This window comes from Scytonema hofmannii PCC 7110 (assembly GCF_000346485.2).
GTDB lineage: Bacteria > Cyanobacteriota > Cyanobacteriia > Cyanobacteriales > Nostocaceae > Scytonema > Scytonema hofmannii.
The window spans coordinates 2,176,181-2,233,851 of record NZ_KQ976354.1; the positions used below are offsets into that span (position 1 = coordinate 2,176,181).

At 41.0% G+C, this 57,671-nt stretch carries 42 protein-coding genes, 1 rRNA gene, 1 pseudogene and 1 CRISPR repeat array (2 of these 45 running past the window's edge); of the genes and pseudogenes, 20 read left to right on the forward strand and 24 right to left on the reverse strand.

Features of this window, described 5'->3' with window-relative positions:
* Window positions 1-548 (reverse strand): 16S ribosomal RNA (locus WA1_RS09405) (it extends 739 nt beyond the left edge of the window).
* 313 nt (window positions 549-861) lie between these two features.
* Here WA1_RS09405 and glyQ point away from each other — a divergent pair.
* The 3 genes from glyQ (at window position 862) to WA1_RS09420 (ending at window position 3,186) form a co-directional block, all read left to right on the forward strand.
* Window positions 862-1,743: a glycine--tRNA ligase subunit alpha gene (gene glyQ, locus WA1_RS09410; protein ID WP_017743742.1), complete on the forward strand. Its 882-nt coding sequence runs from the start codon at window positions 862-864 to the stop codon at window positions 1,741-1,743.
* Window positions 1,744-1,931: 188 nt separating this feature from the next.
* Complete coding sequence (locus WA1_RS09415; RefSeq protein WP_017743743.1) at window positions 1,932-2,609, forward strand: potassium channel family protein; 678 nt, start codon at window positions 1,932-1,934, stop codon at window positions 2,607-2,609.
* Window positions 2,610-2,613: 4 nt separating this feature from the next.
* Window positions 2,614-3,186, forward strand: a complete 573-nt coding sequence (locus WA1_RS09420) for a DUF3124 domain-containing protein (RefSeq protein WP_017743744.1) — start codon at window positions 2,614-2,616, stop codon at window positions 3,184-3,186.
* A gap of 7 nt (window positions 3,187-3,193) precedes the next feature.
* Here the strand turns inward: WA1_RS09420 and WA1_RS09425 are convergent, their stop codons facing one another.
* Together WA1_RS09425 and WA1_RS09430 are read right to left on the reverse strand one after the other, a co-directional pair.
* Window positions 3,194-4,747 (reverse strand): cation:proton antiporter, encoded by a 1,554-nt coding sequence (locus tag WA1_RS09425; protein WP_017743745.1) that lies wholly within the window; start codon window positions 4,745-4,747, stop codon window positions 3,194-3,196.
* Between the two features lie 106 nt (window positions 4,748-4,853).
* Window positions 4,854-6,344, reverse strand: coding sequence for an IS200/IS605 family accessory protein TnpB-related protein (locus tag WA1_RS09430; protein ID WP_017743746.1), 1,491 nt, complete (start codon window positions 6,342-6,344; stop codon window positions 4,854-4,856).
* A 56-nt stretch (window positions 6,345-6,400) separates the two neighbouring features.
* Here WA1_RS09430 and WA1_RS09435 point away from each other — a divergent pair, with 56 nt between their 5' ends.
* Window positions 6,401-6,595 (forward strand): hypothetical protein, encoded by a 195-nt coding sequence (locus WA1_RS09435; RefSeq protein ID WP_017743747.1) that lies wholly within the window; start codon window positions 6,401-6,403, stop codon window positions 6,593-6,595.
* Window positions 6,596-6,814: 219 nt separating this feature from the next.
* Here WA1_RS09435 and WA1_RS61620 read toward each other — a convergent pair whose 3' ends face one another.
* Window positions 6,815-7,096, reverse strand: coding sequence for a zinc ribbon domain-containing protein (locus WA1_RS61620; RefSeq protein WP_081402869.1), 282 nt, complete (start codon window positions 7,094-7,096; stop codon window positions 6,815-6,817).
* 198 nt (window positions 7,097-7,294) lie between these two features.
* On the opposite strand from WA1_RS61620, the gene WA1_RS09440 reads away from it, so the two are divergent.
* Window positions 7,295-7,774, forward strand: coding sequence for a DUF4079 domain-containing protein (locus WA1_RS09440; protein ID WP_017743748.1), 480 nt, complete (start codon window positions 7,295-7,297; stop codon window positions 7,772-7,774).
* A gap of 155 nt (window positions 7,775-7,929) precedes the next feature.
* Window positions 7,930-10,275, forward strand: coding sequence for a ComEC/Rec2 family competence protein (locus WA1_RS09445; RefSeq protein WP_017743749.1), 2,346 nt, complete (start codon window positions 7,930-7,932; stop codon window positions 10,273-10,275).
* A gap of 36 nt (window positions 10,276-10,311) precedes the next feature.
* Here the strand turns inward: WA1_RS09445 and WA1_RS09450 are convergent, their stop codons facing one another.
* The 5 genes from WA1_RS09450 to WA1_RS09475 form a co-directional block, all read right to left on the reverse strand.
* Entirely contained in the window at window positions 10,312-11,460 is a 1,149-nt protein-coding gene (locus WA1_RS09450; protein ID WP_017743750.1) for an alanine--glyoxylate aminotransferase family protein, read from the reverse strand.
* A 3-nt stretch (window positions 11,461-11,463) separates the two neighbouring features.
* Window positions 11,464-12,786, reverse strand: coding sequence for an aromatic ring-hydroxylating dioxygenase subunit alpha (locus WA1_RS09455; protein ID WP_017743751.1), 1,323 nt, complete (start codon window positions 12,784-12,786; stop codon window positions 11,464-11,466).
* A gap of 135 nt (window positions 12,787-12,921) precedes the next feature.
* A complete protein-coding gene (locus WA1_RS09460; protein ID WP_017743752.1) occupies window positions 12,922-15,129 on the reverse strand; it encodes a DEAD/DEAH box helicase in 2,208 nt (735 codons plus the stop codon).
* Between the two features lie 144 nt (window positions 15,130-15,273).
* Window positions 15,274-15,543, reverse strand: a complete 270-nt coding sequence (locus tag WA1_RS09465) for a GlsB/YeaQ/YmgE family stress response membrane protein (RefSeq protein WP_017743753.1) — start codon at window positions 15,541-15,543, stop codon at window positions 15,274-15,276.
* Between the two features lie 581 nt (window positions 15,544-16,124).
* Window positions 16,125-18,644 (reverse strand): metallophosphoesterase family protein, encoded by a 2,520-nt coding sequence (locus WA1_RS09475; RefSeq protein ID WP_017743755.1) that lies wholly within the window; start codon window positions 18,642-18,644, stop codon window positions 16,125-16,127.
* Window positions 18,645-19,221: 577 nt separating this feature from the next.
* On the opposite strand from WA1_RS09475, the gene WA1_RS09480 reads away from it, so the two are divergent.
* The 5 genes from WA1_RS09480 to WA1_RS09500 all read left to right on the forward strand — a co-directional run bounded on the left by WA1_RS09480 (window position 19,222) and on the right by WA1_RS09500 (window position 27,008).
* Window positions 19,222-22,389 (forward strand): type III-B CRISPR-associated protein Cas10/Cmr2, encoded by a 3,168-nt coding sequence (locus WA1_RS09480; RefSeq protein WP_017743756.1) that lies wholly within the window; start codon window positions 19,222-19,224, stop codon window positions 22,387-22,389.
* 71 nt (window positions 22,390-22,460) lie between these two features.
* Complete coding sequence (locus WA1_RS09485) at window positions 22,461-23,702, forward strand: type III-B CRISPR module-associated Cmr3 family protein (protein WP_017743757.1); 1,242 nt, start codon at window positions 22,461-22,463, stop codon at window positions 23,700-23,702.
* Between the two features lie 2 nt (window positions 23,703-23,704).
* A complete protein-coding gene (gene cmr4 / locus WA1_RS09490; RefSeq protein WP_017743758.1) occupies window positions 23,705-24,520 on the forward strand; it encodes a type III-B CRISPR module RAMP protein Cmr4 in 816 nt (271 codons plus the stop codon).
* Between the two features lie 94 nt (window positions 24,521-24,614).
* Window positions 24,615-25,025 carry a hypothetical protein gene (locus tag WA1_RS09495; protein WP_017743759.1) on the forward strand — a complete coding sequence of 137 codons (411 nt, stop codon included), beginning with the start codon at window positions 24,615-24,617 and terminating at the stop codon, window positions 25,023-25,025.
* 156 nt (window positions 25,026-25,181) lie between these two features.
* A complete protein-coding gene (locus WA1_RS09500) occupies window positions 25,182-27,008 on the forward strand; it encodes an RAMP superfamily CRISPR-associated protein (protein ID WP_017743760.1) in 1,827 nt (608 codons plus the stop codon).
* A gap of 72 nt (window positions 27,009-27,080) precedes the next feature.
* On the opposite strand, the gene WA1_RS09505 is transcribed toward WA1_RS09500, so the two are convergent.
* The 9 genes from WA1_RS09505 to WA1_RS61625 form a co-directional block, all read right to left on the reverse strand.
* Window positions 27,081-27,485, reverse strand: a complete 405-nt coding sequence (locus WA1_RS09505; RefSeq protein ID WP_419183585.1) for an Rpn family recombination-promoting nuclease/putative transposase — start codon at window positions 27,483-27,485, stop codon at window positions 27,081-27,083.
* A gap of 171 nt (window positions 27,486-27,656) precedes the next feature.
* A complete protein-coding gene (locus WA1_RS09510; RefSeq protein WP_017743762.1) occupies window positions 27,657-28,019 on the reverse strand; it encodes a type II toxin-antitoxin system PemK/MazF family toxin in 363 nt (120 codons plus the stop codon).
* Window positions 28,019-28,273: a hypothetical protein gene (locus WA1_RS09515; protein ID WP_017743763.1), complete on the reverse strand. Its 255-nt coding sequence runs from the start codon at window positions 28,271-28,273 to the stop codon at window positions 28,019-28,021. Before WA1_RS09515 ends, WA1_RS09510 begins: the two co-directional genes overlap by 1 nt.
* 402 nt (window positions 28,274-28,675) lie before the next feature.
* On the reverse strand, window positions 28,676-29,047 hold the full coding sequence (locus WA1_RS09520) for a hypothetical protein (RefSeq protein ID WP_017743764.1): 372 nt from the start codon (window positions 29,045-29,047) through the stop codon (window positions 28,676-28,678).
* A 31-nt stretch (window positions 29,048-29,078) separates the two neighbouring features.
* Complete coding sequence (locus tag WA1_RS09525; RefSeq protein WP_017743765.1) at window positions 29,079-29,351, reverse strand: hypothetical protein; 273 nt, start codon at window positions 29,349-29,351, stop codon at window positions 29,079-29,081.
* Window positions 29,352-29,558: 207 nt separating this feature from the next.
* Window positions 29,559-29,837 carry a CRISPR-associated endonuclease Cas2 gene (gene cas2, locus WA1_RS09530; RefSeq protein ID WP_017743766.1) on the reverse strand — a complete coding sequence of 93 codons (279 nt, stop codon included), beginning with the start codon at window positions 29,835-29,837 and terminating at the stop codon, window positions 29,559-29,561.
* A 2-nt stretch (window positions 29,838-29,839) separates the two neighbouring features.
* Window positions 29,840-30,880 (reverse strand): CRISPR-associated endonuclease Cas1, encoded by a 1,041-nt coding sequence (gene cas1 / locus WA1_RS09535; RefSeq protein WP_017743767.1) that lies wholly within the window; start codon window positions 30,878-30,880, stop codon window positions 29,840-29,842.
* Window positions 30,881-31,360: 480 nt separating this feature from the next.
* A CRISPR array of direct repeats spans window positions 31,361-32,823; the repeat unit is 35 nt; unit sequence GTTTCCATTTTGATTCGACTTATAAAAAGCCAAAG.
* Window positions 32,824-33,026: 203 nt separating this feature from the next.
* On the reverse strand, window positions 33,027-34,820 hold the full coding sequence (gene cas1, locus WA1_RS09540) for a CRISPR-associated endonuclease Cas1 (RefSeq protein ID WP_419183586.1): 1,794 nt from the start codon (window positions 34,818-34,820) through the stop codon (window positions 33,027-33,029).
* On the reverse strand, window positions 34,771-35,109 hold the full coding sequence (locus WA1_RS61625; RefSeq protein WP_419183587.1) for a hypothetical protein: 339 nt from the start codon (window positions 35,107-35,109) through the stop codon (window positions 34,771-34,773). Before WA1_RS61625 ends, cas1 (WA1_RS09540) begins: the two co-directional genes overlap by 50 nt.
* 257 nt (window positions 35,110-35,366) lie before the next feature.
* Here WA1_RS61625 and WA1_RS09545 point away from each other — a divergent pair, with 257 nt between their 5' ends.
* The 4 genes and pseudogenes from WA1_RS09545 (at window position 35,367) to WA1_RS09560 (ending at window position 44,050) form a co-directional block, all read left to right on the forward strand.
* The gene (locus tag WA1_RS09545) at window positions 35,367-36,119 is read left to right on the forward strand and encodes a DUF4384 domain-containing protein (RefSeq protein WP_017743768.1); all 753 of its coding nucleotides are present in this window, start codon (window positions 35,367-35,369) and stop codon (window positions 36,117-36,119) included.
* A 170-nt stretch (window positions 36,120-36,289) separates the two neighbouring features.
* Window positions 36,290-40,087 carry a CHAT domain-containing protein gene (locus WA1_RS09550; RefSeq protein ID WP_066613357.1) on the forward strand — a complete coding sequence of 1,266 codons (3,798 nt, stop codon included), beginning with the start codon at window positions 36,290-36,292 and terminating at the stop codon, window positions 40,085-40,087.
* A gap of 256 nt (window positions 40,088-40,343) precedes the next feature.
* Window positions 40,344-40,628, forward strand: a pseudogene (locus tag WA1_RS09555) (MarC family protein); the annotation flags it as partial.
* A gap of 473 nt (window positions 40,629-41,101) precedes the next feature.
* Window positions 41,102-44,050, forward strand: a complete 2,949-nt coding sequence (locus tag WA1_RS09560; protein WP_017743771.1) for a zinc-dependent metalloprotease — start codon at window positions 41,102-41,104, stop codon at window positions 44,048-44,050.
* Window positions 44,051-44,140: 90 nt separating this feature from the next.
* Here the strand turns inward: WA1_RS09560 and WA1_RS09565 are convergent, their stop codons facing one another.
* The 6 genes from WA1_RS09565 to WA1_RS09590 form a co-directional block, all read right to left on the reverse strand.
* Window positions 44,141-44,875: a DUF1995 family protein gene (locus WA1_RS09565; protein WP_017743772.1), complete on the reverse strand. Its 735-nt coding sequence runs from the start codon at window positions 44,873-44,875 to the stop codon at window positions 44,141-44,143.
* Window positions 44,876-44,912: 37 nt separating this feature from the next.
* Complete coding sequence (locus tag WA1_RS09570; protein ID WP_017743773.1) at window positions 44,913-45,731, reverse strand: transporter substrate-binding domain-containing protein; 819 nt, start codon at window positions 45,729-45,731, stop codon at window positions 44,913-44,915.
* 12 nt (window positions 45,732-45,743) lie between these two features.
* Complete coding sequence (rplT, locus tag WA1_RS09575) at window positions 45,744-46,100, reverse strand: 50S ribosomal protein L20 (RefSeq protein ID WP_017743774.1); 357 nt, start codon at window positions 46,098-46,100, stop codon at window positions 45,744-45,746.
* A gap of 21 nt (window positions 46,101-46,121) precedes the next feature.
* Window positions 46,122-46,319, reverse strand: coding sequence for a 50S ribosomal protein L35 (gene rpmI / locus WA1_RS09580; RefSeq protein WP_017743775.1), 198 nt, complete (start codon window positions 46,317-46,319; stop codon window positions 46,122-46,124).
* 37 nt (window positions 46,320-46,356) lie between these two features.
* On the reverse strand, window positions 46,357-47,130 hold the full coding sequence (locus WA1_RS09585) for a hypothetical protein (RefSeq protein WP_017743776.1): 774 nt from the start codon (window positions 47,128-47,130) through the stop codon (window positions 46,357-46,359).
* A 213-nt stretch (window positions 47,131-47,343) separates the two neighbouring features.
* The gene (locus WA1_RS09590) at window positions 47,344-49,734 is read right to left on the reverse strand and encodes an ATP-dependent helicase (RefSeq protein ID WP_026134690.1); all 2,391 of its coding nucleotides are present in this window, start codon (window positions 49,732-49,734) and stop codon (window positions 47,344-47,346) included.
* Window positions 49,735-49,861: 127 nt separating this feature from the next.
* Between WA1_RS09590 and WA1_RS09595 the strand changes: the two genes are divergently transcribed.
* The 5 genes from WA1_RS09595 to WA1_RS09610 all read left to right on the forward strand — a co-directional run.
* A complete protein-coding gene (locus WA1_RS09595; protein ID WP_017743778.1) occupies window positions 49,862-51,595 on the forward strand; it encodes a glycosyltransferase family 39 protein in 1,734 nt (577 codons plus the stop codon).
* Window positions 51,596-52,205: 610 nt separating this feature from the next.
* Complete coding sequence (locus WA1_RS61300; RefSeq protein ID WP_017743779.1) at window positions 52,206-52,394, forward strand: hypothetical protein; 189 nt, start codon at window positions 52,206-52,208, stop codon at window positions 52,392-52,394.
* 249 nt (window positions 52,395-52,643) lie between these two features.
* Window positions 52,644-54,524, forward strand: coding sequence for an ATP-binding protein (locus WA1_RS09600; protein ID WP_336389799.1), 1,881 nt, complete (start codon window positions 52,644-52,646; stop codon window positions 54,522-54,524).
* A gap of 8 nt (window positions 54,525-54,532) precedes the next feature.
* Window positions 54,533-55,018 (forward strand): response regulator, encoded by a 486-nt coding sequence (locus WA1_RS09605; protein WP_051077052.1) that lies wholly within the window; start codon window positions 54,533-54,535, stop codon window positions 55,016-55,018.
* Window positions 55,019-55,027: 9 nt separating this feature from the next.
* Window positions 55,028-57,671, forward strand: the 5' portion of a protein-coding gene (locus WA1_RS09610) for a PAS domain S-box protein (RefSeq protein ID WP_017743782.1). It continues 254 nt past the right edge of the window; 2,644 of the gene's 2,898 nt are visible here — the first part of the coding sequence; it begins with the start codon at window positions 55,028-55,030; its stop codon lies off the right edge, out of view.

A 57,671-nucleotide genomic window follows, 5' to 3' on the forward strand; every position in this document is an offset into this window, starting at 1 on the left:
CCGACTTGATAAACCACCTGCGGACGCTTTACGCCCAATCATTCCGGATAACGCTTGCATCCTCCGTATTACCGCGGCTGCTGGCACGGAGTTAGCCGATGCTTATTCCTCAAGTACCTTCATTTTTTTATTCCCTGAGAAAAGAGGTTTACAACCCAAGAGCCTTCCTCCCTCACGCGGTATTGCTCCGTCAGGCTTTCGCCCATTGCGGAAAATTCCCCACTGCTGCCTCCCGTAGGAGTCTGGACCGTGTCTCAGTTCCAGTGTGGCTGATCGTCCTCTCAGACCAGCTACCGATCGCCGTCTTGGTGCGCTCTTACCACACCAACTAACTAATCGGACGCGAGCTCATCTTCAGGCAGCAAGCCTTTCACCCATGGGCACATCCGGTATTAGCAGCCGTTTCCAACTGTTGTCCCAGACCTGAAGCCAGATTCTCACGCGTTACTCACCCGTCCGCCACTAAACCCCTAAAGGTTCCGTTCGACTTGCATGTGTTAAGCATACCGCCAGCGTTCATCCTGAGCCAGGATCAAACTCTCCGTTTTGGTTTGTTTGTTTAGCTCTATCTCTAGTTGAATTTTTCCCTTCAACCAAGGGTTTTATTCTTTACTTACGCCAGGTTTTAGCTGTATAATTGCTTCCAAACTATAGAATTTTCAAGGTTCGGCTCCTTTCGGCGTCGCTCATTTGTGCGCCCGCCTCATCAGGCACTTTTATATAGTAGCGACCTCACTTCCGTCTGTCAAGTAATTCCGAAAAAAAAATTCGGAATTTTTTTTTGAGCATCCCAAACCCTTATATTGATAGGCGTAGGCAACAATGGGATATGCACGCTTCGTATATATAAAGAGGTAACTTGTGAATTTTCAGTCGATAATAGCCATCTTGCATAAGTTTTGGAGCGATCGCGGATGCCTCATTGCTCAACCCTACGATATGGAGAAAGGAGCAGGCACCAAAAACCCCCACACTTTTTTAAGAGCATTAGGACCAGAACCTTGGGCTGTAGCTTACGTTGAACCTTGTCGCCGTCCTACCGATGGGCGTTATGGTGAAAATCCCAATCGCTTCCAACACTACTACCAGTACCAAGTCCTGATTAAACCATCGCCAGATAATATTCAAGAGATATATCTCGATTCCTTAAGAGCTTTAGGTATCCGTCCAGAAGATCGCGATATCCGATTTGTAGAAGACAATTGGGAAGATGCAACTGTAGGGGCGTGGGGTACTGGTTGGGAAGTTTGGTTAGATGGGATGGAAATCACTCAATTTACTTACTTCCAACAATGTGGAGGAATTGATTGTCGCCCAGTGTCAATTGAAATGACCTATGGCTTGGAAAGATTGGCAATGTACCTCCAAGGAGTAGAAGCAATGGTGAAAATCCATTGGACAGATAACATTACCTATGGAGACGTTCACCTCCAAGGAGAAATTGAACAATGCGTTTACAACTTTGAAGCGTCCAATCCTGAAATGTTGCTCGCACTATTTAATATGTACGAGCAAGAAGCGCAGCAACTGACAGAACGAGGACTAGTATTACCTAGCTTGGATTACGTAATCAAGTGCTCCCACACTTTTAACCTCTTAGATGCCAGAGGCGTCATTTCTGTAACAGAGAGGACTCGATATATTGGAAGAATCCGTCATCTAGCACGTAAAGCAGCGCAACTATATGTAGAGCAACGAGAAAAGTTAGGTTTTCCGCTTTTAAAGAAGTTATCACCTAAATGATCCACACTATGCTCTTGTGGTACGGGCGTCCCCGCCCGTGCATTAAAGGCGGCGGGCATCCCCGCCCATACCACAATGTGGTCTAATAAGAGTAAAAATTGCTGTCAAAAAGTAAGATAACTAACCATAACCTTACTTACAGAGTCAAATCAAGTAAAGTAAGAAGTAGAAGCTTATCAGGAGCAGCTATGTACGTACTAATTGGTGGAGCAGGCTTAGTGGGGCTGAGTTTGGCTCAAAAATTGGTAGAACTAGGGCATACTGTTGCTGTCATTGACATCGATCCTACTGCATGCCGCTATGCCCGCGAACAAGTGGGAGCAATGGCTTTTGAAGGAAGTGCCGTCAGTACAGAAGTATTATTAGAAGCTGGCATTCGTAAAGCTAACGCCCTAGCCGCTGTTCTAAGAAGTGATGCTTTGAATTTAGCAATGGTAACTCTTGCCAAGCACTACGGCGTTCCCCATATTTTGTCTCGGATGCGCCATCCCGATTTTGTAGAACCGTTACGTTTAGCTGGAGCTAATCATATCATCAGTACTGTAGATCTGGCGGTTTCAAAAATGGTCAACGCTATTGAGTATCCGCAAGTAGAATCAATGATGCATTTTGAGCAGGGACAAATTGAGGTGTTGAAACTTTCCATCCCCAACAACTGCTATGTTGTTGGTCGTAGCGTAGCCGAAATTGCTCAAGATTCTCGCTTTCCCACAGGCTCTCTCATTATTGGCTATCAACCTCATCCCCGCGAAGATTTAACAATTCCTAACGGCAGTACAGTATTAGAACCAGATTCAACTGTATTGGTTGTAACAAAACCAGGGTCATTGCATCAAGTTATTGATTTTATTGAAGGCTGTAAATAATTTAATGAAGCTGTATCTACATTTTTATTTAGCCATTGCTTTTCTTTTTTTTACGTCTTGCACATCATTAGAGAGTTCACCAAAGGCAAACTCCAAGACAACTCAAGCAAATTCATCTCACCCAGAAGTGACTTTGGAGAAAAATTTTAAGATAGCAATGGGTCAAACCATTTATGTTCCCGTTTATTCACACATTTATCATGACGATAAGCAAAAGATTTTAGATTTAGCGGCTACGCTCAGTATTCGTAATACAGATTTAACAAATCCTATCATCATTACTGATGTACGCTACTATGATTCAAATGGCAAATTAGTTCAGCAATATTTACAGCGTCCTATCCAACTGGCTCCCCTAGCTTCTGATGATTTTTTTGTAGACAGAAGTGACACTAGTGGAGGTTTAGGAGCCAATTTTATTGTGGAGTGGGTATCCCAAACAGAAATATCAGAGCCTATAGTGGAGGCAGTTATGATTGCTACTGAATTCCAACAAGGAGTTTCTTTTATTAGTCCAGGCAAGGTCATTAAAAGTCAAAAAAACAATAAAAGCTCATCTTCAAAGCAAGGGTCTTAAAAAGTAATTAATCATCTTCTAGTTTCAGCAATTGCTCATCAATTTTTTTTAACCGCCCACCCACAATTTCTTCTGAAAGAATTCGCTTACGTATTGCTTTGTTTAATGCTGATTTCTCCGCTAGCAGTAACTGTCGGCGAATGGCATCGAGTTTTTTGTGTTCGCCACTTTTGATATCAAATTCATCTGAACGGCGATTATAGAATTCTCGTAATGCCTTTTCTGCACCTGCAACTTGCACTTGGTAACCTGAACGCATTTCTTCGTAGATAGCTTTTGGTAACACCCCTGTTTTCAATAGGGTATCTAATTCATCCTGCGCTGCCTTAGACGCGATTAACTGGGCTTGCAATTGTTCAACCTGCTGTTGAGCCTCTGAAATTTGAGATAATTTTAAGCGTTTTACCAGCCAGGGCAAGCTTAATCCTTGACCTACTAATGATACCAGTACGCTACCAAAAATTAAAGTGATGAGACCTTCTCGCCCCGGTAGTGTGGTAGGTAAGCTTAACGCCAACGCCATTGAGAGTGAACCTTTGATGTTGCCGAGAAATAGTAAATGTTGCCAGCGTAGAGGAATTGGGCGGTCAAACCAACGAATACCTGCTAACAGTGGGTAGACTGTAAAAACTCGTCCGACTTGATATGCCAAAACTGCAAGTAGAATTGCAGGTAAAGATTTCCAGAGCGTTACTAGGTTTATTTCTACACCAATCAGCAAAAAAATAAAGGTGTTCGCACTAAAACTGGCATATTCCCAAAAACTCAACAAGGTGATGCGACTAGAAGCGGAAGTATTGCGAGAAAGTCCGAAATTTCCAAAAATTAATCCGGCGACAACTACAGCCACAGCACCTGATACACCAAGAAATTGACCAACTTGAAAAGTTCCCAATGCAACTGCCACAGTCAGTAAAAGACTGCTCAGAGGATCGTCTAAACGGGTAAATACAGGTATGCTTAAGTAGCCCAAGACTAAACCAACAAGGCAACCTCCTAAAGCAATAAATAACAATTGTTGGATACCCTCTAAGAACGTGAGCGAACCTGTCGAATAAATTTGCAAAATCAGGTTGAACGAAACTAGAGCAGCAGCATCATTAAATAAAGTCTCTCCTTCAACGATGGTGGAAAGCCGTGAGGGTACTGGAATCTCCTTAAAGACGGCAATCATTGAAACCGTATCCGTGTTTGCCAGAATAACTCCTACAAATAGAGCGGGGAGCCAACTCAGCCCCAACCCAAATTTCAACATCAGGGCAATAATAGCACTAGAAAATACAGCCCCCGGACCAGCTAGGAGAGCAATTGGTTTAAACGTGCTTCGCAGGCGGCTGATATCTGTATTGATGCCTGCATCAAATATTAAAATCGGCAGAAAAAGATTCAAAACAAGGGAAGGATCTAAACCAATACGACGAGACAAGAGCTCGGTGATGGGCAAACCAGCCAACACTAAACCTGTAACGTAAGGAATACGCAGCTGTCGCGTTAACAGGGCAACGCCGGTGGCTAAAAGCAGCAGAATAATTGAAACACTGACTAAGGAAGCTACATCCACATTAAATAAACATTTCCGACTATTTTGTCGCCGCTTCTAAAAGTTTGGACAAAGTTACCATAAGGTGAAAAATCTGGACAAACCCAACTCCACGGTATAAGTTCGCTCAACTAGAAGTGCGTTTTTGCTTGCTATGACCAAATTGCTCTGACCATTGCTTGACCACTAGTTCCCAGTTAGAGATACTGAAATAATCATGACGAGATGATATTCCAGCACGAGACTTAAGAAGTTTATTCAGTTGATACCAAAAGCTCCACACGTGCTTTCCTTCCTTCACGGAAAGATAGGCGGAGACGGAGCGAGGTAGTTTTTCAGTTAATCTCATACCACGTCGGGCAATAGCCAATGCTGCGGCTTCATCACTAGCTAAACCATATTGACGTGCATATTTTACTAAACCAATGATACTCGTATATGCCGGATTTACCTTCATCAGGTAAATACCACGATTACTTAGAATACTTTCTAATAATTCATAAAATCGGCTATATGCCCAACTAGATAGCATTCGCGCATATTTTCTACCACCCTCACGAAGTTGTTCTTTTTTGGCAGAAAATTCTAATTCCTCACAAACAATTGGACAAGCGTATTTTAAAGCAAGCTTGACTAATTTTAAGCAAGCTTCCACAATTTGAGCATCTTGTAAGCCAGACGGCAATCCCATCTGTAACGGTATTTGTCCATGTGCTTTGAGATTGCCATCACGGTCAACATATGCCCATCCGATGGAGCCAGGGTTCAGATCGATTCCAATGCAGCCATAAACTGAATGCCTGGAAACTTGTTCTACTGGCGATGGCGTAAACTGTATTCCTACGTTCCATTTGCCGTTTTTACGATAAAAATGCCAGGTTTTAGCACTATCTTTGGGTAATCTGTTGATTTTGCGCTCGAAGTTACCTAAGTTGGTTTGGACGTATTTACCAAATTTTGATTCTAAGCAAGCAGGAACGCGAAATTTCAGGGTAGTACCATTCCATTGGCAAACCTGATTCCCAAAGGATTCATCCTTAGAGCCAACAATAAATACTTGATTTTTGGAAATGACTGTATGAATTGGTGCAGCTTTTAAATGCTCAATCTGTTTACTTAATTGGTAGGCACGACGCTTTTTATTATGGAGTTGAAACCTTAAGTATTGCCAATTAGTGTTTTTATATTTAATTGAACAAGATAAAGGAAACTTACATCCTGCCTTAGATTTATGCCAATTCTTCTTGGCATAGAACGATGAAGCATTTTTCAGCTTTTTTTCTGATTTGGCAATCCAAGTGTTAATTGATTTTAAGTTACCTTCTAACGTTTTTATATGGTTTAATCGATTTTTCTTAGATGCATCCACTGCACCTTGAACATAACTGATAACACCATTAGCATGACGTTTGGAAATATAGTAAGTTTTTTGTAAATAGGTATTCCAACTAGATTTATCGAACGATTGACCGGACAAAAGATAATTGGCTGTCTCACACGCTGCTTTATGGAATACCGGACTGTATGCAGTTAAGAACATCTCAAATTCAGTAAATCCTAAACTATTTAATTCTTCTGCTGGTGTCGGTAATCCTTTAACGTAGGTGAGAGTGATCATTTTTTGAAAATTTTAGGATATATATAGCAGTATACCACTATGGAAAAATTTTGTATATGCCTTTTCAGAAAAATCATAAATATCGATGGCAGTCTCATCAAGATAGGAGTTTAGATAAAGCACCTATTTGCTTTAAAGGGTGGGAGGGACAAAAGGAAAAACTTAAAGCCGTTCCTAACTGGCAACAACGACTCAGGGAATATGTAGATCAACTTCTTTCAGACTTCTCCACAAAGGGGAGTGATGGGTAAATATGGGGAGGAATTAAGTTACAGTTCCTTACCCTACTAGGCTAATTACAGCATTATTCTACAACTACGTGGTAAACTACCTACGCCTACCCCTTACGGGTAGGTGTAGGCTTTCAGAAGCCCTGGAGTCTTGCTCACCGACAAATTGCAAGCAAGAAACTCCGAACCGCAGGGACAGTTTACAGACGCCCCTAATTGCTTAATTACGTTGGCCGCGTTTTAGTCCGCGTCTCCCTTCCAATTGCAGTGACCACAATGGTAGTCTTTACCATTGCGATAAGACTTCCCTGAAACTGGATGGATGTGCAAACATTTGTGGCACGTTTGGGATGTGTAACGCGGATCTACAAGCACAACGGGTACGCCATAAATATTAGCTTTGTAGTGGATAAACAGTTTTAGCTGAAAAAACGACCAAGAGTTAGCCAAAAACCTTTGCTCGCGGCTTCTGGGCTGCTTGTTAGTATGCTCTCTGATGCCCGTCAGGTTTTCTAAAACGATATGCGAGTACGATTCGTACCGCGCTTCGTTTCAGTGGGGGACTCCTAACGGGTTAGTTGAACTAAATCTTTATCGTTTCAAGCCCAAAGTCACCGAACAAAAAAAACAAGCTGTGAAATTTCAGTTGGATAAATTGTCCAAAATTGTTACATATTTTTAATGGAGTGTTATTTTGCCAACAATCAAGGTTTGTGACGCATGGTCAATCTCACTGAAGCTTTAGAACCTATTGCAGCTTTGTTCCGCTCTTTAGGTATTCCCGATATCATAGTTCATTGGGGACATCCCGCAATGATGGGGATTGTAATTTTTGTTATGGGTAGCTTTGTTGGATTCACAGGCTGGCGGGGACGACTTGTAGAAGACAAAGATACAGCAATCCAAAGCCGCAGCGCTCATCGTAAGATAGCACCATGGATGTTGTTGTTCATCGCGCTTGGTTACACGGGTGGCGTTTTGTCCTTAGTAATGCAACGCCAACCAATTCTGGAAAGTTCTCATTTTTGGACAGGCTCGATTTTACTGTTACTGTTATTCATCAACGGTGCAATTTCTTTTAGCGGCTTTGCAGGAAATAAAAGTTCGTTACGTATGCTCCATGCTTATTTGGGTAGTACAGCACTTTGTCTCATGTTTGTACACGCCTTACTCGGTATAAAGTTAGGTACAAATTTTTAACAATTTTTTGTCAAAATTTTGTTACACTTTCAGAAAAAAAGTCTAAACTTATACAATCAAGACTTGCGTAAGCAGGTTGAATTAAATAGATGAAGTCCGCTTGTAACGGACTTTGCCTTTTTAGCAGCGAATTCTGTTTTCTAGGTTTTTGTTTGATGATTCAGACAAGTGGTGTCATTATCTGTCTTTTCTATATTCTGGGGTTACTGTTAACAGCAGTTCCTTGGAGTGGTGTTTGGGTGATGATTTTAGGCATAGCAGGTGCGGTTTTTTCTCGGCAAAAACAAGTTAATCGGAGAAAATTTCCTAGAAATAAGGAAAATTCTCAAGCATTAACTCAAACAGTATCGAGATCGCAACCCATCTCTTCCAAAGTATGGTTAGTGGCTGGAGTGGTAGGATTGTTGGCAACCATCTATTTTCAATTGCGAGTCCCTCAACCAGCAAAAAATGATGTAAGTCGGTTCGTTCCGTCAGAAAATAACAATCAAGAACAACTTTTTATTGTTCGCGGTGAAGTCCTGAGTACACCTCGTGTAACCCGCCATCAGAGAGGACAATTTTGGTTAGAAGCAACTCAGTTAGATGAAGTCAAAAGTGTTAGCAATTCTTCGAGTACAAGTAAAGGGGTAGGAGGAAAATTATACGTCACTGTACCTATACTCCAAGCGACTGGACTACATCCAGGTCAGCAAGTTGCTGTCACTGGTATTTTATATAAACCACAACCAGCACTTAATCCTGGTGGTTATGATTTTCAAAAATTTCTCAAGCAAGAAGGTACTTTTGCTGGTTTAAGCGGACGGCAAATGAGTATCCTGGATGAGGGAAACCAATGGGGAGGGTGGAAAGTTCGGGAACAGATTGTGCGATCGCAAGTTCGGTGGTTGGGAGTTCCGAATGGTCCTCTTGTGAGTGCGATGGTTTTGGGTAGTAAAGCTGTTGACTTACCCTACGACATTCGCGACTGGTTTGTCCAAGTAGGCTTAGCCCACGCTTTAGCAGCTTCAGGGTTTCAAACTTCTCTAATTTTAGGTGTGGTCTTGGGTTTAACATCTAAGACAAAAAGAGGAATCCAAATTCTACTTGGAAGCGCTGCTCTTTTAATCTTCCTAAGTTTAGCAGGTTTCATTGCACCAGTTGTCAGAGCTGTCATTATGGGATTTGCCGCATTAATTGGCGTGGGATTGAAACGTCAAGTCAAGCAATTAGGTGCTTTACTAACTGCAGCAGTACTTATGCTGCTATTTAATCCACAGTGGATTTGGGATTTAGGATTTCAGCTTAGTTTTTTAGCCACATTTGGATTAATCACTACAGCCACTCCTATAAATCAACGACTGCAATGGATACCCCCTAGCATTGCTTCCTTAATTTCAGTCCCCCTTGCTGGGATGATTTGGACATTACCTCTACTTCTACATTTGTTTAGCGTCATACCCAATTACAGCATAATAGTCAATGTTCTTTCTACCCCGTTAATTTCCATAATTAGTCTTGGAGGAATGATCAGTGCATTAGTAAGTCTGGTCTCAAGCGATTTAGGCAGTACTTTAGCCTTTGCACTTTATTATCCTACACATTGGTTAATTCAATTAGTAGAATTTTTTGTCAACTTACCAGGGAAAATCGTAGCTGTTGGTAGCATATCTATTGGTCAAATGTTAGCAATTTATGGATTGCTTAGCTTGGTTTGGTTAGTAAGTTGGTGGCAAAAGCGTTGGTGGTTTGCAACTGCGATCGCTCTGGGTTTGATATTTATTCCTGTTTGGCATTCAGCAAACAATCTATTTCGAGTTACTTTATTAGCATCAGGTTCAGAACCAATTGTTGTCATTCAAAATAAAGGAAAAATAACCCTCATTAATAGCGGTCAGGAAGAAACAGGAAGTTTGGCAATTCTACCCTTTTTAAAACAACAAGGAGTCAATAAAATAGACTTGGCAATTGCTTCTAATTTCCAATCCAGTAATGGAAACGGTTGGACAAAAATACTACAAGATTTGCCAATAGCCACTTTCTATGAATATTCTCCCAAGCCAGAGAATAACGTAGCTAGCATGGCAATTCAAAAGGAATTACAAAAGAGCAAAGGAATTTATCAACCTTTATCAGTTGGTCAAACGATAAATACAGATTCAATCGTTATACAATTACTCAACAATAAATTCCCCATATTACAATTGCAAATTTTAGATCGGAATTGGTTATTTGTAGGTGATATTGAACCCGCAGAACTGCGTCAGCTAACAACAGGAGCAATTCCTCGCCCGCAAGTGCTGTGGTGTTCCAGTCGCTTACTCAAAGAACTCGTTCCAGTACTACAGCCACAAGTTGCGATCGCACCAAGCGCAAACTTCGATCCAAAAACGGGATCAGATCTGCAAACCAGTCAGACAAAACTCTTTTTTACAGGAAGAGACGGTGCAATTCAATGGACTCCCAACGGTGAATTTGAAGCGTTTATTCAGGTAGCAGAAAATAAGACCTCAACTTTATGATGTGCAGTAAAGACGCGCCATGGCGCGTCTCTACATCTAACCCCTGACTCCTATATTCCCCAATGCATCTAAAAATTTATCAACACTTTCTTGACGGCTATTAAAACCCATAAGCCCAACACGCCAAACCTTACCTGCAAGTTCGCCCAATCCTCCCCCAATTTCAATATTATGCTCGTTCAATAACTGCCTCGCGATCGCTTTACCATCGACTCCCTCAGGAATGCAAACTGTTGTTAGCGTTGGGAGACGGAATTCTCGCTGAACGTGCAAAGTTAGTCCCAAATCCTCCAATCTGTCCCAAAGATATTCTGCATTCTTTTGATGGCGCTGCCAACAGTTTTCCAATCCCTCTTCTGCAATCAGGCGTAACGCCTCCCGCAACCCATAATACAAATTAATGGGAGCAGTATGGTGATAGATCCGTTCTTGACCCCAGTACTTGTTCAGCAACGTCATATCCAAGTACCAGTTAGCTACCTTATTCGGACGCTTTTGCAATTTCTCAACTGCACGAGGACTCATTGTAAATGGTGAAGCCCCTGGCGAACAACCCAAACCTTTCTGGCTGCAACTGTAAGCCAAGTCAACTCCCCACTCATCCAAAAATATGGGAACACCACCCAAACTCGTGACTGTATCTACCAGTAGCAAACAGCCAAATTCGCGACATAGATCGCCAACACCTTCCAAAGGTTGACGTGCGCCTGTAGAAGTTTCAGCATGAACTAAAGCCAACAGACTTGGACGATGAGTTTCCAAAGCACTCCGCAATTCATCCAGAGTAAACACTTGTCCCCAAGATTTTGCGATCGTTCTTACATCTGCACCATATCGCCCCGCCATATCCACAAGACGATTGCCAAAGTAACCCATCACACCAACTAAGACAACATCACCGGGTTCTACAGTATTCGCGATCGTTGCTTCCATTGCAGCAGTTCCCGTACCTGAAACCGCAATCGTCAAAGGGTTTTCCGTTTGCCATGTATAACGTAAGAGTGACTGAATTTCATCCATCAGCCCCAGAAAAGCAGGATCGAGGTGTCCCAGTGGGGAAGTGTTCATTGCTTCAAGAACTGTAGGATGGGCGTTGGATGGTCCCGGTCCTAACAGAAGACGAGATGGGACTGCAAGAGGTGCGAGTTGCAGTCGTTGGTTATTGTTAATTGAGAGAGTTTGCATTATTTATTTCTCAGCATGTACATAATCCACAAAGTAAAATTTAGGGCTTAAGAAGAATTTGAGCCAAGCGTAAGCTGATAAGCTTAAAAGTGCTAAAACAATCAAGGGTACACCGAGCCTAACTCGAAGTGCATCGGGAAAGGTTGCAACTGCTGAAACAATAATGACAAAGCATCCCAAAAATATCCATTGCAGGCGCTGTATATTTTTCAGCGCACCTCGACAGCTACTACAATGTTGAGTATGTTGCTTGTAACGATTAAGTAATTCTCGACGACTATAGTTTGTTGTCAAACTTTCTGGAACACTAATTCCAACTTCGCTCCACGGTAACTGTCCGTGACAATATTTATCAAACCATCTCCGAAACTCAATAATCAAGCGGTCTGCACCTGTGGGTAGTTTGTAAGCAGTTTTCCAGTTAGCTTTTTCCTGTTGGAGAAAATGCTCTTGCTGGTGTAAAAGAATCATATCTCCATCAAGGACTTGATTGCGATTTTGAATGTGATCCCACCAACGGGGTATAAGACGATAAAGCGTTTTAGCAAAGTTACGGGGAAACTGAGCTACAATTCTTGATTTACCAGGAGAGACTGGTATACAATAGGTTACAAGCCCTAACCGTTTTCCTTGATTTCCAAAAGCGATCGCGTATTCTAAGCGACAAGGTGGCTCAAAAGTAATTGTTGTTTTGTACCCTCCTTGATTGGTAACTTGAATAAGATTTGGTGTTGATTGTACAACTTTCATGTTCATAGGAGTTGCTTTTTCGCGATCGCCCTGTACTCCATGATGGGCAAAAGGAACATGACTGGGGTCTGCTACATTTTCTACAAGGGTTTGCCAGTCATAATCCAAATCCCGTACAAAAGAAGACCACACAAAACCTTGACTTGCATCAACCTGAGGCGACAGAGGTAACGGTGTATTAGCTGCTCGATCGGCAGAATTCACATCAGGCCAAACCCAGAGTAAACCATTTTCCTGACAGCAAGGAAATGCGATCGCACACAGTTGTTTGTTCTCAGTCACCAATTCTGGCTTTTCTGCTTGGGGAATGTGAGTGCAAATCCCTTGAGAATCAAATTGCCAACCGTGATAACTGCACATTAAATTGCCAGTCTTCTCATCAATTCGTCCTTCACTCAACGGAGCAAGACGGTGGGGACATCGATCTAAAAAGACTTGGAAATTTTCCGATGACTTTGGTTTCCAAATGACCAAACGGAGTCCCAGAAGCGTGACTGGTGTTGGTCGCGTTGAGTCCAGGTCTTCTATAGGTGATATGGGATACCAATTTTCCAAAAAATTGAATTCCGTATGCATATGTACCATTGTGTTCGGTTTTGTGCTTTTGCGACTAGAAGTCACGGCTATACAAACAAAACCCACCTACGTGAGTTTCAAAACCTTGATTCTTTTCTAGTCCGCGTCGGCGGACTTTGTTTGTATAGTAGCTCATTATATGAGGCCAGGACTGTTAAAACATCCTCTAAGCTCTATCATATCTAAGTAATCGTTAGCAAATGCTTTCCGTAGAAGTGAATAAGGAATAAATTCATCATACTTTTGCATCTGTGGCGCTTCAGAAGTACTGACTAAAGCTTCATTAGGAATTCTTTGCTCGCATAGAGAAATAATTTCTGATTCTAAATATTTAAATTTTTCTGGGGCTAATTTAATGATTAAAAAATAAGGATTATTGCCACTCATATTTTTAATTTCTAGAGATTCTCGACAAAAACAGTTTAGCAATCGTTCCAAAGTACGATAAGCAACTGTACCCATCCAAGGAAAAATACAACACTTACCGTTTTCCAATGGCAAAATATAATTTTTATCCAATCCAGAAGCTTTTGCCAATTTGCGAACAGACTGCAACCGTTGTAAGGCATTTTTTTGTAAATAGCTATATTCTGTTTCTTCACACAACACCCGACGCATACGTTGCAAAACTTTTGTATGAATATTACCACTACCACCACGCCAGTAAATACTTCCTTGACCGTCTCCCGGCTTGACCAAAACAATCCTTTTTTTGAAATCAACTTCTGTAACTTCCCAAGTTCTACCCGCCAAAGCAAAGGTATTTCCCACAGGAAGTGGTGCTACTATACTACCAATTTCCGTATTACCTTGCTTGACAACATACTCTTGATTATCAGAAAATACAGCGTAGAATTGAAATTTTCCTACAACTTTCTCTCCAGCCAAACCAATAATAACCCTACCTTGTTCAATGACCTGAATATGATTAATATCAATCAAATAATCCAATAAAAGTTTAAACTCCTCTCTAGAGACAGCAGCGAAAGTTGGCAAACTTAAAACTAGCTTTGCCAAGCTAGCAGGTGAAATCTCCCCTTGAGACAATAAAATACTCATCATTTGTTGATACAACAAACTCCAAGGATATTTAGACGTCCTAATTGGCTCAATCCAACGCTCCTCTAAATAAAGTTGAATAATAGCAATACACTGCAAAAGTTGCCAAGGGATTTGTTCCGGTAAAGACGTTTCTGAAGATATCTCCTCCTCAGCACACACAAAACGCATATCAGCAGGTGTTCCTCTTCTCCCACTACGCCCCAACCTTTGTAAAAAACTAGCAACAGAAAGAGGAGACTCCAACTGAATCACGCGTTCCAAATAACCAATATCTATACCTAATTCTAAAGTTAACGTCGCAGCCGTCACAGCCGGACTATTTGGTTCGCGCATAGCAGCTTCAGCAGCTTGACGCAATCCAGCAGAAATACTACCATGATGCACGTAATAAATATCCCCCTCCCCCACCTCACAAGCAATTTTACGTAACGCACCAATAACCGATTCAGTCTGAGACTTATTATTAGCAAAAATCAGACACTTTCGCCCTTTACTCAAACTAAAAATATACCTCTCACATTCACTTATCTCCTCCCCTCCTCCCTCCGCGCCCTCTGCGCCTCTGCGGTTCATATCACCAACAAAAAAATGCTCCACAGCCAACTTAATTTGACGCTTACCCACCTCAACCTTTGGAGTTATAACCGCCCTTCCAGTCCCAGAACATAACCACTCCTCAGCCATACAATAATCCCCCAGCGTCGCCGACAAACCAATTCTTCGCGGTTCCTTTTTAATAACCCTCTCCAACCTCGCCAACTGACAAAGAATTTGACCACCACGTTCCGAACCCATAAAAACGTGAATTTCATCAATAATAACAAACCGCAAATCTCCAAACAAACGCAACAATTCATTGTGCTTATTAATCAACAAACTTTCCAAAGATTCCGGCGTAATTTGCAAAATTCCTCTAGGGTTTTTTAAAAGCTTATTTTTATGACTTTGAGAAACATCACCATGCCAAGAACACACAGAAATTTCAGCTTCTTTTAACAAGCCATTCAAACGTTCAAATTGGTCATTAATCAGAGCTTTAATAGGACCAATATACAACGCTGCAATTGTAGTAGTAGGGTTTTCATATAATTCAGTCAAAACAGGGAGAAAAGCTGCTTCCGTTTTTCCCGAAGCAGTTCCAGCCGTCACTAGTAAATGAGCATCCGTGTTAAAAATAACTTTACAGGCTTCGATTTGCACTGGTCTTAATTCAGTCCAGTTGCGATCGTAAATATATTCCTGAATAAAGGGTGCAAGTTTGGAAAAAATAGCATCACTCATGCAATCTATACAGTATGTCTAAGTAGAAATAATAGTAGCGCTACCCTAATTATAGAGTAGCGCCATGTTTATTATTAAATTCAGGGATAAAATATAGAAATTGGCTCCCTGAGGTTTACTATAAATTAAGTGCGTCTTAAGTTCTTATACTGCACTACGGGTGACTAAATTCCAAACGAAAATAGCGACAAGCGCACCAACGACTGCTAACGCGATACCGGGGATACTAAGAGCAGAAGCTGCTAGCGAGAATTGTCCCGTGCTAAAGAAGACGCCCAAACTACCACCTACAAAAGCACCGATAATTCCTAACAAAATTGTTCCAAAGATTCCACCACCCTGATGACCGGGGTAGATAGCCTTAGCGATCGCACCAGCAATTAGACCTAAAACAATCCAAGCAATAATGTTCATTGTTTTTTTTGAGGTAAACTTTTTTCTTTGACAATTACAGAATAACAATTCAAATATGAATATCCAATCTGTCATCAGAATTAATTATTCACAAGTCTTAAGGATGACTCAACTGGGTTTATTTCTTAAGACATAGATCGCCATTAAGAAAATTAAAAACCTCCTAGATGGGTCTCAAACTAGGAGGAAACAAATTCATTGCTTGGTAATTGCAGTATAGGGATTTTTCAGAACCAAGCTGTTATACCAAAGGAATAAAACTCAAGAATGAGGATTCATCTTATGTAGCGGTTCAATTTGGGAAAGCGATCGCGAAGCGCAAGCTGTACCCAGCTTATCGCACGAATCACCTTGAGTGCGTTCGACAGACTGCTTTTATCGTGGCGCAGACAAAAAATCTTGAGAAATCTGGTCGGAAAGTGCATATTTTGGCAAACCTGTAAAGGTTACGAGCAAGGGAGAAAGGCGGTTTTCAATTGGGTGGAATACATAAAAAAGTTATGGAACCGCAGATGAACGCGGACGAACGCGGATGTATCTGTACTTCAATAAGAGTGAAAATTGCTATAGATGGAGGGCTTTTAAAATTCTACTTCTTTTAAGACTTCGTCCATTGGGTAATCTGGGTCGGCAAAATTTAGCGATACTTCACACCGAGTCAATGGAAACGGTTCTAACAACTTATCTTTTTCCCAACTCTCCAAGCGCCACCACAAAGTTTGCACTGCTCTTTCTTTACCCTCAACAAATTCAAAAGTAATTTCACCGATATTATTTAATCCCACAATTTCTTTGCCTTTTGTTCTATGAGAAGTGTAATCCCGGTAGTTTTTTGCCATTGCTAAGTATTGTTCCAAAGGTAGCTTGCGATTTTGACCTGGTAGAGGAGCTTTGACAGAATATGGTATAGTAGAATGTGAGTCTTGTGGTTCGTTGATGTCTTCTAATTCGGCAGACAAAAAGTCAATTCGATACCACCATTCAGGTTTTTTGTTAATTTGTAGCGATCGCAAGAAACTCCGCTGGTTCACTAAATTCAATTTAGCAGGGCTACCTTGAAGTATTAAGGGTAAACACTGAACGGTTTGTTCAACACTTTGGTCAATGAAAGTATAGACATCACCTACTTTGAGACTCTTTTGTTCGGGATTTTCCCATCCCAAAACCTCTACTGTTGGAAGAGCTTTTGTTATGGCAAAAGGGACAAAGCCTTGAGTATGTAATGAATGGCTACCGCCAAATCCTTTGGCTTCGTTCTTTAAGGAACTGCTGGTAAATTGGGCAATGATTGTTTGTAGAGATGGTTTGTGGGGAGATGTGTTATGGTGCGTCTCTACATTATTATTATGATGGTGAGAATTTTGGAAGGGACGGGTTGCAGCATATTGCAACCGGACAGCAAAACTGTAATGAACGTCACCTGATAGGATAATGACACGATTTTTCTGTTCTGGTAGCGCTCTCAATGCGAGTCTTGTCAGTAGCCGTTCAACTGCTGTTTCTTCTAACCCCCAAGCTTCTGGGTCAAAACCCCATGCAGAAGTCCCTAGTTTTTCTGCCATGTTTTTGGCTATCTTTTGTACGGTTTCTAAAAAAGGTAAGCCAATAACTGGGCTTGGGGATACGACTATTGTTATTTTTGCATCTTTTGGGCGAGATATTTTTGATATTTGTTCATCGCAACCTTCTGCACTTAAAAGCGCAGGAAAATCAAAGTCTTTGTCACCAGGAAATCCTCGCCAAGTACGCGTATCTAATACTATAACTTCAAAATTTGGACTTGTTACCGTGTAGTTCCACTTGAGAGAATGTTCTTTGTGTGGTAATTGTCTGGGCTGAGTTTTTTTAATTTCTGCAAGGGTAGGAAAACCAATAGCTCGTGCTATTTCCTGTTCGCTATGTGGATTTGTTCCACAAGAATCTGACCATGACTCAGTTGCTTTCAGCAATGTTTCGCCCGGTTGGTTATTTTCAAACTGGTCTGGTGTATTTCCCCAGCCTTGACATAAAGCATAAGCAAGCAATCCGTTTTGCAACACGCGTTTGCCTAATGGCTGTTTGAGAACGCGATCGCACCACGCCATATTCAGAAACCAGTCATCGGTCATTTCATGGTCGTCAAATATCATGTAGGTTGGAACATTCGCTAAAGCACGTCTAATATCTTTTAGCGTTGAACGAAATTCTTGTAAGTAGCGCAGTTCTTCTTCAAATATAGTTTTTCTCTTACCACTTTTCGCTATATTGGGATAAACATCTTCAAATTCCGGCAAATTTTCTTCTTTTGTCCACAATACATCACTCCAGGCAAATAAATACATTGCTAAAAATTCTCCTAATGTGAAGAGGTGACTTTTTGCAATGTTAGAAATTTTATTCATTTTGCCAAGACTAGCTGTTAGCCCAGCCGTATGCGTTGCTAAATCATTGCGTTGACCTGGATTTAACTCTTCAGGATGATTAACATCTGGAAGTGGTTCTGTCCAACCTAAAAGAGTTTGAGATGCATCCAGGATCGTGAAAAGTAAAGTATCTGCGACATCATCTACATAAATTTGGTCACCTGTCAAGAAAAGTTGATGAGGTCGTTTTTTAGGATTTTCTTCTAATGCTTCTCTAATGATTTTGTCTAGTGCTGCTAATGCATCTAAACTTTCTCCATGAGGTTTGCGACATGAACCGTGAATAATTCGCACATCGTTTATATCATTGGGTACGAGTGCAAAAGTTGGCAAGTCATATCGAGGATACGCAATGTCTTTGATAGAACCATCCAAACTTAAGACACCTGCTTGATTCAGTGTTTCCTCATTACCAAAGTCCAAATTGTATAGATAATTTTCCCCATAGGAAAGTAAATCTGATGATGAAGACTTGGCAGTGACAGCAACTATATGTAAATATGTCCCAAGACGAATAGTCTTTTGGCTTCCTGTTAATAGTAATTTATGACGAATATCAAAGATTTTTAAAGTTACAGTGCGGCTCTCTTTCAAAGCCACCCATACAGTCACAGAATGTATATCGGTTCTTCTGAGGATTGGTCCCGCAAGAACAAGGGGTAGGTTATCGATCCGTTCCTTCAAAGGTATCCATGTCATTGGTCACTGGTCACTGGTCACTGGTTATAGCAATTTTTGCATTTTTGAACATAACTGCTTTGATTTCTACTTTTTTTTTTAGCTTATCTAATTAATCAACAGATTTTCATAAATTTTACTTATTAAATCGAATTCTTGGCGCTCTGGCGTCTTGGCGGTTCGATAAATCAAGGTTTCTAGCAATTTTTGCGTAAGTCCTGACGATAATTGAAGTATCAGAACCCCGATTTCGCGGGAGCATCCCAATTTGGAAAAAACACGCTTGTGATTGAAATCACGCCTATACAGACCAAGTCCGCCTGCGCGGACTTCTATATTAAGTCCACGTAGGTGGACTTTGTTTGTATAGCAAGAGAATTCTATTCTTGCAGGCTTGTGCCAAATTGGGATGCTCCCGGTTTCGCACTTATTTACCGGGGTTCTCGCTCTCCCATTATGCTTTGATAGAGCTACTGAAAACTTAGTAACCAAAAGTTGACTTTAATGTATAAATATATACTTTTTTGTCATTCACATAAAAACGAGAACGAATTGCAAGTCAATGGTATAAATTGCAATTAAGTCACTAGTAATTACCATGAATGTTTATCACCGCAAGCTGTATGCGTTAGTGCGATCGCTTGAAACTATCGATTGGCTTGGTACAGATACATCATATATCTATAAGGGATTAAAGTGTTTAACCCCGTATTTACAGGAATTGCAGAACTGGTGGGAGAATCTTGGCGGTAAGACAACGACAAGTATTAGTAGTTCTTCTGATAGAATTAACCTGAATTCAACTGCGCCCTATGGACAGAGGAATAACATTGCAGTTCGCCATCCCATTAGCGGACAGGAACAAAATATCAATGTTTCAGCATTTAATACTCCCATAGATATTAGTACAATCGCAGACGAAGAGGATGTCATCAAAGTATTTTGGTGGTTTTGGCGGTACTTTCCCGAACAACTCGCACGTCAAGATTCAGAAAATGCTCTGCTGATTCCCACACACCGCATTTTACCAGACTGTCCGTTGCACAGTTACCAAAGTACGGTTTCTGCGCTAACTGGAGCAATTTTTCACGAGTCAAACTTAACCTCTGTTCCTGTGGTGGAACAGCAAGAAGGAAATTCAACTGTCTCTCTTCCTGTGAAGGAAAAACTCGGAGATGAGTTGGACAAACTTCCCTATTTACTATTATTTACTTTTTCTCCAGTCCAAGAATTTATCAAATCATCGCGGAAGTTTCTTGACTTTTGGGGTGGTTCATTTTTACTACATTATTTCAGTGCATTACTTTGTTTTGAAGCAGCAAAAGTTTACGGACCGGATGCAGTGATTACTCCTTCTTTATGGAATCAGGAAATAATTGATGCGTTCCTATTTAAAAATGATGCCTTAAAAATTCCTAACTTTCCAGGATATCACAATCCTGCAAAGCATTTTCATGATAATAATCTCCAAGCTCAAAGTTTAAGTACAGCAGGTTTACCCAATGTTATTACTGTTTTAGTTCCCAATCAAAGAAGTGCAACTGACTTGGGCAAGAAACTTGACAAAAATCTCAAAGCACGCTGGTTGGAGATGAGTCATAAAGTGCGAGGCTGTATTAAAGAAAAAGTCAGAAATCTACTAAAAAATGAAAAGGAATTTGAACAAGTATCTCATCAAATTTTTGGTGAATTTCCAAATATTGAGTTAGAAAATTTAAAAAAAGAACTCAAGCAATTTTGTCAACAAGGATGTTGGGAATGGAATAAATTATGGGATGCTCAAATTGAAAATACCTGGGAAACATACTTTGTTGGCGTTCCCTTAGGACATCCCCAACAATCCTTAGAAATTGACACAACAAATTTGGAAGAAAATCAACGCCAAGAGTTGATAGCAGAATGGGTAAAATTGCAAAATCAGATTGCTAGACCAATGATCGACATCCCCAGCCAAGCCGAACTCAAAGCTTATCATAAAATTAATGTTGGTTCTTTGTGGGGAAGCTTACAAGCACGTCTTGGTAATACAATTCGAGTTATTAAAAATACTCGTGCTTGGCAAATTCCCGTTGCACCTGGGGAACGTTCAACTCTCTCCGGTCAGTATAGTGCAGTGCATCCTCGGTTTGTTTACCAACAATTTCAAAATGGATTGGGAATTCCTTCAGAATCATTACGTTTATTTTGGCGCGTGATGGGACTTGCTTATCCTGGATTATTTAATGGTTCGGAAAAATTGAATGCTATTGAATTAACTAAGCGGATGGCTTGGAAACATGGTGGTGTTGCTGAATCGTTGGGAGTTGTTTTAAATGATAGCGATGATGACTATGAAAATTTGATTCGTTTCCCCAATCTTTGTTCTATAGCTGCTGCACGTTTTGCTACCGATTATCCCGAAAAAGTTGCAGAATATTGGAATGATTTGCGACACGAAATTGACAAAGAACTCAAGTCAAAACACGATATATTTTGTTCTCGCACTCGTCGTCCTTTCCAAGTTAAACGTGCTGATGCTGCTTTACAAGGGAGGACAAATTACGGGAACGGTTATAACGGTGTCATGTTTTCTAGCAAATGGCTGGCTGATGACATGAATTTAAATCCAAGTGAAACCAACACACTGCGGACTGTTCTTGATAAAGTACAAAAAAAACACTTTGGTGATGCTAGTCCTGCGGATTGGTGGGTGTTGGTACTTGGTGATGGTGATGGGATGGGGGGGTATGTTAACGGACGCAAGTTGAAGTTTTACCAAAACTATCTTGTTGACGATTTATTGGATAGAAGCAACATCAACGATGAAGATTTAAGGGAATTACTTGAAACAACTCGCAAACGCATGGGACCCGCAACTCACATTGGACTCAATCGAGCTTTACTAGATTTCTCTAACCGTTTAGTCCCTTATATTACCGAGCAGCGTTTTTGCGGACGGGTGATTTATAGTGGTGGTGATGATGTTATGGCTGCACTACCTCTCGCAGATTTACCAGGATTTTTGCTTTCTCTTCGTGCTGCTTGGTGCGGTGCAAAAGACCCACAAGGAGAGTTTATTGATAAAGGTGGTTATTGGCAATGGGATACACAAAACTTAAATCAAAAGCCAACTCCATCTGCTATTCCCCTTCGTCCGTTATTCACAATGGGTGAAGAAGCAACAATGAGTTTGGGAATTGTCATTGCTCACAAAAGTGTTCCTTTACCGACGGTGTTGGAAAAACTGTGGGATGCGGAAAAAGAAGGAGCGAAAAAGTTGGTAGGTGGAGTTGTTCCCAATAGAGAAAACTCCGGTGAAGGGAAAAAAATTCCTGACAAAGATGGTTTGTGCTTCCGAGTCATTTACAGTTCGGGGAATACTTTGGAAGCATTTATGAAAGGTCATTTACTGACAGGGTGGTGGGATTTTATCCAAGCAAGTCAAAGATACGACAACCTCGATCTGAGTCCAGTTTTGTATCGTTTAGCGGAGGAATTACCCCGTCATGCTGAGATTACCTCAAGCGATCGCTTATTTCAAAAAGTGGCAAAAGTGGTGTTATCCAGCAGAGATGCAGAAATTCCCCAAGCAGTTGAAAATCCATTGTTGAAGTGGTTGGATGCTTGGGAAGAGTGGGCTTGGTGTACGAGGGAAACCACTCGCCCAAGCAAGACGCTCGCTTTAGGAAGTCAACCCCAAGATATTGCCATGTTGTTGAGATTCACAGCATTTTTAACAGTAGGTTGGGTTGAGGAACGAAACCCAACATTCAGTAGGTTGGGTTGAGGAACGAAACCCAACATTAGTTGAGGAACGAAACCCAACATTGAGTTTTTAACAGTGACAAATGACAAATTATGCAATGGTACGCAATTGAGCCACTCAATGTCTTACTCTTTCGTGAAGCAAAACCTTTCTCTCCAGGAGAAGGAGCTTGGGCGAAGGGGATGTTTCCGCCAATGCCAAATACTGTTTTTCAAGCGTTACGTTCGGTTGTTAAGTCCAAAGAAGCGATCGCGGATCAGCAAAAGTCTAAATTAAAGCTACAATTTCTCGGACCATTTTTGCTGCGCGATACGTTATCAGGGAAAGAACTTTGGCTCCCAACTCCCAAAGATTTGCTGTGTGTGAAGCAGCGCAGTCAAAACCCAGAGGAAAATCCAGAATATGACAAAATTGAAGAACTTAAAGAATGGTCGCGTCTTGTTTGCTTGCAACCGTTAAATCTTAACAGCCCTGAGTGGAAATATATCACTTGTAGTTCGGGTTCTCTTTCTCAAAATAAATCTGAAGGTCAGCCCAATATCCAACTTTTACCAATGGTTCCTCCGACAGCTTTGGAGAATGAGAGCGCAAGCAATAGCCTTGAGGAAAGGGGAAAGGATGAATGGGTTAGCGGTCGTCCCACTTCTTGGATTAAGGCTTCGGCTTTAGTTCGTTACCTCCAAGGAGAAAGTTTAACCGACCCTAAAGATTTTCATTGTGACCCTTGGAGCATCCAAGTTTTACCGCACATTCAAATGGAACCAGGTCAGCGACAGGTAAAAAATGAAGATGGTTATTTTACTGAAGTTGCAGTTCGCTTGCATTCTCATTGGCAATTGGTTGTTGCAATTGATGCCACAATTGAATCATCTGTTGTGCGTTTGGGTGGTGAAGGACACCATGCTTTGGTGTTTCCTCTTGAGAGTTTACCCGATTGGGAGAAGATTGAATCCTTTAAGCAACCATCTGATAAGAGTCGCAAAGCTTACCTTTTGACTCCAGGACTTGCTCAAAGCGAACCGGAAAAACATATATATGGTGTTTATCCCCATGCTTGGGGTGAATATCTGAGGAGTTGTGTGAGCGATCGCGCAATTCTTTGGGGTGGTAAATCAGTCTTTGCGAAAACACCTATGTTACCCCAACGGGCGTTTGTACGACCTGGTACAGTGTATTGTTTTAAGCATGGGGTAGGTGATATTGGTAGGGTTTTGCCGAGTTATGAGTTGCGATCGCAGGAACGGGAGAAAAGTCAGGTAGAGACTAAACCTGAGTTGAAGTGGTTGGATACGCTAGCTAGTTTAAATTACGGAATTTTACTTTGGAGCAAGTGACTGTGAAGACTAACATATCTTATATATATCTATTATCGCCATTACATACCGGAGGAGCGAGTCAAGAAGGGAATACAGTTGGAATCGCTCGCGAAGCACATACAGATTTACCCTATATGTCTGGGGGTGGAATTAGGGGGAGAATTCGAGCTAGCACTCCAAAAGAGAAACAGAAGATTTTATGGGGAAACACTATTGAAGACGTACAGCAGCACGGAGATAATAACTTAACTCAAGGAGCACTTTGGATTGGAGATGCTGCAATTCTTTGGTTTCCAATTCCTTCTCTTAGTCATGGGATTGTCTGGATTACATCGCCATTTTTACTAAGACGCTGGCTGCGGTTATACAATCCAACTTTACCTTTACCTGAGCCAGTGAGTTTTAGCGGTAGTCATAAAAGTCAACTTTATTTAAAAGATGCAATTTTTCAAGCTTCAGAACTTCATGAATGGTCAGATTGGAAGGATTATATTCCTAAGGGGAATGAGGTATCAGAGACAATTAATAAGGCATTAATTCTCTCTGATACTGATTGTAAAGTTCTCATTCAAACAAGTCTATGGCAGCAAGTACGGGTAAATTTGGGAGAAGGTAAAGTCCTTGCAGAAAATGCTGGTTTTCGCTATGAAGAAGCAATTCCACCAGAAACTTTGATGTATTTTCCTTGGGGGAATACGACGACTGCTAACGGTAATGGTAATACTGCTTGTGCTGAATTAAAGCAAATATTTGATAACCAAAATATTTGGCAGTTTGGCGGACAAGAGAGTCTGGGACGGGGTTTGGTGGAATTATGGACAACAGAATTACTCTGATCTCGAACGAAGATTACTTAATTAAATGAACCGCGAAGACGCAAAGAGCGCAAAGAAAGAGGAGAAGAAAGAGTAACTACAAATAGGAAAACAAATGATAAACTACGATCCTCGCAAAATTTCTATCAAGGTTTATACAAATCTCAAAGATGTTAAAGATAGCACTCAAGATTCCAAACATCACGACGAACAGAAAAATCAAGCTGTTGAATTGTATACCTATATTGCTACTTGGGGATTACTGCGATTAAAAGGTGAAGATGCTGCATTAGTCAATCAAGCGCAAAAGCAGAAGGTTGTGAGGTGTTTTTTTAAAACCTTAAGCCAATTAGTCTTTCCCAGTGATCGCTCTAATCCTCTTGAAGGTTTACCAGGTTTAGATAGACTCACTCAAATGTCAGCTTCGGAATACTTGGGAGTAACAGGAGTTGCGCTTCAGGTGGCGCGTGAGTTTTCATTTTGGGCTGAGTCTCTGTACGCCAAACAAAAAACAAATAATGTCTGAATGAGTTAGGACTTACCTCTCTCACTCTTATTCCTCCGTGTCCTCTGCGCCTCTGCGGTTTTTTACATAAAAAGAATAAAACCGCAGAGGACGCACCAGAGCGCAGAGAAAAAGAAAGGAGAAAGAATTTTGACAACACTTTAGGAGTTCTTCGCAATGGCAATTTCTAAAAATCCTTGGCTAAATCATCCTTTACACGGTAATCCCAATCCCGGAACCGACGCAAGTTTTGTTGAATATCTACGCTGGATGCGAATTTTGCGAGAAAATCCTGATGGGAATTCGCAAGTTAGCTTGGTCAATAATGGTGAAGTTCTAGAACTCTTGGATGAGTTACTAAGTCGTAGCGATTATAGCGATCGCTTGCTGCAACTTACAGAACGAACGCGACGAATGGCTGCAGTACACTTTGAAGTGAAAGCAACTTGGCGGGTTCGCGTGGGTGGAATGCGCGGTCCTGAGTCAATGTTGCTACCTGCTTTTGATGCTTTGGGAATACCTTATATCCCCAGTACAACCTTAAAAGGGGTGGCGCGAGAAATGGCGGAACGTGAACTGACCACTAAAGCACCTCGCGTAACTCCAGAACAAGTCCGGGATATTTTTGGTGAGATTGAACCTACGCCTTGTATGGGAAAGGTGATTTTTTTAGATGCGTACCCGTTACCGTTTGCAAAGACGGACGATGAAGACGAGATGGAAGGATTGGTACCTGATATGGCAAATTCTATCTGGACTTGGGATAGCGATCGCATTCCGCAGTACAGGGCGAATCCGAATGTCTTTTTATCACTTCGCAAACCCAGGTTTATAATTGGATTGCGTTTGGTCAGTGGAGCAGATTCTATTATTCTTGAACACGTACAGCGCTGGTTGTTTAAAGGGCTTGCTCAAGGTATCGGTTCTAGAGTGAATAGCGGTTACGGAACGTTTGAAATTGTTACTCAACAGGAACAACCAAAGAAGGCTAAAGAAATTCTCTCGGTAAGATTCCAACTGCGCGGACAATTAATTCATGGGAGACAGTATTTTAATAATTGGCAAGAAAAAAGAGAGAAATCTGAATGGAAACCTCCAGGTATCGCACAATCTGAGGTTCGTTCTCCTGCATTTCGTTCCATACTACGTTATTGGTTCCGGACGTTAGCATTGGGAGTATTAGACGCAAGCGTAGTTAAGGATTGGGAATTAGGAGTTTTTGGAGGTATCGACCCTGAAGCTAGGATGGGAATGTTTCAGTTAGAAATTCCTGATGGTAGAGTTGTACGCGATAACGCTAGCAAGAGAGACGAGGCGTGTGGATTTGCAACAGGGACTTTGATTGTACGACAATCACCCTTGTTTAAAAAATTGCTACCAGAGCAGCAAAATGCTCTTACCAATCTCTTAGCAAGTCTAACTTGGTTAGCATTTCACATGGGTGGTGTCGGTCAAGGAGCAAGACGACCTTGTTATTCCCGACAAGATAGAAATTCTGCTCCTTGGTGGCGTGGTTCGAGTGTTAAGTTAATCAGCTTAAATCAAGAGAATAAATATTGGCTTTGTCCGCCGCAGTTAGAAAATTTTCAGAATCGGTTTCGCAGTCGGTTGAATTACTTTTATACACATCTCTCAACATTAACAGGGTTAGTTTGCGATTCTACTCAACCTAGAACAGCAGACAATAATGGTAATTGGGCTGAAGCGATTGACAGCAATTGTCGTATTATCTGCATTCAAGGTAACATGATAGGCGGTAAACCCCCAGCTTTAGCATTATTGCATCAAGAAGCGAGAGGGGAAAACGGTTACGATCGCCAATTGTGCGGTTCAATTAACGAGCGATCGCCTATTTGGATTGCACGTGTTGGTAGTCCTTTCAGGGAGACAGGTTTTGACAATCAAGGTTTTGATGTTGTGACTATTTTTGGAGTTAACAATCCCCGTCGCCAACGCTATTTTGACAAGTTAAAGCAAAAACAAACACAAGCACAAATTTTTTAAGTATCAATCCTTCTTAATGATTATTTCGTCAAATAATCTGGTTGCGAATAACGACTTGAATCTAAATCGTTCTTAAGATTCTGCTTGAGCAATTTGCCGAACTTGTGCAAGGGTTAGCCCTAGTAAATCTGCTACCTCTTGTTGTGTCATCCCACGCGCTAACATTGGCGATACTAATTCCAATTTTAATGCTTCGCGACCTTCTTGACGACCTTCTTGGCGACCTTCTTGACGACCTTCTTGGCGACCTTCAGCTTTCGCTTCTTGATAAACTCTAGTTTGCTCTAAATCAATTCCCAACATGGCTTCTACCTCTACACGACTGAGATTAATGAATTTGTAAACGGCGATAGTTGTGATTACCTCTATTATGTCATCCTGCGGTAGAGTGCTTGGCTCAGAAGCCTTGACCCTTTCAATTAACTGTTTTGCTTGTGTGACCATTTGCTCTTCCGACGCTATGGTCAGTTGCAACAAGCTGATTGCAACTGGTTGCTCTTGGGGGTTACCTAACTCAGCCTGATTGATACTGGAAAAATAGTGTAGGGGTTGAGGAACTCTCTTTGCAAGTAACCCTTCAGGGGGGTATTCGTGCGATCGCCAAGTTTGTTATAAATTTACCCACCGACTTACTGAGGCGATCGCGAATTATTCTTCTGTATTTTCATTCTCAAAATTATCAAGCTCTAATGTATATTTTAATGCTTCTCTTAGCATCAATAAGTAATTAGGAGAAAGAGTCCCTAATTTTTTCATTAATCTCTGCTTATCAATAACAACAATTTGATAACAAAGCACTACAGATTCTTGTATTAAGCCACCTTCACCTACAGGTAAAACTATTGTACCTGGTACTTTAGCACGTCGTAAATTACTAGTTACAGGAACAACTACTACTGTTGTTGTGAATTGATCGAGTGTACTTCTTTGAACAATAATAATTGGTCGAATACCTCCTTGCTCTGAACCCCGACTCGGATTCAAATCTGCTAAATAAACATCTCCTCGCATCAAACTTTATCCTCTTTCTGAAGCAGGGGAAGATAATCGGCTAAAGCTGCTTGTGCAAAAGCTAAATCTTCCTCAGCAAATTCAGCTTTTAGCATCGCTGCTTCTTCATCAGAAATTGCATTCCATTGCTGAGTCAGTTTTTTCTGATGTAGAGAAATAGTGAAGTCTAAGACTTGCTCTTGCCAAGACACAGGCAATTGAGACAAGACTTCTAGCAGTTGAGATTGAATAATCTCTGTTGTCTTTTGTGTCATTGCCACACTTCCCAAAGCAACTCAGCGATTTTTTACCTTTATTTTTTTATAATACTGCATAAGTAGGTCAATACGAAAAAACTTAGTTAAAGTATAAAGAATGTTTGGGGTGTAGTTGCGCTTTAACTTCCTGGTCAAGAAAATGGGTGAGCGAGGACGCCCATCCCACAAGATGTGATATCAGTAAAAACTGTGAGATTTCGTTTCTGTTTCGTTTCCATTACATCGACTTCAGATGAAGCCAGCTAATTCAAAGCAATTGTTTCTGAAGTATTTCGCACTCCTGAGAAGTATCTCAACAATGCGAATTACCGCAAGCGATCGCTAACTTTGAATTAACTCATACCACTGTAGCTAGGACAAACTTGTGAAGACAGAGCAAGATGCTATTGACAAACAAGATTATTCGTGTAATTTTGAAATTTCATTGAGTTGTAACCATTGCAAGACTTCATGGGGAATCTCCTCAAAATGTTCGAGCAATAAGTCCATAAAAGCGAGATGTAGTGAATCATTGCGCGTTGGGTGACGTTGCTTTTTACCTTTTCTAAACCAACCACGTACAGTAGATTCAGAACGGGAACATATCAAAGCCATTTGTTCGTAACTTACATCCCACTTTGCGTAAAAGTCTGCTGGTAACATACCGAACTCCCAATGACTGTAGAGTAAAATTAAGTGCAGTTCGCGTGCCGTTATTTGACGGGGATTAGACATGATGAGTAGCGTGATGAGTGAGAGGTTGGAAGTACACTCCTTGTAAAGACGCGCCATGACACGTCTCTATATTCTTTTTCGGAGATGTCTAATGTGAATCTATGTGTGTTACTTCAATAATTTCTCCTTTTACATAACGCCAATAAAATCGTTTTGCCATAGATGCAGAAGAACTCCAAATATCACTACCATCTTTGTTGCGATAGCGATGAGTTCTCAAACTGCGATAAGCAGGACCATTATTAGCGAAACATTCAAAAGCTTTGTCGTATTGCTTGCGGTCTTTTTTTGGTAAATCATCAAGTTGTTTTTGGGTTTTAGGAGCAAAAATCAAACAAAACTTGACAGATTGAATTTGCATTCAATAATTTCCCAATGTCCAAACTTGACCGAAAGTAAACGCTCATACGATTTTGGATTTTAGATTTTGGATTTTGGATTGTAGAGACATTGTATGCAACGTTTCTACATTGTATTTTTTGACGCGACGGTGGAGCGCGTGGTTGTTTCCAAACGTTCATTTTGGTTATGATGAGTAGGTAAAAAGCTAAGAAATATTCCGCAGTCGCTAAACTATAAATGCTGCATCATCAATGCTCAATTCAGGTTGCGTTCCTACGACTGCAACTTTGCAACGACTGTGTGCAGTCATGGGATAAAATCTCACTTGGTCTTCGCGTCGGTTCACAAGTCGTGTCAGGTATTTGGATACGCTTTCAAATTGCTTCTCATCCAAGACACACTCAAACACAGACTTTTGCACGCGAAACCCATAGCTTTCAAGGAGTTTTGACACTTTATTGCGACGGGTGTCACTAACAATGTCGTAGCAAACTAAGTAAAACATAACTACTTCACCAAGGTTAGTATCGGTTTCTGGGTTTCAGCGATATTGGTGAAATTGAGAGGATTTGGGTGAAATTTTAATGCCAAGGGGCGGTAATATTCTACATCACCTATCAAAGATGAAATATATTCCCTTACCTGCAAATCTATACATTGACGGTAAGTGACTTCTCCAGCATAGGGATGCAGTACGAAAGTTTTCAATTTTCCTTCCCAATGTTGCAGAAAGCGTTGGATAAGAGTGTAAGATTTCTTCCCATTTCCATTAGTGTTAGCAAGATGACGGGTAAAATGCAACACCATGTCATCAACTATGGGTGCGCGAAATTCTGCACTCAAGTCCCATGCTAAAGGAAGTTCGCGATCGCGATCGCAGTATAAAATTCCATAATCTGGGTGAAGTCCTGCGGTTTGGAGATGGGTGTAAACATATTGATGTAAGAGTTGATGTCCCAGAGTTAAGAATTTGTTAATTTGTTTTGTTGTTATGGGGGGACATTGGTTATGGAAGGCGAGTAGGTAAGCAATAGCAGAATAGTGAATACTGTCTGCTTCGTGAATATACTCGTGCAATTCGTTAATGGATGGTGCAACTGATAGGTTATCCATCAACAATTCCAAGTAATTTAATGTGCGTTTGATTGTGGGATCGGTATTTTGGAATGTGTACTGACGAGTCCAATTTTGCAGAAAAGCGTGTTGATTGTGCAATTTTGCCCAAATTATACTTTCTGCTGTAGCGCGGTTAAATTCAGTATCACGCAGGCGTTGGCGCTGGTAAGTTAAGTATTGAGTTTGGACTGGAGAGGGGTTTTCTACACGTCCGATATATTCACCAGTTTGGGTTAAATACAAGACGGGAATTTGATTTAACCGGATAATCTGCACGATATCTTTTGGCAATTTGATATTACCAAAGATGATGAATTGACTAATATTGCTAATGCGGATTAAGAAACGTTGTCTCTCTTGTTGAAATACCTTCAAGTACTTGTTTTGAAGTTTGAATGAGGCATTTGGATCTGTGATGTATATAGTAGACATGGGTTCTGTGAAGTAAAAGTGTAAAGTCAAAGTAAGAAAGAATTTTTATTTTTTAGGTTTGTCTCTGGCTTGATTTGAAGAAATTTCTTCATTCCAGTGACTGACCTTTTATCTTTTTCCTTTTGACTTAATTCCATCTTCGCAGATGCCTATATGAGTATGTATCTGAGTAAAAGCGATTTTTATATGAGTTTGTATATGAGTTATATGACTTGGGATTAGTCATGAAAAAATCGGAGTGGGATGCTCCGATAAAGTTGGCGATCGCTGTAGTATTGGGATAAATTTCTTACCGCTAAAAAATTAGCTATTCAAATTTTCTTCAATTTATAAAAAGCCAAAGTCCAACTCAATACTGCTCGGTTAAGACCTTTTCGAGCGTCGTAGATAACGATATATCAAGAGTTTCAATCTACCTGATTTCCTTAACCGAGCAGTATTGAAGTCCAACTCTTCTGATTTTGTTTTAGCCGATCCCGAGTTTCCATTTTGATTCGACTTATAAAAAGCCAAAGTTGGGGAGATGGTCAGATGCTCAAATCGCTGAGCAGGAGTTTCCATTTTGATTCGACTTATAAAAAGCCAAAGCAAGGCTTTGTTGATGCTAAGCAACTTGGCGTTACAGTTTCCATTTTGATTCGACTTATAAAAAGCCAAAGCGGTCGTCCAACCTGGGATCTGTTAACCCCTGGAAAGTTTCCATTTTGATTCGACTTATAAAAAGCCAAAGTGTAATCAAACATCCGGTGACAGTATCAATATTGTTTCCATTTTGATTCGACTTATAAAAAGCCAAAGTTTTTTCTTATGGTTTTTCAACGATCATCATTTTTGTTTCCATTTTGATTCGACTTATAAAAAGCCAAAGCCCCTCAGCAGGGGGAGCAGTATTCTAGGCAGTTCCGCTGTTTCCATTTTGATTCGACTTATAAAAAGCCAAAGTTTAGAGGCTAACGGTTTTATAGGAAGTTATGCTAGGGTTTCCATTTTGATTCGACTTATAAAAAGCCAAAGATGGAGATGGCTCAAGAAGAAAAAAACAATATAAAGTTTCCATTTTGATTCGACTTATAAAAAGCCAAAGACTTTGAAATACCTCCAGTTAAAGATCCTCCATTAAAGTTTCCATTTTGATTCGACTTATAAAAAGCCAAAGCAATGGGAGAAGCTTGTAGAGGTCAAAAGTCTACATATAGGTTTCCATTTTGATTCGACTTATAAAAAGCCAAAGTTGAAGGAAAAGTTGTTTTTGTCGCAGTAGTTAAAGTTTCCATTTTGATTCGACTTATAAAAAGCCAAAGCCAGCACCCGCTTGGGCCTTGGAATGTTTCAGTATTGTTTCCATTTTGATTCGACTTATAAAAAGCCAAAGTCTTATTGAAGGAGATGGTGAAGTTTCAGAAGATGAGTTTCCATTTTGATTCGACTTATAAAAAGCCAAAGAGGAGTTGATTGAATTTATGGAGTTAAATACTCCCGAAGTTTCCATTTTGATTCGACTTATAAAAAGCCAAAGAATTTAACCGCTTAATTTCAATTTGTTCTGTGTCAAGTTTCCATTTTGATTCGACTTATAAAAAGCCAAAGCATGACGGCAATTCGGAATCGGGTATTAAATTCTAGTTTCCATTTTGATTCGACTTATAAAAAGCCAAAGTTTTTCCACCTGATGATGGATTAGACGCCGGCTAAAGTTTCCATTTTGATTCGACTTATAAAAAGCCAAAGAACTATCGCCATCACAGCCTATAATGATGATGTTTGTTTCCATTTTGATTCGACTTATAAAAAGCCAAAGTCTTTTAACAGTAGCTCCCGCTGTTGCTAAAGAACAGGTTTCCATTTTGATTCGACTTATAAAAAGCCAAAGATGTGGCGACCTTGCGGTCATAGGAGTTAAGAAAGCAGGTTTCCATTTTGATTCGACTTATAAAAAGCCAAAGGCTACCGCTCGAAAGCCTTGCCCTGAGGTAATTCTACAGCACTTTTTTGTGGGATGCAAATTTTGCTTCCAATAATTGAGAATTAGTTGCAATAAGTGTGCCATATCAACACTTCAAACCCTTACCAGGATAGTAATTTGTGGGATAGAACGAAAGAATAAGGGTTTCAGCCGTTGTGTCTATCCCACAAATGGTATACTAGGTTACAGTTTCCAAGTCATGGGACGATAAACTTCAACCTCACCCGTTAAACAAGCAACATACTCCCGCACCTGTAACTCAATACAACGACGATAAGCCACCTTATACCCAGTATTGGGATGCGTCGTTTCAGACTGTAATTTCTCTTCCCAATGCTTGAGATACTTCTTCAACGCACTTGCTTGTAAGTATACACCTCCGCGCTCGTCAGGAGGAGTAAAATCTTCAGGAGTTAATATTTTTTTATTCACAATATAACTGACAAACGAATCCACAACCTGAGCGCGGAACTCCTCCATCAAATCACTCACCAAAGCTGGATGGTTATCACGGGGAGTATGTAAATTTCCAAAATGCGTATGCAGTCCAACAGATTGAACAAAAGAAAAGACTTGTTGACTCAATAAAGTGTAGCCCAAACTCATTAAACTATTAATTGGGTCAGTCGGCGGACGTTTGGTGCGTTTATCGAAAGCAAAGAAACCAGTAAATAAAGAACCTAACGCCTGGAAATATATCGTAGCAGCCTTTCCTTCATATCCGCGCAGCGCATCCATGCTATCTGCTTTGGGTAAGCTATCGATTAAAACATCCATCAAGTCGATCGCTTGTGTTGCAAGTTCTGTTTCCCGACGACGATTTAAACGCATCAACAAAATGCGAGAGTTATGGAGTTTTGCAGCAACGATCGCTTCTGCTTGTTGGCGAGTAAACACTGGGTTTTCGCAACACTGGACTTGTCGTGTCAAATATTCTACTTTGGCACTTCCTTGTACAGCAGTATGTCCAAAGTATCTCCCTTTTTGCGAAAGATACATAATTGGTATCCGTCGTATTAGCGCCATACTCACCGCACCGTGAGAAACATTACAACAACCAAACATCACAATATTACTCACTCGCACAACTGGAACTTTAATTTTGAGTTCCCCTTGATAAAATACCTGAAATTGCTGATTCTTAACACTTAAGTAAGCACCTTGGTCTGTGATATATAATGTGCTCATAAAATCCTGCCAGTAATGTGAAAGTGTTGCTCTGGGAAAATTGATAGGTTTGCCAATACTGCAAGCTTTGGGAGGACGGGAAACGGGTTTTGTTGGTCTTGGTTTGCGGCGAAAATAAGGCGTACCAGAATCATTAATAACCCATTCCCCTTCCCGTACTGGTTCTGGTGGAGGTGGTGCGTAAACTTCACCCTTAGCAAAGCGATAACCTAAAAAGGTAAACTCATCATCAGGACTAAAAATCTGTGTTTTTTCAGGTTGGAGAGTTAAATAAATCTCTCCCAACCAAGCAATAATTTTGTCAAGAATACGGTTAGCTTCTGAGAAAGTACTACAAGCGACCACCAAATCATCACCGTACCTCACTAAATTCATCCCCTGGTTGAGGCATTTTCTATCAAAATCAGTCAGGTATAAATTAGCTAACGCCCCAGAAAGGATACCGCCTTGCAAGACTCCTTTGCCAAAGTTGCGGTATTGTCCGTTAATGAGGATGCCCGCTTTCAGATGCTGTTCGAGCAACTGCAGTATAATTGCTTCAAGCCGCAATTCCTCCAACGCCGTTAACAATAACGCCCAAGAAAGACTGTCAAAAAAATCAGCGATATCTGTTTTGATAACCCATTTGGGTTGATACTTGTAGTATCCATATAAATGCTGTACCGCTTGCTGAATATTGTGTCCTGGACGATAAGCGTAACTACAATCCAGAAATGTATCTTCTAAGGGAAAATACAAGTCATCGAGTAGCGATCGCTGAACAATGCGATCGCGCACGGTTGAAATCATCGCAGTGAGCGAACAAACTCCACCTATCGACGGAAAAAGATCGCTGAACAATGCGATCGCGCACGGTTGAAATCCCAACCAACCGCTTACCGCCATTTTTCTTAGGTACATAAAACCCTTTAGCAGGGCTTGTTGTGTAAGTTTCATGCTGAATTTGGAAGGCCAAATTCCGTAACTCCTCGGTAGCTATTGACTCAAATAAGTCAACAGAAATACCATCCACACCAGCTGCTTTACTTCCTGCGCGGACTTGCAGCCATGCATAGTTGAGATGTTCTATAGTGAACATAAATGATTAAGTAAATATTAAGACATCGTAGGTTGGGTTGAGGAACGAAACCCAACATTAAATCGAATTGTTGAGTTTCATTCCTCCAAAGGGATTAAGGATGTAAATTCAATTTATGTGTACACCGTAGCCAATCCCTCGCCGTCCATCTAATTTGATTATTGCAAGGACGTATATGAGTATGTATACGAGTAATTGACGAAAGTATATGACTTTGTATATGACTTAAGAAAATAACTCATATATTTTGACTTACCATGCCTAGAAGTTCTCTCACCGCATCCGCAGAAGGTACGCAACAGGCTAGAAAAGCTTTAAAACGGTTAAGCTTGACCCAGAGATCTCTGGTAAATGAGAGAGGAGTTGCATCTTGGTCTACAGTCAATAACTTTTTCAACGGTAAACCCGTTCAAAGGGAGATATTTATGACAATTTGTGAAGAACTCGACTTAAAGTGGCAAGATATTGTTATGCCATTTTCAGAAGATGAAGAGACCCAACAGCTAACACCTCTCGACCAACTTTGGCAACAACTCACAGCACTTGGCTCTCTTACAGAACAAATGGGACTTGTTGTCGTCAAAGAAAAAACATTAAGTTGGGGAACGGAAATACCCAGTCGTTACGAAAAATCTGTAAATTTAGGTAATTATATTCAATTTGAAGTCAATTTTGAAATACCTGGATACTTAATATTAATCCAAAAAGATACATCAGGACAAATTTGGTGTTTTTGTCCATCATGTTTCGCACCTCAAAGTAAGCTAGAAACAGGCAAAACAAGCCTACCCCAAAAAGGTTCCCCCATCACTGCATTTCCTATGGAAGGTAAACCAGGAAAAGAACAGGTTTTAGCAGTCCTGACTCAGAAAGAGCCTAATTTGCAATGGCTACCCCAAGGAAACGAAAATCCCCTGGAATTAGTAGAAGCTCATCTCACACAATTAATAGAATTTGTTAATCAAAGTGAAGACTCTCAAGTTTTATACACAGAATATACAGTAAATTAACCAGGAGCATCCCAATGAAAGTCTTCAAATATTTCTTGTGGTATGGGCGTCTCGCCCGTCACTAGTATAGGACGGGCGGGGACGCCCGTACCACAAGATGCCCATACTACAAGATGCCCGTACCACAAGTAGTGGTAATTTATTTCTTGGGAATTTTAAAACCCCCTCTTATGACACAAATAATCGAGCACTTAAACACTCTAAACGCGCAAGTTTTTCAACTATGTCAACAAGGTGACTTAAAGCAAGCAGTCATTGTTGCCAAGCAAGCCATCATGTTAGCGCAAAGTACACAAACTACCGAACATCCCGCTTATTGCGATAGCATAAACAACTTAGCTGAATTATACCGCATGCAAGGGCGTTATTCAGAAGCAGAACCTTTATATCAACAAGCCTTAAATACGAGAAAAAGATTATTTGGAGAAGAACATATAGATGTGGCACAATCTTTAAACAATCTAGCCGCACTTTATGTATCACAAGGACATTATTCTCAAGCCGAACAATATTTCTTAACTGTCTTAAATCTTTGGAAACTGTTGTTAGGAGATGAACATCCTCAAGTTTTAATCGTTCTCAATAATCTAGCAGAAGTTTATCGAGAGCAAGGGCGTTATCAAGAGGCAGAAATTCTCTATTTACAAATTATCAAAATCCAAAAGAATAATCCGAGTGAATATGAAGCTCACGATATCTGGCGCACATTAAACAATCTCGCTGCACTCTATGAGTCTCAGGGACGTTATCAAGATGCAGAAAATAAGCATTTAGAAGCCATAGAGAGAATCCAACACCTCCAAGGTTCAGAACATCATGATGTAGCTGTCAGCTTAAATAACTTAGCAGTACTGTACGATTCACAAGGACGTTACTTCCAAGCAGAAGAAAACTTTCTGCAAGCCTTGGCAATTTGGAAAAAATTGCTAGGTGATGAGCATGCCTATATTGCATCAACTTTAAATAATATAGCAGGAAATTACAAAGAGCAGGGACGCTATTTAGAAGCAGAAAAAAAATACGTAGAAGCTTTGGCAATGAGAAAAAGCGTCTTTGGAGACGAGCATCCTGAAGTTGCAGCTAGCTTGAGTAATTTAGCAGAAATTTATCTTCTACAAGGACGTTACCCAGAAGCCGAGCAAAATTATCTAGCAGCCTATTCTATGAGGAAACGTCTGTTGACTTCAGAGCATCCCGATATTGCAAAGAATTTAAATAATCTTGCAGTGCTCTACTTACACCAAGGGCGTTATATCCAAGCAGAGCAGCTGCATTTAGAAGCATTATTAATGTGCGAGCGCTTACGCGGTAAACAGAATCCCGATTACGCCGATTATTTAAACAATCTAGGAAAGCTTTATCAAAATCAAGGACGTTACTCAGAAGCCGAACAAAAGTATTTGGAGGTTTTAGAAATTAGAAAAAGAGTACTAGGAGAGGAACATCCTTCTATTGCAGACAGCTTCAACGATTTAGCAGAAATTTATCGTTTGCAAGGACGATATGTTCAATCTGAGCAAATGCATCTAGCAGCGTTAGCCATGAGAAAAAAATTGCTAGGAGAGAAGCATCCTGATGTCGCTGCGAGTCTTAACAACTTAGCAGTCTTATACGACACTCAGTTTAAATACTCTCAAGCAGAGTCATTATTTCTAGAAGCTTTGGCAATTGTCAAAGTCGCGTTTGGGGAGCGACATCCACAAATAGCAAGCAGTCTGAGTAATTTAGCTGCTATTTATGCTTTACAAGGGCGCTATTTGACAGCAGAACAGATGCATTTAGAAGTCTTAAGAATCAGAAAATCTTTATTAGGAGAAGAGCATCCTGATGTGGCTCGCAGTTTAAATAGTTTGGCAGAAATAGACCTTTGGCTTGGGCGCTACTTTGAAGCAGAACGGAAATACTCAGAAGCTTTGGAACTGAGGAAACGGCTACTAGGCGAAGAACATCCAGATGTTGCACGAAGTTTGAATCATCTTGCAACTATATTAACAGCTAGCGATCGCCTAGAGGATGCTTTGTCTTACCGTATCCAAGCAAGTTATATTAATGACAAGTTAATTAGTCGAGTGTTTGCCTTTAGTTCCGACAATGACCGTTTTGCGTTGATTGAGAAACTTCGAGATAATTTTAATTTGTTTCTCTCTTTAATTTACCAGCATCTGTTTGACTCGGATAGCACCAAGCAGCAAGCCTTGGATTTTGTACTGAAACGCAAAGCTCTCACAACTGCTTCCCTCGCCGCCCAAAACCAAGCCTTGTATAGCGATCGCTATCCTCATCTTCAAGACAAGTTTCGTCAACTGGGTGAGTTGAACGCGCAGTTAGTCACCTTGACTTTCTCCGCTTCTCTTTTCAACAATTTCACTGCGTATCAAGAACAGTTAGAAAAACTTGAAGCCCAACACGATCGCCTACAAAAGCAACTCGCATCTGAAGTCCCAGAAATTCAACTCTCTGAGCAACTTCCTAACCGTTTTGCGGTAGCTGAGGCATTACCAACTGACTCGATTTTAATTGAATTTGTCCGCTTTGATGTTTTCGATTTTCACGCAGTCCGGGCTAAGGGAGATAAACAATGGCAGACTCCCCGTTATCTGGCATTCATTCTACCATCTAGGCAACCGGATGCAGTGCAAACCATCGATTTAGGAGAAGTAGAACCTGTTGATAACCTAATTCAAGTCTTTCATTCACAGGTATCTGACGCTACAAAAAAAACACTGGCGTGGGGACAAGAAGCTTCTTTACCTAAGTCCCAAATTACACCATACGCTTCCACAACAGCCATTCAACTCAGTCAAAGACTTTTTCAGCCAATACTTGAAGGAATAAGAGGCTACAAACATTTGATATTTGCACCAGATGGAAACCTCAACCTACTGCCGTTTCAAACTTTACCAGTAGATGAGACAGGTACACATCTTCTTATGGATGAATACACCATCTCGTATTTAGGAGTTGGACGCGAAATTCTCCGCTCTAGAGTTCAGACAACAAGAACTGCGAATACATCTATAATCATAGCCGATCCAGATTTTGATTTAGCAAGCGAGCCAACAAGATGGGGCGTGGGGAAAAGCTCACAAAGCACGCAAGTTGAAACTGCGATCGCTTCACAACAATCCTCAAACGAAGAATTTATCAACACTCTTGATGGTAACCTTTTGTCCCGCGCTCACGGGACAAGATTTCTTGGTGAAAGTGTCGCCAAAAAGCTCAAAGATGTACGGTTATATGTAGGAACAGAAGCACTTGAAACACACTTAACCACCCAAGAATGTCCCAAAATCATGCTCATCGCCACTCACGGTTTGTTCTTACCAGACATACAGCAAGAACCACCCAAGGTAGGGAATCAAGAATTCGAGCATTTTGCGCTGTCAACAGTCAAAAACCCCATGATGCGATCCGGGGTTGCTCTCGCAGGAGCTAATACTTGGCTCTCTGGTGGTACGTTACCCCGTGAAGCAGGTAAAGGATTTGTCCTAGCCCAAGACATTGCCAGTTTAGACTTGTGGGGGAACGAACTCACTGTGTTATCCGCCTGCGATACTGGCAGAGGAGACATTAAAATTGGTGAAGGCGTATTTGGATTGCGTCGTGCTTTTGCTGTCGCAGGAGCGAAGACATTAGTGATGAGTCTGTGGAAAGTTCCTGACACCGCAACTGCTTTGCTGATGGAGCGTTTCTTCGACAACTTACAGCATAGTATGAATCGTGCAGAAGCATTACAGAACGCCCAGAATTACATCCGCAAGCTGACAGTCAAGGAATTGCGTCAGTCTAGCTTGGGTATAGAAGTGTTGGAAGAACTCTTAAGCGTTAACAAATTGTCACAACAAACCAAAGAACAAGATACCCCACTTGAGCATCCCTTTTACTGGGGAGCGTGGATTTGTCAAGGTAATACTGATCGCCTAGAAGTTGAACAGAAGCCATCAGCAACTCAATTCAACTTTACTTAGAGGATGTGTTAAAAGTTTTGGGCGATTAGAAATCGCTACTATACAAACAAAGTCCGCCTACGCGGACTAACGATAAATTAAGGTTTTGAAACCCACGTAGGTGGGTTTCGCTTGTATAGTCGCGATTTCTAATCGCTAGAACTTTACCAACATCCTCTAACGTGAGTTGGTTTTGCTTTTATTGGAGAGCAGTACCCATTAAAAGTAGGTGAGGAAGACTTTTATCTTGGCCTTCTATTTTATCATGTCAAATTGCGATGTCGCAATTACACCATTAGCTTTGCCATTGCTAGCAGGACCAGGTACTCTGACAACAGTGATGCTACTCATGTCTGAATCTCCTAGCCCTCACCTCAGCGTAATTGCAGGTATTGTGGGAGCAATGTTTTTGAGTTGGTTAATTTTACGTTTATCAAATCAGATCGATAAATGGATTGGTGCAGAAGGAGAGGTAATTATTACTCAGCTTTTGGGTTTCTTGTTAGCGGCGCTAGCAATAGAAATTGGTAGTAAGGGAATCAAGGAATTGTTTCTTACTTAAGTCCCCACAATCAATGTTGTCAAGTCCTAGCACAACCTTATGAAACCTAATTCTTGTGGGGTGGGCGTCCTCGCCCGCCCTACTTTTGCTGTCGAAACTGGGGTGAAAAGTTAATTTACTGCTAATTTTTGTCTATTTTTCAAAAAAGTACTATATTTTATACTAACTACCTACTGAAACTCCTTCAAATCCCAATTCTGGTCACTGGTCACTGGTCACTGGTCACTGGTCACTGGTCACTGAATATGGATAGATGTAAGAATAATACTTACTATGTGAGACAGAAGCAATTATTGGGAAGAATACTACAGTAAGAGACAGCAACAAAGTTAAACAACTACACCAAAAATTTAACTGTCTGGTGTACAGCAGCTAAGGATCTTTTCCAGATCGCCTCTCAGGTGAAGCGAAATTAGCTTTGTTGAGTAGGTATTAAACAGAGTAGATAGGGAGCAATACTGGAGATAGATTGAATGAAAAAATTTACCTTTTATGTTGTTTTGTTGCATTGCTTATTTTTAGGAATGTCATCTGCTAGAGCAACGGATGAGAAACCAGATGTAACGCAAGCAACAGATGGGGTGGATAGGTTATCTGTGAAAAAAACAGATATATTATCCGCTACAAAGTATGCTGACACATCCTCTCGCACGGGGCTAAAGCGAGACCAAGTCTGGGTTCTTGACCAAAAAAAACCGCAAGCACAACGCCAACCTTTTACTTGGGTTGTTAATAATACTAAGAAAGTCGGACAGCAACCTTTTATACAAGTACAGAAAAATTTAGATAAGTCTGAAGCAACAAGTGAAAAAGCAGGCTCTACTGCAAAACCTGCACCGAAGGAGGAATTTGAAGCCTTTGACAAAGTAATTAAAGATACTGAAAAGCTCGAAGGATTGTTTACTCTATACCGAAATAAAGAACAGAATAAGATATATCTAGAAATTAAACCGACTCAATTAAGTAAAAATTACTTAGCTACAGCAACATTGGAATCTGGTATTGGTGAAGCTGGGATCTACAGTGGTATGCCCTTACAAGACTTCTTATTTTACTTTCAACGGATGAATAAAAATGTCCAATTTGTAGTTCGTAATGTGAATTTTCGCGCTCGTGAAGGAGATCCCCAACAGCGATCGCTCGCCCGTTCTTTCAGTGATTCAGTTCTTTACTCCATACCAATCAAAAGCATCCATCCACAGCGCAAAACCATACTTATAGACTTAGGCGAACTTCTACTCACAGATTTAGCAGGATTATCTTATAGTTTGGGGATTTCCCCAAGCACGGACAAGTCATATTTTGGGAATGCTAAAGCCTTCCCTCTCAACATGGAAGTTGAGTCAGTTTTAAATTTCTCCAGTTCTAGCGGTAGCGACAGCAGCATGTTCCGTTATGCCTCCCTACCAGATAGCCGTGGATTTAGCTTGCGCGTTCACTACAGTTTCTCTCAACTTCCAGACAACGGTTACCGCCCACGCCTAGCAGATGAGCGAGTCGGTTATTTTATTAGCGCTCATCAAGACCTGTCCGATGACGATCGCAAAGAACCTTTCGTCCGCTATATCAACCGATGGCATCTAGAAAAACAAGATCCCAAAGCAGCTATTTCACCACCTAAAAAACCAATTGTTTTTTGGATTGACAACGCAATTCCCCTAGAGTACCGAGATGCTGTGAAAGAAGGCGTCCTCATGTGGAATAAAGCCTTTGAAAAAGTTGGATTCAAAGATGCGCTCCAAGTTCGTCAGATGCCAGATGATGCGACTTGGGACCCTGCTGATATACGTTACAACACCATTCGATGGATCAACACGGTAGATGGTTATTTTGCTTTAGGGCCATCTCGCGTCAATCCCTTGACTGGAGAAATTTTAGATGCTGATATTCTCGTTGATGGCAGCTTTGTAAGAGCACTTAAGGGAGAATATCACAAAATCGTCCAACCCAACCAAACACAAGCCCGAACTCCCCTATCATCATTGATGCAGGAACGCCTGCTTTGCAACAGTGGTTTCGACACTAAGAACAATGAGACTTCCAACAAAAACGAAGCAACAGAGGGATTCACTAACCGCCTGTCACAATTAGCTGGCGCATTCGATCTCTGCTACGGAATGGAAGCAGCCAACCAGTTTGCTTTTGGTTCCATGGCAATGTCACTCTTACAAGACGCGCCTCCGAGTAGCGAACAGATAAAAAACTATATCCATCAGTATTTACGTCTTATTATTGCTCATGAAGTTGGACATACCTTAGGGTTAAGGCATAACTTCCGTGGAAGTACTTTGCTTGCTCCCGAACAAATGAACAACACCGATCTCACCCGAAGCAAGGGTCTCATCTCATCAGTAATGGACTACATTCCACCTAATATTGCACCTAAAGGAACCAAGCAGGGTGATTATTTTCCCAGTATGGTAGGTATTTATGATGAGTGGGTGGTTCAATACGGTTACACGCCTCTACCTGCTGCATCCACAACTGCTGAAAAGCCATTTTTAGAAAAGATTGCCAGTGAATCTTACAAACCCGAATTAAGTTACTCCACAGACGAAGATGTTTTAGACCTCGACCCAACTTCTAATGCATGGGATAATAGCAGTAACGTCCTGGCATATTCTCAGGGACAATTAGATAATGCACGGTTAATGTGGGAACGCCTTAACAAGAGTTACCCCAGTGCAGGTGAAAGTTTTAGTGATGTCAAAGAACGATTTGGCACCGTATTTAGTAGTTATGTCCAGAATATTTACTATACTTCAAAATACATTGGCGGTCAGTCTTTCTACAGAGTTCATGCAGGCAATCCCCAAGGGCAATTACCCTTTCAACCCGTACCTGTAGAGCAGCAACGGCAAGCACTAGAGATTTTGCAAAAATATGTCTTTGCTGAAGATGCTTTGATTTTCCCACCAGATCTGCTGAATAAATTAGCACCATCTCGCTGGCGTCACTGGGGAAGCACACCCCGAACGGGTCGCTTGGATTATCCAATTCACGATTTGGTATTATTTATGCAAGGTTCCGTGTTAACCGATTTGCTTTCAAGCGATCGCCTTTCCCGTCTTAAAGACCTCGAATTGAAAAGCGAACCTGAAAAAGCACTGACTTTACCAGAACTATTTGATACCTTACAAAATGGAATTTGGAGTGAGGTGCTCAAACCAAACGGTAAACCCCTCAAAATATCTAGCTTGCGTCGAGGTTTGCAGAGAGAATATCTTGACCTTTTAATGAGTATGGTATTGCGGAAGAAGAATGTCCCAGAAGATGCTCGCACGCTTGCTTGGTATAAATTGCGACAATTAAATGAAAAGTTGGATGGAGCAAATTCCAATGATGATTACACCAAGGCTCATTTGCTAGAAACACGTGACAGAATTAACAAAGCTTTAAATGCTCAGTTAGAGACAAAGTAGAAGGGGTTAGTTGTTGGTTGTTAGTTGTTGGTTGTTAGTTGTTAGTAGCTATTAACCACTAACCACTAACCACTATCTACTAACAACAAATTAATTCCTTAACGCACGTAAGAAACGTTGCAAACCTTTAAACATATTGGGCTGTTTCGCAACTGGTGTACCTGGTGTTGCAGATGCAGAAGCTTGTTTAGCCAGGATAAGATCCAGTTCATCTCCAGAGGGCTTTTTCGGGAGTTCAGCAATCTTTTGATACTCCCCACTATTTTCTGACCAGACTTCCCACTGACTTGGATAACAGCGAAAGACTGCGGTTTCATTATCTACAGGGCGAAGATAATAGCATTTCTCAATTGTACTGATAAAGCGATCGCGTAACTGCCTCGCTGCATAACCAATGCCCACGGCTCCTAAATCTTCCAAGCGCGGATTCAAGATAATAATAGGGCGATCGCCAACCAATTGAGCCATTTTTTCGACTTCCCCTACTTCTACGACAGTAGGAGCAATCAGAAAGAAAATTTCGTCCTCTGGCTCAATTTTTTTCTCCAAAGACAATCTACCAGTGCCTATGTCCAAAATTTTAAATGGCACATCCGTCCACTCCCGACTCGCAAGGGCTGCTCCGCCAGCATCGGGAAAGAAAACCTTGAGTTTGGAACCATATTCTGCAAAAACTGACAGAAATTGCCCTGCTACGGGTATTGGTTTGAGTTCTGGAAACAAAAACTCAATTTGTATGCGCTTGTACCCATCTGCTAGTGCTGCCTTAGTTGCCTCGCGGGCTTGAGCGATCGCATCTTCAAGACTGTTTGGAAGTTCTGCCATATTAAATAAGTTTTTGATTATAATATATAGCTTACAATTACAAGCCCCAGTATTTGATGCGTTCTTGGAGCCAACCAGAATAGATGTAGCGAGCGATCGCTGCATTCACCCGTCGTCGCAATTCATCATACTGCAAACCTTTAGGCATCACCACGGACAATGGTTCTGTGGATAGTTTATTTGGTAGTATTCGATACTGAGGATACTGTTGAACTAAACCACTGAGAACGCTCTTATCCGCAGCAAAAGCAGCAACTGCATCTTTTTCCACTAGAGCAATTGCTGCCTGATAAGAATCTACTCCGACTAACTCAGCACTCGGCAGATAATATCGTACTGCGGCAATTGTGCTTGAGCGATCGAGAACAGCTATTTTCCGTTTTGTCAGATGGCTTAACTGCTGCACCGTATTATCTTTTGTAACGAGTACAGCGCCATCAAAGTAGTAAGGAACGCTAAAACTGACCAAACGAGCACGTGAAGAAGTTGCTGTGACTCTAGCAATGGCGATGTCAACTTTATCTTCCAAGACGGCTGACAAGCGATCTTGATTTGTCACGGGCTGTAGGCGAACAGAATCTTCTTTACCCAGTAAGTCTACTGTCAATGCTTTTGCTAAATCGATTTCCAAACCCTGCAATTGACCCCTTGCGTCTTTAAATGCCAATGGACGCAAGTTATCTTTGACAGCAATTTTAATATAGCCTCTTCGTTGAATCTCTGGCATTTCTGCAGCAGATGCGGACAATCGTCCATCTGCAAAAACAAAGCAGAAAGCTAGAAGTACAAAAATGGCAGCAGATAACAGAGGATATAACCGATTGATTGTCTTCCATCTGTTACATCCGTTACCCATCACCTGCTACCTTTATCCTTTTGCTTGAGTTGCTAATTCAGCTACTTTGGTGAAGCTTGCTGGATCGAGGACTGCCAATTGCGCCAACATTTTGCGGTTGAGTTGGACATCTGCTTTTTTAAGATTGCCGATCAACTGGCTGTAGCTCATACCGTGTAGGCGTGCAGCCGCGTTAATGCGAGTAATCCACAGGCGGCGGAAATCGCGTTTGCGCTTTTTGCGATCGCGATAGGAATTCCTCAGCGCCTTCATCACTCGCTGATTGGCAGTTCTAAACAGAGTTGAGTGAGAACCGCGAAAACCTTTAGCTAGTTTGAGAATTTTTTTGCGGCGCTTGCGAGCAACGTTACCGCGTTTTACCCTTGTCATATTTTCAATTCCACCAATTAATTACAAATAAGGAAGCATTCCGCGTACATTTTCTGCATCGCTTTCGTGGACAACTACCATTTTGGACAGTTTCCGCTTTTTATTAGAACTTTTGTGTTCTAAGAGGTGATTTTTGAAAGCTTTACGGCGCACGATTTTGCCACTACCAGTGGCGCGAAATCTTTTTGCCGCAGCTTTACGAGTTTTTAGTTTCGGCATGAGTTGGCGTTAATTCGACACAATCTGTAATTATAAACTATGAATTGGGAATTTTGGATTTTGGATTTTGGATTTTGGATTTTGGATCTAAAACAACTTGCGAACCAGATTCGTTAACATGGTAAGTCCAAGATTGGGAACCAACCGCCACAACCACTTCCCAGCCTTTGACAGGATTAAATTCCTTGGTACAAACCTCTCCAAAGTTGAATTCACAAGGATTGCCAAAGGTTTTTTGAGTCGCTTGGGTAATTTTTAATTGGGCGACTGGTATTTGAGAACGCTTTGAGGCATCACGCAGTATACTATCCTCTAACGCTTTTGGCAGCGTAGTTGGTTGAGAAGCACTGACTTTAGGATCTAAAACAACTAGCGAACCAGATTTATCAACGTGATAAGTCCAAGAATCATTCTTTACTTGTACGTTCACTTCCCAACCTTGGATGGGTTTAAACTCTCTTGTGCAAACCTCTCCGAACTTAAATACGCACGGATTGCTAAACGTTTTTGGTGTCGCTTGTGTTATCTGTAAATCGCGGATTGGTACGTTAGAACGCTTGGAGGCATCGCGCAAGATAGTTATTGCAATCCGTTTTGGTAAAACCTTGGACTGCTGGTTAGTATTTTGGGTTAACTGAGCGCTACTACCATCGCGACGACTGACTTGTTGTGCGATCGCAAAGGCTGTAGAGTGACTCCCACTGAATCCCCAAGAGAGCAAACTGGTTAACACAAGGGTCAAAACAGCATCTTTAGGAACTTGAAAGAAACGATGAAAGGAAGAAAATTGATTATTCAATGAAAATTTCATGTTGTTAAAAGTGTTTTAAAGACATCTATAACGGGAGCACCCCAATTTGGAAAAAACACGCCCGCGATGTTCGTAATCGCGGCTATACAAGCGCTCGTCCGCAATACAAGGACTGAATACGAAGTCCACGTAGGTGGACTTTGTTTGTGTAGCCCCAGAATTCTATTCTGAGGATTTGCCAAAACGGGATGCTCCCTCTACAACTAGACGTGTTCATTTGGGTATTGTTGCCATTGATATGACGCTATCGCGAAATTGACGTTTCAATGCTGGAAATACGGGACAAGGTGCTTGGTCTTGTAAATTCTCCGGTTTACTCCAGGTAAAGGGGGCTTTTTTTGATGCAGACATCCATAACAACCGCTTTGCCCGTGTCATAGCAACATAAAGCAAGCGGTACTCCTCAGCAGTTTTTAAGTGTTTGGCTTGCTCCCAAGCCGTTGTAACATCAGGTAAAGTAGATTCATCGTGGAGAGTCGCACGAATTTGAGCGCGAGCTACCTCTGATAGGGTAAAGTCTCCTAAAAATTGGCTTTGAGGCGGAACCCAAAATCTTCCTGGAATCAAGTTTTCATGCAGAAAAGGGGTAAAAACGTAATCCCAATCTAACCCTTTGGCTTTGTGCATGGTTATAATTGTCAGTTGACCGCGACGGGTGTAGCGAGCTTCTGAATCTTCTGTTTCCACAGGTTCAAACCGTTCGGAACTGACGATTTCACTCAGTGCGTTTAGCATCGTACCCATGGAAGCATAACCGGCGATTTGTTGGTTAATTCTTTCTGCTAATTTATCAGCCGTTGCTAGTTCTGCTTGGTCATAATTAAGTGCTAGAGCGAAAAAGGAAATCAGATGATACAAAGGCAGCTCTAAACGCGCTCTAAGTAAACTGCGACACAGACGTGCAGCTTTTTGCACGGATTCTGATTGGGGTGCAGCTAACGGACCGGGATACAAAAATTCTTCGGGTAAAGTTGCAAGAGCATTTAAGTCTTGTGTTTCAATCAGCCGCCTCTGAACGAAGACTTCTAGTGCTGCTTTCAGGTAGTCTGGAGAATGAGGGCGATCGCAAAATTGCAGCAGGGCAAGAATTTCTACTGGTACGTGAGAACGGCGTTCCTGTTCGCCAACATCATAAAGTGTAATTTTGTAGAGTTTGCAGATAGGAGCCAACGCTTCTGCGAGCCATCGTCCCTGACGATTTTCCCGCACTAAAATGGCTGCACTCGCACTCATTGGGTCTTGAGAAAATAACTCAACAATTCTGTCGGATAACAACTCAACTGTATGATGAATATCGCGAGGAGTATGAATTTCTAGTCCTTTACCGATGCGTTCTGGATTGGCATTGGGTTGGGGATCGTCAGGGTTGACTGGATGAATGATTTGATGGCGAAAGGGCAATTGCCTTTTGTCATTTGTTATTTGTTCGTGGTCATTTGTTATTTGTCCTTGGTCATGATTAACTGACGAATGACTATTCACCCATTGCAGGACAAAATTAGCCGCTTCAATAATAATTGTGCTACTGCGACCAGCTTGATTCATTGTTGCGAGTCGTTCTTGCAAGCTGCACTCCTCGCAAAATTGCCGAAAATAAATGGGGTCGGCTGGGGTAAATGTCGAGTTAATGGCTTGGTTAGGATCGCCAACACGGATGAGATTTGGTGGTTGATTGGGATTGTTAGGGTCAGCTGCAAGAATCGTTAAAAGTTGCGTTTGCAAAGGGCTAGAATCTTGGGCTTCGTCTTCAAAAACTGCAAAAACTTGATTTTGCTCTAGCTTGCGGGCGCTTTCGTTTTCTAAAACGCGCAAGGCAGCTAAAATCATATCATCGTAATCAATAAAGTCACGAGAACGCATTAAATTTTGATATTGCTCGTATAACCCAGCAGCAATGCTTAAAATTCCATATTCATCTGCTGTCTTGTTGCTTAACTTGTGTAAATCTTCTGGTAACAAACCAGAACTTTTTGCCTCATGAATCGCAGTCATTGCTAAATCCGGTAGCACTTCTGTCCGCAATACTGACTGACGCCGCAGTCTTTCTGTTTCTTCACCGTCAAATTGCGTACCTTCTAGTAAGCGGGAATACTGTCCTGGATGGTTAGAAATCCATTGCTCTACAGCAGTACGGATAAAACGGTGACTTTGGTTTGGAGTGATTAAAGTGACATTTTCTAACTGCAACCCGGATAAATCTGGATAGCGACTGGCAATGTTGAGTGCAAGACCGTGGAGTGTATGTACAACAAAGCCTGTTTGCGGTAGAGATAAATCTTTACGTAAGTATTCACGAATTTTAGCTTTAATATTTGCCGCCGCCGAGCGAGTAAAGGTCACAACAATCAGTTGATTGCGAGATTTTTTGCGTAATTCCGCAGAACGTTCGTACTGACGCGCAATAGCGATCGCAGCTGCAGCAGCCATCCCCGTTGATTTACCAGCACCAGGAACTGCTGAAATCGCCAATGGACCCGATCTCCAGTCAGCCATTTGTTGCTGTCCGGGACGAAGGCTGTTACGAATACGTGTTATGGCTGTCTCCCGTAGGGAAGACACAGGCTTTTCAGCATATACTTCTTTAAAGTTAGATTCTTGCGGCACAGTATCTGTCAATTGAGTGTCTTGTTAGTTGTTAGTTGTTAGTTGTTAGTTGTTAATTGTTAGTGGTCACTGGTCACTGGTCACTGGTCACTGGTCACTGGTCACTGGTCACTGGTTATATCTAATTATGATAAATCGTAAATTCCTACATTATCTGTTTTTGACTGCGGTAATATTTTTGGGTGCTATCTTGCGCTTTTGGCATTTGGATTTAAAACCTCTGTGGATGGATGAAGTCATCACTGCTATCTTTAGCTTGGGGAAGAATTACAATGGTTTTCCTTTAGATAAAGTGTTTCCGCTTCAAAGTTTGCAGGAAATGTTTACCTTTCAAACGGGGAGAAATTGTTTTCAAATTACCAAAACTGTCGCTACCCAATCTACGCATCCACCACTTTTTTTCTGTGGAATGTATACCTGGTTAAGTTGGCTCGCTCCGTTGGGAGAAGAGTGGGTGGCAAAATTGCGATCGCCATCTGCATTATTTGGTGTTGGTGCTATTGTCACTATATATTACGTAAATCGGATCGCCTTTTCTCCATTTGCTGGATTAGTCGCAGCTGCATTGATGGCTGTTTCTCCCTTTGCTGTCTACCTTTCCCAAGAAGCACGTCACTACACCTTACCCATGTTCCTCATCACTTTAGCTTTACTGGGGCTGGTACAAATTCAAAAGGATATGGAAAAGCGTCAGACAATCCGGTTTGTTGTTTGGACTGGGTGGGCAATTGTGAACGTCATCGGTCTTTACGTACATTACTTTTTTGCTCTTGCCTTTGTTGCCCAAATTGTAACGCTACTGTTGTTAATGTATTGGCGCAGAAAAAAGATAGTCAATCAACGCCAAACCTGGTTAGCAATCCTGCTCTATTCTACTGGAGTGGCAATAAGTTTTTTACCCTGGTTAGCGATCGTGCTTTATCATTTTGGTCGTGCTGAAACTGACTGGATAGAACCTCCCCAAAATATTGCACCTCTGTTTCAAACTCTCATCAATTGGGTATTGATGGTCATTGCTTTACCAGTTGAAAATCAGCCCCTCCCAATTTTATTGATATCTGGGTTGCTCATGCTATCTTTCACGTTTTGGATAAGTTGGCAACTCTTCAAAGGTTTTCGACAACTATGGTATACACCATCAACGCAAACAAGCACATTAGTTTTGTTAACTTTCTGTGGTTGCGTATTATTAGAATTTTTTGTTATTGCCTATTTCTTAGGAAAAGATATTACCAACGTTCCAAGGTATAGCTTTGTTTACTATCCCAGTTGGTGTGCTTTAATAGCTGCAAGTCTTGCTCAAAAAGAGAAATATGAACAAAAAACAAGAATTCAAAAAAATAAGATTACTCTTTCTTCACCCTTAATTTGTTTTCTTGTCGGTATTATCTGTAGTATTTTCGTTGTTTCCAACTTCGTTTTTCAAAAACCTTTTCAGCCCGAACAAGTAGCAAAGAATATGAATCAAGACCCCTCTACTTCACTCATGGTTGTTATGGCATATAGAAATTACCAAGATATTGCCTTAGGGTTAAGCTTTGCTTTGGCACTTGAACCCCTTAGGAATGAAAAAACGGAAAAAATAACTCCACTTCAATGCTCAAGCTCCGGTGACCAATGTCCTAAATCCTACTTTGCCTTTTTCAAGCAGTCACTCGCTTTTACCTCTGTGTGGCAAAAACTTTCTCAACTTCCCGCATTAGAAGTAGATAAGCTTAATCTTTGGATTATCGGACCGGGACGAAAACGGATAGATTATCTTCATCACGTGGCGATTTCCCCTCAAATCAGTTGCACAATAGATTCTAATGAGCACTATCGTATTGGTATTCCCTATCAATTGTATCGTTGTAATCAGTGACCAGTGACCAGTGACCAGTGACCAGTCATCATGAACGATGGAAGGGAATTGAATAAGCGAACGAACAGCGCGTAGGCGGGTTTTGATTGTATATCCTCGAATTCTATTCGTTCAGGCGCTTCCCAAAAATCTTCTAAACTTGATGGCGAGATTGTCGCAAATATCCCTTCAAGAGAAAAGACCAAATATTACAGTGAATGCAATACTGCAAGGGAGAACCCCGGTTTCGCAGGAGTTACCGGGGTTCTAATTTCCGCTTATCCGAGTAGTATTGACAGTGAAGTACGGCTGTTCTACTAAAAGCGCAATAAATAAATACGTAGAATCTACGTTGTAAAAAATGTGTTAATAGTATATATTTATACTAAATTTAAAATTACTATAATGAAGTAGCTGTTTACAAAATCAGTTAGATCGAAAATGAGCAGATAACAAAAGCCATTTTTTAAGATAGGTAAAGAAAATGCTGAAAATAGTTGAAAAAAGTATACTAAAACTAGCCATTTTTTTTAAATAGATACATATTAAGAACCATTCTTAATAATAGAGATTATCTCTTTTAAAATGCATTTTTACAAGAATTATCATTTCATAACAAAAGAACATATCAATGAATATACAAAATTTTATTCCTGTTCATAATATCCAGTTAACTAATTACGATCGCAAACCACTTCACAGCCCTGGTTCTATCCAACCTCACGGTCTATTCTTAGTGTTGTCCGAACCCAATTTGGAAATCATTCACATAAGTGATAATACGGATAAATTGCTAGGCTTGCCTTCAGAAAAGTATTGAGGACAGAATTTATCCGTACTTTTAGAACCAGAACAAATAGCTGCAATTGAAGGATGTCTTCAAGGAAAGTTTGAAAATATTAATCCTTTAAAACTATCAGTTTCCAGTCATGGAAAGACGTGTTTGTTTAATGGTGTTATTCATCGCTCGCCACAAAACTATTTAATTCTGGAGTTAGAACCTCGTAGTTGTGAAGGGACTAACGGGTTCTCTGATTTTTACTCTTTGACACGAAACGCACTAACTCAGATGCAACGAGTCTCAAACCTGAGTGAGTTGAGTGGTGTGATTGTCAAAGAAATCAGGAAAATGACAGGTTTTGACCGAGTTATGGTTTATCGGTTTGATGAGAACAGTTGTGGGGAAGTGATTGCTGAAGATAGATCGGAACAGCTAGAACCATATCTTGGTTTGCGATATCCAGATTTTGATATACCTGCTCATGCTAGACATTTGTATATCCTTAATCCCCTTCGTCTCATTGCAGATGTTAACTACCAACCTGTAACTATTATCTCCAAAAACCAAAATTCCCCCTCATCCCCAATCTCCAATCCCCAATCTTCAATCCAAAACCCAAAATCCAAAATCCAAAATCCCCTTGATTTAACCTACAGTGTGTTGAGAAGCGTTTCAACCTGCCACATTCAGTATCTGAAAAATATGGAAGTTGGGGCGAGCATGTCAATTTCACTGGTGAAAGACGGGAAATTATGGGGCTTAGTCGCATGCCACCATCAAAAGCCTCGATTTGTCTCCTATGAAATTAGAACAGCTTGTGAGTTTTTGGGAAAGGTAATGTCTTTAGAACTTGTTTCTAAAGAAGAAAATGAAAATTTAGAATACAAATTGCAGTTAAAGTTCAGCCAAACAAAATTTATAGATAAAGTGGCTCAATCACAAGATTTTGCTGAGGCTCTATTCCAAGATCGTGTCAGTTTGCTGAAGCTTGTGAATGCAGAGGGAGTGGTTGTCTGTGCTGATAGTCATTTGACACTTATTGGTAAAACACCAAGTGAAGCAGCTATTCATGACTTGATGTCTTGGTTGGGTGGCAAATTTCAGAACTACCTTTTTGTGACTGACTCTTTATCAAAGTTTTATCCAAAGGCGATGGACTTTAAAGAGGTTGCTAGTGGATTGTTAGCTCTTTCGATCGCTAGGATTCGTAATAACTATGTCTTATGGTTCCGCCCGGAAAGATTGCAATATGTGAATTGGGCAGGAAATCCGCAACCAGTTAATACTGTAGCACCTGATGGCAGTTTAACTCTTTGTCCGCGTAAGTCCTTTGAGTTATGGCAAGAACAGGTAAACGGAACATCTTTACCTTGGCAATCTTATGAAATTGATGGAGCAATTGAGTTGAGGAGTGCGATTGTAGGGATTGTGCTGCGTAAAGCCGATGAATTAGCCGCAATTAACTTGGAGTTAGAACGCAGCAACAATGAGTTAGATGCTTTTTCCTATATTGCTTCTCACGATCTTAAAGAACCATTACGAGGTATTCACAATTACTCCACATTTTTACTAGAAGACTATGCCAAGATTTTAGATGAGGAGGGAGTCTCAAAACTAGAAACGTTAGTGCGTTTAACAAAGCGGATGGAGGATTTGATTAATTCTCTACTGCACTTTTCCCGTTTGGGACGACAGGAATTGAAATTGGAACCAATCGATTTTAACGATCTGGTGCAGAATGTCTCGGAAATATTTCGCATGAGTTTGGGGAATAGTCATATTAACATCCGAATTCCCAAACCTTTGCCTATAATTAAGGGCGATCGCATTCTACTTGAAGAAGTCTTAATAAATTTGATTGGGAATGGCTTCAAATATAACGATCACCCTGACAAATGGGTAGAGTTGGGAAATTTAGATTCAGTTGACGAACAAAAAACTCCTGTGTGGACGTTTTACGTAAAGGATAATGGCATTGGCATTCGTGAAAAACATCTAGAAACCATCTTTCGGATTTTTAAACGACTTCATGCTCCCGGTAAGTATGGCGGTGGGACAGGGGCGGGTTTAACTATTGTTAAGAAAATCATCGAACGACACGATGGAAAAATCTGGGTCGAATCTACTGAAAGTCAAGGTAGTACTTTCTACTTCACGTTGCCAAAATGAACATAATTATGGAAAGATCGTTGGCTCAATTATCTCTTAATACCGACCACCATAACTATGTCATTTTGGTAGTCGAAGATAGCGATGAGGACTTTACAGCATTAACCCGTGCGCTTCGAGACGCATCTTTTGTCTGCTCGCTGTATCGCGCTTGCAATGGTGATGATGCATTAGACTATCTTCACCGCCAAGGGGAGTATGCCAATCCCACCATATCGCCTCGTCCATCACTTGTTTTGGTAGACCTAAATTTACCGGGAACAGATGGGCGAGAAGTCATTGAAAAAATCAAACAGGATCGTTTGCTCAAAAGTCTTCCTGTTATTGCACTAACTACATCTTCTAGTCCCAAAGATATTGAAGCTTGCTATCAGTATGGTGTGAATTGCTATATGCTCAAACCTATTGGTGTGGAAGCTTTGAGAAAAACCATTCGGAATTTTTTAGACTACTGGTTTAATACCGTTGTTCTTCCCAATTCCATACAGCAATAAACATCACACATGGACAGCCAACGCACCATTTTTATCATTGATGATTGTGAAGAAGACCGCATGGTTTATCGTCGCTTCCTAGAACGCGACACCCGGTATACTTATAAAATCTTAGAATTTGAATTGGCAGCAGAAGCAATTGAGTCTTGCAAGTCTTGCATACCAGATCTAATCCTAGTAGACTTCATGCTACCAGATGCGACTGGGCTGGAGTTTCTTGAGGAATTAAAACTTTCCACTGATAAAAATCGTTTGCCTGTCATTATGTTAACAGGGCAAGGAGATGAAAGTGTTGCCGTGCAGGCAATGAAAAGTGGCGCACAGGATTATTTAGTTAAAGGTAAACTGACTGATGATACTTTCTACCGTGCTAGCTATACCGTGATGGAGCGAGTGAGGCTCATGCAGCAGGTAGAGCAACAGCAAGAGCAGCAACGTTTGATAGCTGCGATCGCTCTCCGCATTCGTTTATCCTTGAGTTTAGAAATTGTTCTCAATACGGCAGTTGAAGAAATCCGAGATTTTCTTAAAGCTGACCGAGTTATAGTTTACCAGTTTCACCCTGATAAGAGCGGTACAATTGTGGCAGAATCTGTTGTACCTGGTTGGAAGAGTTGCTTGAATGTCAGGTTTGAAGATAATTGCTTTCAGGGTGTGAGAGGAAGTTATCACCGCAGTCGCGCCGGAGCAGTTAACGATACACGTCAAGCTGCATTATCTGACTGTTATGTTGAACTTTTAGAACACTATCAAGTCCGAGCAAATCTTTATGTCCCAATTTTCTCAGGCATTCAACCTGTAGAAGCTGATCGCTGTTTGCTCAGAAATGAACCTCCTGTTTGGGGTTTGCTCGTTGCTCATCAATGTGGCAATCCGCGTCAATGGCAACAATGGGAAATGGATTTGCTAGAGCAACTCTCAGTACAGTTAGCGATCGCAATTCAACAGGCGGAACTTTACGAAAACTTGCAAAGCCTGAACGCACAACTAGAAGCTAAAGTCGAGGAACGAACAGCTGAATTGCAGCAAAGCGAGCGGAAATTCCGTGCAATTTTTGAGCAAACTTTTCAATTGATAGGGTTGTTAACTCCAAAAGGAGCAATCTTGGAACTCAACCAAGCATCGTTGGAGTTTTTTGGTGCTGAAAGTGATGAACTTAGAGGGCTGTTTTTTTGGGAATTATCCTGTTACAAGATATCACCTACTGTACATGATAGTTTGCAAAAAGCGATCGCTCAAGCCTCTGTCGGCAATTTTGTGCGATACGAAGTCACATTACCCAATGCACAAGGCGTGCAAAGGACTATTGATTTTTCCATCAAACCCATTTTTAACGAGATGGGGAAAGTCGTTTTGTTACTTCCAGAAGGGCGAGATATCACAGAACGCAAGCAAGCAGAGGAAGCCTTGTGCGATCTCAATGAAGAGTTAGAAGCAAGAGTTCAACAACGTACTCAGGACTTAGAGCAAGCCAATCTTAACCTCAGAAGTGAAATTGGTGAACGCCAACGGGTAGAAAATGAATTGCGACGAAGTGAAGAGAAGTTTCGCCAACTCGCAGAAAAGATTCGCGAAGTTTTCTTCATCTTTAACCACGATCTGAGCGAAACGATTTATATTAGCCCAGCATACGAGGAGATTTGGGGTAAATCTTGCTCGAGCATATATCAAAACTCTTTGTCTTGGTTAAATCTTGTCCATCCTGAAGACAAAGACAACGTCATATTATCACTCGATCAGTATAAATATATTGAAGGATTTAAGCAAGAATATCGCATTATTCGAGATGATGGAGATATCCGATGGCTTCGTGCTCAAAGCTTTTTGGTTCGAGATTCAGCAGGTGTAACTCAACGCATTGTAGGTCTTGCTGAAGACATTACCGAACGCAAACAAGCGGAGTTAGAACTTCTTCGCAATCGCGATCTCCGAGAAGCCATCTTCAATGAATCGGCTGATGCTATTTTTATTGTTGATGAGGATACTCGCAGAATCATTGATTGCAATCGTCGTGCTATTAAGTTATTTGAAGCATCTAATAAGCAAGCACTTATTAATGATGACAATCATACATTACAACATTATCCATTGACATTTCAAGAATTAGAAAAGCTAACAGAAGAAGTGAAAGCAAAAGGATTTTGGAGTCGAGAAATTGAATATATAACTCTTAAAGGAAACTCATTTTGGGGAAATTTAGCTGTTAAACAAATCAATGTTGCAGGTACTGTAAGAAATTTAGTACGGGTGACGGATATTAGCGATCGCAAGCAAGCAGTAGACCAACTAGAACATTCGCTAGAAGAAAAAGAAACTTTGTTAAAAGAAATTCACCACCGAGTGAAAAATAACCTGCAAATTATTTCTAGCTTACTGCGAATGCAATCGAGACGTGCGCGGGATGAATCAACCATGATGTTATTCCAAGAGTCTCAAAATCGGGTACAATCAATGGCACTCATTCACGAACATCTTTACCAATCGCCAGAAATTTCGCAAATTGATTTTGGCGAATACATTCGGAGTTTAACAGATAACTTATTCCGATGTTACGGCATCAGTCAAAAGGCGATCGTACTCAAAATAGAAACTGGTGGTATCAAGCTCAACCTTGATACTGCCATACCTTGTGGGCTACTCATCAACGAGCTGG

What these genes read in the sequence shown, in the direction of transcription:
- cas2 (WP_017743766.1), bottom strand. Translation starts at nt 29,837, where the DNA reads ATGTTTTACTTAGTTTGCTACGACATTGTTAGTGACACCCGTCGCAAT.
- WA1_RS09545 (WP_017743768.1), top strand. Translation starts at nt 35,367, where the DNA reads ATGCCTAGAAGTTCTCTCACCGCATCCGCAGAAGGTACGCAACAGGCT.
- WA1_RS09475 (WP_017743755.1), bottom strand. Translation starts at nt 18,644, where the DNA reads ATGACATGGATACCTTTGAAGGAACGGATCGATAACCTACCCCTTGTT.
- rpmI (WP_017743775.1), bottom strand. Translation starts at nt 46,319, where the DNA reads ATGCCGAAACTAAAAACTCGTAAAGCTGCGGCAAAAAGATTTCGCGCC.
- rplT (WP_017743774.1), bottom strand. Translation starts at nt 46,100, where the DNA reads ATGACAAGGGTAAAACGCGGTAACGTTGCTCGCAAGCGCCGCAAAAAA.
- WA1_RS09605 (WP_051077052.1), top strand. Translation starts at nt 54,533, where the DNA reads ATGGAAAGATCGTTGGCTCAATTATCTCTTAATACCGACCACCATAAC.
- WA1_RS09595 (WP_017743778.1), top strand. Translation starts at nt 49,862, where the DNA reads ATGATAAATCGTAAATTCCTACATTATCTGTTTTTGACTGCGGTAATA.
- WA1_RS09455 (WP_017743751.1), bottom strand. Translation starts at nt 12,786, where the DNA reads ATGCATACGGAATTCAATTTTTTGGAAAATTGGTATCCCATATCACCT.
- WA1_RS09435 (WP_017743747.1), top strand. Translation starts at nt 6,401, where the DNA reads ATGCCTTTTCAGAAAAATCATAAATATCGATGGCAGTCTCATCAAGAT.
- WA1_RS09485 (WP_017743757.1), top strand. Translation starts at nt 22,461, where the DNA reads ATGCAATGGTACGCAATTGAGCCACTCAATGTCTTACTCTTTCGTGAA.
- WA1_RS09450 (WP_017743750.1), bottom strand. Translation starts at nt 11,460, where the DNA reads ATGCAAACTCTCTCAATTAACAATAACCAACGACTGCAACTCGCACCT.
- WA1_RS09585 (WP_017743776.1), bottom strand. Translation starts at nt 47,130, where the DNA reads ATGAAATTTTCATTGAATAATCAATTTTCTTCCTTTCATCGTTTCTTT.
- WA1_RS61625 (WP_419183587.1), bottom strand. Translation starts at nt 35,109, where the DNA reads ATGTTCACTATAGAACATCTCAACTATGCATGGCTGCAAGTCCGCGCA.
- WA1_RS09500 (WP_017743760.1), top strand. Translation starts at nt 25,182, where the DNA reads ATGGCAATTTCTAAAAATCCTTGGCTAAATCATCCTTTACACGGTAAT.
- WA1_RS09510 (WP_017743762.1), bottom strand. Translation starts at nt 28,019, where the DNA reads ATGCGAGGAGATGTTTATTTAGCAGATTTGAATCCGAGTCGGGGTTCA.
- WA1_RS09565 (WP_017743772.1), bottom strand. Translation starts at nt 44,875, where the DNA reads ATGGCAGAACTTCCAAACAGTCTTGAAGATGCGATCGCTCAAGCCCGC.
- cas1 (WP_419183586.1), bottom strand. Translation starts at nt 34,820, where the DNA reads ATGATTTCAACCGTGCGCGATCGCATTGTTCAGCGATCGCTACTCGAT.
- WA1_RS09560 (WP_017743771.1), top strand. Translation starts at nt 41,102, where the DNA reads ATGAAAAAATTTACCTTTTATGTTGTTTTGTTGCATTGCTTATTTTTA.
- WA1_RS61300 (WP_017743779.1), top strand. Translation starts at nt 52,206, where the DNA reads ATGAATATACAAAATTTTATTCCTGTTCATAATATCCAGTTAACTAAT.
- WA1_RS09460 (WP_017743752.1), bottom strand. Translation starts at nt 15,129, where the DNA reads ATGAGTGATGCTATTTTTTCCAAACTTGCACCCTTTATTCAGGAATAT.
- cas1 (WP_017743767.1), bottom strand. Translation starts at nt 30,880, where the DNA reads ATGTCTACTATATACATCACAGATCCAAATGCCTCATTCAAACTTCAA.
- WA1_RS09550 (WP_066613357.1), top strand. Translation starts at nt 36,290, where the DNA reads ATGACACAAATAATCGAGCACTTAAACACTCTAAACGCGCAAGTTTTT.
- WA1_RS09525 (WP_017743765.1), bottom strand. Translation starts at nt 29,351, where the DNA reads ATGCAAATTCAATCTGTCAAGTTTTGTTTGATTTTTGCTCCTAAAACC.
- WA1_RS09570 (WP_017743773.1), bottom strand. Translation starts at nt 45,731, where the DNA reads ATGGGTAACGGATGTAACAGATGGAAGACAATCAATCGGTTATATCCT.
- WA1_RS09520 (WP_017743764.1), bottom strand. Translation starts at nt 29,047, where the DNA reads ATGGCGCGTCTTTACAAGGAGTGTACTTCCAACCTCTCACTCATCACG.
- WA1_RS09415 (WP_017743743.1), top strand. Translation starts at nt 1,932, where the DNA reads ATGTACGTACTAATTGGTGGAGCAGGCTTAGTGGGGCTGAGTTTGGCT.
- WA1_RS09600 (WP_336389799.1), top strand. Translation starts at nt 52,644, where the DNA reads ATGCAACGAGTCTCAAACCTGAGTGAGTTGAGTGGTGTGATTGTCAAA.
- WA1_RS09420 (WP_017743744.1), top strand. Translation starts at nt 2,614, where the DNA reads ATGAAGCTGTATCTACATTTTTATTTAGCCATTGCTTTTCTTTTTTTT.
- WA1_RS09480 (WP_017743756.1), top strand. Translation starts at nt 19,222, where the DNA reads ATGAATGTTTATCACCGCAAGCTGTATGCGTTAGTGCGATCGCTTGAA.
- WA1_RS09445 (WP_017743749.1), top strand. Translation starts at nt 7,930, where the DNA reads ATGATTCAGACAAGTGGTGTCATTATCTGTCTTTTCTATATTCTGGGG.
- WA1_RS09495 (WP_017743759.1), top strand. Translation starts at nt 24,615, where the DNA reads ATGATAAACTACGATCCTCGCAAAATTTCTATCAAGGTTTATACAAAT.
- WA1_RS09440 (WP_017743748.1), top strand. Translation starts at nt 7,295, where the DNA reads ATGGTCAATCTCACTGAAGCTTTAGAACCTATTGCAGCTTTGTTCCGC.
- WA1_RS09465 (WP_017743753.1), bottom strand. Translation starts at nt 15,543, where the DNA reads ATGAACATTATTGCTTGGATTGTTTTAGGTCTAATTGCTGGTGCGATC.
- WA1_RS09515 (WP_017743763.1), bottom strand. Translation starts at nt 28,273, where the DNA reads ATGACACAAAAGACAACAGAGATTATTCAATCTCAACTGCTAGAAGTC.
- WA1_RS09430 (WP_017743746.1), bottom strand. Translation starts at nt 6,344, where the DNA reads ATGATCACTCTCACCTACGTTAAAGGATTACCGACACCAGCAGAAGAA.